The organism is Haloarchaeobius sp. FL176 (assembly GCF_024609245.1).
Lineage (GTDB): Archaea > Halobacteriota > Halobacteria > Halobacteriales > Natrialbaceae > Haloarchaeobius.
Map to the genome: position 1 here is coordinate 111,213 of NZ_JANJYH010000006.1, position 51,552 is coordinate 162,764.

Consider the following 51,552-nt stretch of genomic DNA (forward strand, 5'->3'; position numbering starts at 1 on the left):
TCGCGACGCTACGACATCAACCGGATGAAGATGATCAGCTCCTACCGGGGCGTCCGGCACAAGAAGGGACAGAAGGTGCGCGGCCAGCGCACGAAGTCCACCGGTCGTACCGAGGGGACCATCGGCGTCAACGTCGAGGAGATCCGGGAGCAGGAAGCCGAGGAAGCTGCGGAGGGTGACGAATAATGGCGCTCGGTAGCAACACGAAGTCCTACGAGACGCCGAACCACCCGTGGCAGGGCGAGCGCATCAGCGAGGAACACAGCCTCGTCGAGCGCTATGGCCTGAAGAACAAGGAGGAGCTCTGGCGGGCACAGTCCGAGCTGCGCGACTACCGTCGCGAGGCTCGTGACCTGCTCGGTCAGACCCAGTCCGAGGACGAGGTCGCCACGGCAGGCGGCGAGTTCCTCACACGACTCAAGCGAATCGGCATCCTCGACGAGGCGGACCAGCTCGACCAGGTCCTGTCGCTCGAGATCTCGGACATCCTCGAACGCCGCCTCCAGACGGTGGCCTACCGCAAGGGGCTGGCCAACACGACCAGCCAGGCGCGGCAGTTCATCGTCCACGGCCACATCACCGTCGAGGGCGCACGCGTCCGCGTGCCCTCGTACACGGTCGAGGTGTCCGAGGAGGACAGCATCGCGTTCGACGAGAACAGTCCGCTCGCGGACGACCTGCACCCCGAGCGTGCGGAGGGTCAGTAACATGGCAGAACAAGAAGACGACAAGTGGGGCGTCGCCCACGTACACGCATCGTTCAACAACACCGTCATGACGGTCACGGACCTGACCGGCGCGGAGACCATCGCGAAGTCCTCCGGCGGAACTGCTGTCAAGCAGAACCGCGACGAGGCCTCGCCGTACGCGGCGATGCAGATGGTCGAGTCCATCGCGGACGAGATCCGTGCGGCTGGCATCGAGGGCCTGCACGTTCGCGTGCGAGGTCCCGGTGGCAACCTGCAGAAGTCCCCCGGCCCGGGTGCGCAGGCAGCGATTCGCGCACTCGCCCGTGAGGACTTCGAGATCGGCCGCATCGAGGACGTCACGCCGATTCCACACGACGGGTCCCGAGCACCGAAAGGCAAGGGCGGGTTCTGAGCCATGGACGAGGACTACGAGGTCGAGTTCGTCGAACGCGGCGACCGGAAAGCGCTGTTCCTCGTGCGCGGGGTCACCCCCGCGTTCGCGAACGGCATCCGCCGGACGATGATCGCAGACGTGCCCACCCTCGCAATCGACGAGGTGCGCGTCATCGAGAACTCGTCGGTGATGTTCGACGAGCAGATCGCGCTCCGTCTGGGGCTCGTGCCGCTCACGACCCCGCCGGCCGAGTTCGACGAGGACGATGTCGTCACGCTCTCCATCGACGTGGAGGGGCCGGCGACGGCGTACTCTGGCGATCTCGTCAGCGCGGACGACATGGTCCAGCCCGCGGACCAGAACGTCCCCATTATCGAGCTGAAGGACGGCCAGCGTCTCGAACTCGAAGCCGACGCGGTCCTCGAAACCGGCAAGGCTCACGCCAAGCATCAGGGCGGCGTCTCCGTCGGCTACCGGCACCTCCAGCGCGTGGAGGTCGTCGGCGACGCCGACGAGTTCGAGGAGAGCGAACCCAACATCGTGCGAGGCGTCGTCGAGATCGACGGCGAACTCGTCGACACGGCCGAATTCGACAACGACCTCACCCAGAAGTTCCCGGGTAAGGAGGTCGCGGTGCACGACGTCGAGAAGGCGTTCGTGTTCCACGTCGAGACCGACGGGTCGATGACGGTCGAGGAGCTCGTCAACCGCGCAACCGACTCCATCGAGTCGCGCGCGCTCGAGCTCGAAGACGCAGTATCGTTGTAAGAATATGACCCCTTCCAACCACACCCTGACGGCCGCTCGCGGGGGCGAGACCACCTGGTCTCGCACGCGGAGCGACGACGCTCCCGTCCCCGACTCGCGGCCGGCAATCGAAAGTGGTTTGAAGGGGGGCACAGAAGGGATGTGTACCCGCAAGGGTGCGAGCAGGGATAGCCAAGTCTGGCCAACGGCGCAGCGTTCAGGGCGCTGTCCCATAGGGGTCCGCAGGTTCAAATCCTGCTCCCTGCATCCACTTCTACCGAAACTAGCAGGAGGAAAGTCATGAGTAAGACAAACCCACGGCTCAGCAGTCTCATCGCCGAGCTGAAGTCGGTGTCCAGAGAAACGGACGCTGACGTCTGGAGCGACGTAGCAACCCGACTCGAGAAACCCCGCCGCACGCACGCGGAGGTCAATCTCGGTCGGATCGAGCGATACGCACAGGAAGACGAGACGGTCATCGTCCCGGGCAAGGTGCTCGGTTCGGGTGCCCTCTCGAAGTCGGTCACGGTCGCGGCGGTCGACTTCTCGTCGTCCGCGGAGACCAAGATCGACCAGGTCGGCGAATCGCTCGAACTGGAACAGGCAATCGAACAGAACCCCGAAGGCTCGAACGTCCGGGTGATCCGATGAGTCTCGCAGAGTTCGACGCAGACGTCATCGTGGACGCCAGCGACTGTATCCTCGGTCGCGTCGCGTCTCTGGTCGCAGAGCGCGCACTCGACGGCGAGACCATCGCGGTCGTCAACGCCGAGGAGGCGATCATCACGGGTTCGGAGGACGACATCATGTCGACCTACCGGAAGCGTGTCGACGTCGGGTCCGACAGTGGCCCGTACTACCCGAAGCGCCCGGACCGCATCTTCAAGCGGTCCATCCGCGGCATGATGCCGTACAAGACGACGGCAGGCCGCGAGGCATTCGAGGGCGTCCGCGTCTACGTCGGCAACCCGTACGACGACGACGGCGAGGTGCTCGACGGCACGTCGCTGGATCGACTCTCGAACATCAAGTTCGTCCAGCTGGGTGAGGTCTCGGCTGAACTGGGTGCTAACGTCACATGGTAACGAACACATCAGGCAAGAAGAAGACGGCCATCGCCCGCGCGACCGTCAAAGAAGGCGAGGGTCGCGTCCGAATCAACTCCAAGCCGGTCGAGCTCGTCGAACCCGAGATCTCCCGGCTCAAGATGCTGGAGCCGTTCCGCATCGTCGACGACGTCCGCGACGACGTGGACGTCGACATCGAGGTCTCCGGTGGCGGCATCAGCGGCCAGGCCGACGCGGTGCGCACCGCGATCGCCCGTGGCCTCGTCCAGCACTCCGGCGACGCCGAACTCCGCGACGCGTACATGGAGTTCGACCGCTCGCTGCTGGTCAACGACGTCCGCCAGTCCGAACCCAAGAAGTGGGGCGGCCCCGGCGCTCGGGCCCGCTACCAGAAGTCCTACCGCTAAGGTGATCAGTCCATGATGGTACCAGTCCGGTGTTTCACGTGCGGCAACGTCGTCGGCGAGCACTGGGAGGAGTTCAAAGCACGGACCCGAGAGGGTGACGAGGACCCCGAAGAGGTGCTCGACGAGCTCGGCGTCGACCGTTACTGCTGTCGCCGGATGCTCGTCTCGCACAAGGACCTCGTCGACATCGTGAGCCCCTACCAGTAATGCCCCGACAACGATACAACCGGTACGAGAAGGCACGCATCCTCGGCGCGCGAGCGCTGCAGGTGTCCTACGGTGCGCCGGTCCTCATCGAGACGGACCAGACGGAGCCGATCCTCGTCGCTGCCGAGGAGTACGACGCGAACGCGCTCCCGTTCACGGTCAAACGAGGGAAGGAATGACGCTCGTCAGCGACGTCCGACTCCGTCGTGTGCTCGACTCCCGTGGGAATCCCACGGTCGAGGCCGACGTGCTCACCGAGAGCGGTGGCTTCGGTCGTGCGGCCGCACCCTCGGGTGCGAGCACGGGCGAGTACGAGGCGGTCGAACTCCCACCGGGCGAGGCCATCGCGAACGCACGCGAGGACGCGATCCCGCGTCTCGTCGGCCAGGTGTACGCCGGGAACCAGCGCGAGGTCGACGCCGCACTCCACGCGGCGGACGGCACCGAAGACTTCTCCGGCATCGGCGCCAACAGCGCGGTCGCCATCTCGATGGCGGCGGCGAAGGCCGGTGCGGACGTCCTCGGCGCGCCGCTGTTCCAGCACCTCGGCGGTGCGTTCCGCGGCGGGAACTTCCCGGTTCCGCTGGGCAACGTGGTCGGTGGTGGCGAACACGCCGCCGACGCGACCCACATCCAAGAGTTCCTCGCCGCGCCGGTCGGCGCGCCGAACGTCGCGGACGCGGTGTTCGCGAACGCGGCCGTCCACGAGGCCGTCGCTGACCTGCTCGACGAGCGTGACGTCCCCTGCGGCAAGGGTGACGAGGGTGCCTGGGCGCCGTCTATCGACGACGCCGAGGCGTTCGAGATCGTCGAGGAGGCGGTGGAGCGCGTCGAGGACGAGGTCGGCTTCGAGGTCGGCTTCGGCCTCGACGTGGCCGCCGCGGAGCTGTACGACGCCGACGAGGAGGTCTACCGGTACGGCGACGAGACGCGGACCACGCAGGAGCAGATCGACTACGTCGCCGAACTCGTCGACGAGTACGACCTCGTCTACGTCGAGGACCCCCTCGACGAGGACGACTACGAGAGCTACGCGACGCTTACGGACCGCGTGGGCCACCGCACGCTCGTCTGTGGTGACGACCTGTTCGTCACCAACACGGAGCGGCTCTCGACCGGCATCGAGCTCGGCGCCGGCAACAGCATCCTCATCAAGCCGAACCAGATCGGGACGCTGACCGACGCGTTCGACGCGGTCGAGCTCGCGGTCCGGAACGGCTACGACCCGGTCATCTCCCATCGCTCGGGGGAGACCGAGGACACGACGATCGCACACCTCGCCGTCGCGACCGACGCACCGTTCATCAAGACGGGCGCGGTCGGTGGCGAGCGAACCGCCAAGCTGAACGAACTCATCCGAATCGCAGACGACGCACTATGACAGACCAGGAACCCGATCAGGAGGGGCTCGACGCGTCCGACTCCGACGTGGACCTCGACGCCGCCGACGAGGCGGTCGACGAGGAGCCAGTCGAGGACGCCGCGCCCGCCGAGGAACAGGACGCCGAGGCCGTCGAGGCCGAGGCCGAACCAGAGGAGGAGTCCGCGTTCGACGAGGACGTCATGGCCGACGACGAGGCCGACCTGCTCATCCCCGTCGAGGACTACCTCGGTGCCGGTGTCCACATCGGTACCCAGCAGAATACCAAGGACATGGAGCGGTTCATCCACCGTGTCCGGACCGACGGGCTGTACGTCCTCGACGTCGGGATGACCGACAGCCGCATCCGGACGGCTGCGGACTTCCTCTCGAACTACAATCCCGAGCAGATCCTCGTCACGTCCTCGCGCCAGTACGGTCGGTTCCCGGCCGAGAAGTTCGCCGACGCGGTCGGCGCACGCGCCCGGACGGGCCGCTTCATCCCCGGGACGCTGACGAACCCGAAGTACGACGGCTACATCGAGCCGGACGTGCTGGTCGTCACCGACCCCATCGGCGACGCCCAGGCCGTCAAGGAGGCGATTACGGTCGGCATCCCCGTCATCGCGATGTGTGACTCGAACAACCAGACGAGCAACGTCGACCTCGTCGTCCCGACGAACAACAAGGGGCGCAAGGCGCTGTCGGTCGTCTACTGGCTGCTGGCCAACGAGACGCTCGACCGCCGCGGTGCCGAGCCCACGTACTCCCTCGACGACTTCGAGAGCGGTATCTGAACTGGCTGACTTTTTCCGTTCTCCACCGGCACGGAGCGACGGCTGTTCTCACACGGTGGCCCCGGCGGCGACGAACGCGACGTCCCGGACCTCGAAGCGAGCCCCGTCGGTCTCGGAGTCGGTGACTGCGAGTGTCCAGCCGTGGGCGCGGACGACGGTATCGACGATGGCGAGTCCGAGTCCGGTGCCGTCGGTGCCCGAGTAGCCGGAGTCGACGATGGCCTCGCGCTCGGCGTCGGGGATGCCGGGGCCGTCGTCGGCGACGAAGAAGCCACTGCCGTCGTCGAGTTCGCCGACAGTGACGGTCACGGTCCGGCCGCCGTGCTCGACCGCGTTCCGGAACAGGTTCTCGAAGCTGCGCTGGAGCTGGCTGCCGTCGCCCTGAACCGTTCGGTCGAGCTCGCAGGCGAGCGTGGCGTCGGCCGTCTCGACCTGCGCCCAGGCGTTCGCGACGACGTCCGCGAGCGGGACGGGCTCCGGCTGTTCGACGGCGTCACCGTCGCGGGCGAGCGCGAGCACGTCGTCGACGATACGGGCCATGCGGTCGTGGCTGGTCTCGACCTCCTCAAGGTAGGCTGTGGGCTCCTGTCCGTCGACGTGTTCGTCGAGCAGGTCGACGTAGCCCTCGGCGACGTTCAGTGGGTTCCGGAGGTCGTGGCTGACGACGCTAGCGAACTGGTCGAGGCGCTCGTTCTGGCGTTCGAGCTCGCGTTCGTGCCGGATGCGTTCGGTGACGTCCTGGAGGAGGAACACCTCGCCGGCGTGCTCGCCGAGAGTGGTGCGTTCGACCTCCAGGTACCGTTCGCCGGTCGGGGCGTCGATGTGGACGGGGGCGGCCGCACGCGCCGTCGAGTCGGTGACGACGGCACGCAGTGGGGGGTGTGTAGCGAGTACATCCGAGGCCGGGTTGCCGACGGCGGACTCGTCGAGGTCGAGCAGCGACGCGGCGACCGTGTTGACGTCGACCACCCTCCCGCGGCCGTTCACGACGAGCACGCCCTCGGAGAGGGTCTCGAGGACCCGTGCCCTGGCGACGGGTGGGACCTCGACGAGGTCGTACCAGAAGAGGCCGACCCAGAGCAAGACCACGCTGACGGTGAACGTGGGTTCGGTGACGTTCATCGGTGGCGCGACGATACCGTCGACGATGGTCCCGGCCCACGGGAGCCCGAGCGCTACGAGGATGGCGATCGACTGCCCCCTGTAGAGGTCCCGGGCACGGAAGCAGAGCTGCAACAGCAGCGCGGTGGTGAGCGCGAGCAGGATCGACATGTACGCGAGGTGCACGAGGTACGTCGAGGCGTATTCGACGGCCAGGAGCTGACCGGTCTCCGGGTGGAGCCGGAGGGACCTGAAGATGAGGTCGTGGCGCTCGGAGGTGAAGACGAGCGTGAGGGTGAGCAGCGGCTCCGCGGAGAGCAGTGCGACGAGTCGCGGCGTCACGAGATGTCCGCGACCGGTGTACACCAGCGCGAACAGCAGGAGGCCGATGCCGGCGGCCCCAGACCCGAGAAACGTGAACTTCAGCCAGAGTATCGACGTGGCACGGGTGGTGGCGAGCACCGACAGGGACTGGAACCCCGTCCAGAGAGCGATTCCACAGAGCGAGAGTGCGAACCAGCGACCGCCACGACCGTCGTCGCGCCGCCAGACCAGCACAGCAAGGCTGGTTGCGACGATAGTCGAGAACAGCATCGAAGCGACGTAGAGGCGGAGAAACGGTTGCACGTACCTGACATGTAGAATGGTTGCTAGACTTAGGAGTGTTCTGGCTCCCGCGGAATCGACAACACTCATACGAGTGGCGGGGGAGAGAGTCGGTATGGTCACGGCAAGCGCCCCAGGGAAAGTGTACCTGTTCGGGGAGCACGCGGTCGTCTACGGCGAGCCGGCGGTCCCGTGTGCAGTCGAGCGGCGGGCGACCGTCACGGTCGAGGAGCGTACCGACGGGAGACTCCGTGTCGACGCCCGAGACCTCGAGATAGAGGGGTTCACCGTCGAGTACGGCGCGGCGACGGACGAGCTCGGCGTGGAGGTCCCGACCGAGCTGCTCGAGGCGGCGACGGAGTACGTCGACGGTGCGGTCGAGCAGGCCAGGGACGCCTGCGACGTGCCGGACGCGGGCTTCGATGTCACCGTCGAGAGCGAGATCCCGCTCGGCGCGGGGCTCGGCTCCTCGGCGGCGGTCGTCGTCGCGACCATCGCGGCGACCGCGGCGGAGCTCGGCGTCGAGCTGGACCCGCGCGAGATCGCGGACCGCGCCTACCAGGTCGAAGCCGACGTGCAGGATGGGCAGGCGTCGCGGGCGGATACGTTCTGTTCCGCCATGGGTGGTGCGGTCCGCGTCGAGGGTGACGACTGCCGGACGCTCGACGCGCCCGACCTCCCGTTCGTCATCGGATTCGACGGCGGGTCCGGCAACACCGGCGAGCTGGTCGCGGGGGTCCGCGACCTGCGGGAGCGCTACGACTTCGCGGCGGACACGGTCACTGCTATCGGCGACATCGTCCGCCGTGGCGAGGCCGTCCTGACCGAGGCCGACCCCTCGCTCGACGAACTCGGACGGCTGATGGACTTCGACCACGGGTTGCTGGAGGCGCTGGGCGTCTCCTCGCGTTCGCTCGACGAGATGGTGTGGACCGCCCGCGAAGCAGGTGCGTATGGCGCGAAGCTGACGGGCGCGGGGGGTGGGGGCTGCATCGTCGCGCTCGACGACTCGGCGGCGACGGAGACGGCGCTCTCGTACTCGCAGTCCTGCGAAGTGGCGTTCCGTGCCGAGCTCGCCCGCGACGGGGTGGTCGTCTCGTGACGACCGTCCTCAAGCTCGGGGGCTCGGTCATCACAGACAAGGACCGGGCCGAGACCGTCGACGGCGAGGCACTCGACCGGGCGGCGGACGCGGTCGCGCGTGCGAGCGACGACCTCGTAGTGGTCCACGGTGGCGGCAGCTTCGGTCACCACAACGCCGAGGCCCACGGCGTGAGCACGACTGCTGGGACCCACGAAATCGAGGGTCTGACCGAGATTCATTCGGCGATGAAGGCGCTGAACGGGCTCGTGCTGCGGCGGCTCCACGACCGTGACGTGCCGGCGGTGCCGGTGCATCCGTTCTCGGCCGCGAGCCGGGACTCCGGCGGCGAACTCACCCTGCCGGCCGAGCAGGTCGCGACGCTCCGGGCCGAAGGGTTCGTCCCGGTGCTCCACGGTGACGTCATCGCCCATCGTGGCGAGGGTGTGACGGTGCTATCGGGGGACGAGATAGTCACGTCGCTCGCACGGAGCCTCGACGCGGACAGAGTGGGCCTCTGCTCGACGGTCCCCGGCGTCCTCGACACGGACGGCGAGGTGATTCCCAGAATCGAGCGGTTCGACGACGCCGCCGATGCGCTCGGCGGGGCCGAGTCGACGGACGTCTCCGGCGGGATGGCCGGGAAGGTGCGGACGCTGCTGGACCTGCCCACGCCGGCGAGCGTGTTCGGGCTTGACGACCTGTCCGCGTTCCTCGACGGCGAGGCGCCGGGGACGACGGTCGGGTGAACCGCGGCCGCGAGGAGCGGGCCGCTACCGCCGAAGACGGCGGAGTGGTGCCAGCACTGCGTGGAAGGCTCGGGCGATGACGCCGCTCTCCTGTCTGTCCTGCTCCTCGGTCCGACCGATGAAGGCCGAGTCCTCGTCGGCCCTGTCCGAGACACGTGCCAGCCCCCGACACTCGTGTCGCTCGGGGAGGCGATGGCGGGCACAGTGGGTCTCGCCGCACTCGTTGCAGGAGTACGGAAACCCCTCGACGGACCGCCCACAGAACGAGCACGACGCCATACCTCGGGTACGACACAGTGAAAGTTAAACCTGTGGAACGTTCACACGGGCCGGTCCGGGGAGTCGTGCCTCAGCCTCAGCAGCGAACTCTCATCGTACAGTCCCATTCGTATCCGGTGGTCGCCGCCGCGTAACCCACGTGCTTTTAACCTCGGACCGAGAATGGTCGGTTAACAGACCCCGCGGGTAAGTGTGGTCGCGACGCTGCCGGCGAATCCAGCAGCGCTCGCGCCCACATAGCGGGATGTGCGCCGACGCGCTGTAAGACGCCGGGGCGTAGCGTTCCGTTCTCCGGGGGAGTTTGCATATACCGAGACGCGGCATTTCGGTGCTACACAACCATGGAAATCGAAATCGCAACCATTGGCGGATACGAGGAAGTCGGCCGGCAGATGACTGCCGTCCGAGCCGGTGACGACGTCGTCGTCTTCGACATGGGTCTGAACCTCTCGCAGGTTCTCATCCACGACAACGTCGAGACCGAGAAGATGCACAGCCTGGACCTCATCGACATGGGGGCCATTCCGGACGACCGGATCATGAGCGAACTCGAGGGCGACGTGAAGGCCATCGTGCCGACGCACGGCCACCTCGACCACATCGGGGCCATCTCGAAGCTGGCCCACCGCTACGACGCGCCCGTCGTGGCCACACCCTTCACGATCGAGCTCGTCAAACAGCAGGTCGAGAGCGAGCAGAAGTTCGGGGTCGAGAACGACCTCGTGAAGATGGACGCCGGCGAGACGATGACCATCGGCGACTCCGGGCAGGTCGAGCTCGAGTTCGTCAACGTCACGCACTCCATCATCGACGCCATCAACCCGGTCCTGCACACGCCCGAGGGCGCGGTCGTCTACGGCCTCGACAAGCGCATGGACCACACGCCGGTCATCGGTGACCCCATCGACATGAAGCGGTTCCGCGAGATCGGCCGCGAGGGCGAGGGCGTCCTCTGTTACATCGAGGACTGTACCAACGCGAACAAGAAGGGTCGCACGCCCAGCGAGTCCGTCGCGCGACGGCACCTCAAGGACGTGATGTACTCGATGGAGGACTACTCGGGCGGCATCGTCGCCACCACGTTCTCCAGCCACATCGCCCGCGTGAAGTCCCTCGTCGAGTTCGCGCGCGACATCGGCCGCCAGCCGGTGCTGCTCGGGCGCTCGATGGAGAAGTACTCCGGCACCGCCGAGCGACTCGGCTTCGTCGACTTCCCGGGCGACCTCGGGATGTTCGGCCACCGGAAGTCCGTCGACCGCACGTTCAAGCGGGTCATGAAGGAGGGGAAGGGCAACTTCCTGCCCATCGTCACGGGCCACCAGGGCGAGCCGCGCGCGATGCTCACCCGGATGGGTCGCGGCGAGACTCCCTACGAGTTAGAGGACGGCGACAAGGTCATCTTCTCGGCACGGGTCATCCCGGAGCCGACGAACGAGGGCCAGCGCTACCAGTCCGAGCGCCTGCTCGGGATGCAGGGCGCACGCATCTACGACGACATCCACGTCTCCGGCCACCTGAACCAGGAGGGCCACTACGAGATGCTGCAGGCGCTCCAGCCCCAGAACATCATCCCGGCCCACCAGGACATGAGCGGCTTCAGCAGCTACGTCAACCTCTGCGAGAGCGAGGGCTACAAGATGGGCCGCGACCTCCACGTCACCCGTAACGGTAACCTCATCCAGCTGACCGAGTGACAGCATGACGGACCCGCAGACGCGAGAACAGGCGGTGCTCGACGCGGTGGGCCAGCGACGCGAGCTCGTCAACGAGGCCATCACCGAGGAGCTGCCCATCAAGTCGCCCGAGCGGCTCTACGAGGCGTCTCGCTACTTGCTGGACGCGGGTGGGAAGCGGCTCCGTCCCACGGTGCTGCTCGTCGTCGGCGAGGCGCTGACCGACGTGGAGCCGATGTCGGCGGACTACCGCGAGTTCCGGTCCCTGACCGACGAGTCGGTGGACCTCATGGCCGCCGCCGTCAGCGTCGAGGTCATCCAGTCGTTCACACTCATCCACGACGACATCATGGACGACGACGACCTCCGGCGGGGCGTGCCGGCGGTCCACAAGGAGTACGACCTCGAAACGGCGATTCTCGCGGGCGACACGCTGTACTCGAAGGCGTTCGAGATAATGGTCGAGACGGCCGCCCCGCCGGAGCGGGTCGTCGCAGCTACCGACACGCTGGCGTCGACCTGCACGAAGATATGCGAGGGCCAGAGCCTCGACGTCTCCTTCGAGACCCGCCGGGATGTGGACCCGGACGAGTACCTCGAGATGATCGAGCAGAAGACGGCGGTGCTGTACGCGGCCTCGGCCGCCATCGCCGGCGAACTGCTCTCGGCGGACGAGGAAGTCGTCGACGCGCTGTACGGCTACGGTCTCGACGTCGGGCGGGCGTTCCAGATACAGGACGACGTGCTCGACCTCACCGTGCCCTCGGACAAGCTCGGCAAGCAGCGCGGCTCTGACCTCGTCGAGAACAAGCAGACGCTCATCACGGTCCACGCCCGCGAGCAGGGCGTCGACGTCGGCGGTCTGGTCGACACCGACAGCGTCGAGGCGGTCACCGAACCCGAGATCGACGACGCGGTGGCGACGCTCGAGGAGGCAGGCAGTATCGAGTACGCCAACCAGACCGCACGAGACCTCGTCGAGCGCGGCAAGTCACGGCTCGAAGTCCTTCCGGACAACGATGCTCGCGACCTGCTGTGCGACATCGCTGACTACCTGATAGAGCGCGGCTACTAGCTTCTCGCGGGCGACTCAGTTCCTGAGTCGAGCGCCGTATCGCGGGGCGAAACCCTCCGCGGTTTTAGTGGGTCTCCCTCGCAACCAGTAGATATGCCACAGGACAGCATCACGACGCGGCGGAGCGTCCTCGCGGGTGGGGCTGCGGCCCTGGCGGGACTCGCCGGGTGCCTCGGCGGCAACCAGGTACAGAAGTCGGAACCGGACCAGGACGGCGAGGGCACCCTCGGCGAACTGCGCTGGATTCTCGAGGAGACACACGGTATGTCGGTGACGAGCATGACGTACAGCGACGAAGTCGTCGACCTCGAGTACGAGTCCCAGGCGTCGGACAGCGCAGAGTCCCGCGATGAGATCGGTCAGGTCATCTCCTCGTACGGGCTCATCATCGAGAGCGACGGCCCCTCGGCCCGGCTCGAGGCGAGCATCGCCGACCGGTTCGAGAGCCAGGCCGAGGAGTACCACGTCGAGGCGACGTGGGTCGAGCAGTGGCGTGCGGGCGAGATGTCCGACGCCCTCGTCGCCCAGCGCGTGTTCAACACGCGCCGTTTCCCCGAATCCGCGACCGAGTGAGAGGACCCGACGACGCAGACTGTGTCCGTGGCTGTGCCGGCTTCCCGACCGGCACTCCGAATCTAGGTGGTCGACCGACGCGCTGTCGGTCACTACGTGCGAACGACGGTGCGGTTGCGGTACGGAGGCAACGACTGCGGTGCGTGCGACGACGACTGCGGTACGATAGTGGCGCTTTGCAGTCCTGTCGGTGACAACTGCGGTGCGACCGGTGAATCCGGTACGGTGAGTGGCTCCGCGGTGGATGGAGTACGCGGGGTCTGCTGTCTTCTCGAACCGTCGTTGGCGGCTCTCTGAACAGTTCGATAGCTCCTGATGGGTCTCTCCCGGGTGACTTACCTATGGTCGACACAGCTAGAAAACTTCGAGGCTCTCGTCCGTTTCAGTGCTCTCCCCGCACAGGCACGGGACCGCCCTCGACCCTTCCCAGCCTCCTGCATCCGCCGGAAATCAGCGAGCTCCGGTGTCTCGGAAACCGGAGGGTCCCGACGAGTCCGCAGAGTCCTCGATTCTGCGAGATGCTCACGAAACGCTCGCGTTTCGTGACCGATGTTCGCTGGCGCTGTGTTTCTCGTCCCTCGCGCGGCCGGTTGCATGGGGGCTGTCGCCCAACGAGCGGGGCCGTCGAACATCACGACTGTTTTGACGGTTCCGGCTGTACGCCACGCCAATGGACGATTCGCTACGCGAGCAGGTCGAGCGAGAGGCCGAGAAGCACGCCCTGTTCAACGCCATCAAACACGAGAGCGACGCCGCCGTCGGCGCGGTGATGGGCCCACTGATGGGCGAGAACCCGGCCTTCCGCGAGCACGGCGACGAGGTGCCCGGCGTGGTCGGGGGCGTCTGCGGCCGCGTCAACCAGATGGACCACGCCGAGAAGCGCGAGCGGCTGGGCGAGCTCGCGCCGGAGCTGCTGGAGGAGCTCGACAGCGAGGACGAGGGCGAGCAGCACACGCTGCCGGACCTGGACAACGCCGAGGAGTACGACCAGGTCCGGATGCGCTGTGCACCGAACCCGAACGGGCCGTGGCACGTCGGCCACGCGCGGATGCCCGCCGTCATCGGGACGTACAAGGAGCGCTACGACGGCTGGTTCTGCGTCCGCTTCGACGACACGGACCCCGAAACGAAGCGCCCGGACCTCGACGCCTACGACGACATCCTCGAGGATATCGAGTACCTCGGCTTCGAGCCCGACGAAGTGCTGAAGGCCAGCGACCGGATGGAGACGTACTACGAGCACGCCCGGGAGCTCATCGAGATGGGCGGGGCGTACACCTGCTCGTGCCCGCAGGGCGAGTTCTCCGATATGAAGAACAGCGGCGAGGCCTGTCCGCACCGTGAGAAGGACGCCGAGACCACCATGGCGGAGTTCGAGGACATGGTCGCCGGCGAGTACAGCTCCGGCGAGATGGTGCTCCGCGTGAAGACCGACATCGAGCACAAGAACCCCGCGCTCCGTGACTGGGTCGCGTTCCGGATGATCGACACCCCCCACCCGCGGGAGGAGGCGGAAGGGTACCGTTGCTGGCCGATGCTCGACTTCCAGTCCGGCATCGACGACCACCTCGTCGGCATCACGCACATCATCCGCGGCATCGACCTGCAGGACTCCGCGAAGCGCCAGCGGTTCGTCTACGACTACTTCGACTGGGAGTACCCCGAAGTCGTCCACTGGGGCCACGTCCAGGTCGAGGCGTACGACGTGAAGATGTCCACCTCGACGCTCAAGGAGCTCGTCGACGCCGGCGAGCTGGACGGCTGGGACGACCCGCGCGCGCCGATCATCAAGAGCCTCCGCCGGCGGGGCATCCGCGGCGAGGCCATCGTCGAGTCGATGATCGAACTCGGCACGTCGACCTCGAACGTCGACCTCGCGATGTCGTCGGTCTACTCGAAGAACCGCGATCTGATCGACGGCGGTGCGGACCGACAGTTCCTCGTGCGTGACGGCACCGAACTCGGTATCGTCGGCGGCGCGCCGGAGGCGGGCGAGCCGCCGGTTCACCCCGACCACGAGGACCGCGGAACCCGCGAGATTCCGGTCGGCGCGGCCGTGCTACTCGAGCCGGCGGACCTGCCCGAGCGCGAGGAGCGCGTCTGGCTGAAGGGGCTGGGCTGTTTCAGGTTCACCCGTGACGCGCTCCAGTACACCGGCGACGACATCTCGGCGGTCCGCGAGGAGGGCGTCGACGTGGTGCACTGGGTGCCCGCGGACGACAACGAGCCCGTCGAGCTCTGGACGATGGACGGCGTCGTCGAGGGGCACGCAGAGCCCGGCTTCCGCGACCAGCCGGTCGACACGATGGTGCAGTTCGAGCGCGTGGGCTTCGCCCGCGTCGACGCCCACGACGACGACGGCTCCGTAGCGTACTTCGCCCACGAGTAGCTGCCGAGTCGAGGACGCCGCCGCTCTTTCTCACCAGACGAAGACGAACAGGGCGAACCCGAGCAGCATCGACAGCGTCAGGAGCGCCTGTACGACCGCGCTCGCGAGGATGCCGAGGCTGGTCGTCGCGGCGGCCCGGGCCGCGTGCCGGCGGTCCTCCGTCTCAACGTACTCGAGGGCGAAGACGGTGCCGACGACGCCGACGATGATACCCAGTGGCCCGGTGACGAACAGCAGCGCGAGGCCGACCGCGCTCGCCAGCAGCGTCGTGCGCCAGGACGCACCGCCGACGCGCGCGGAGACGGCGTCGGCGAGCAGGTCTGCCGCGACGGCGAACAGCCCGACTGCGACGAGGCCGACCGCGACGAACGCGCCGAGTCCGTCGCCCCAGAGCCAGAAGATGAGCACGCCTGCGACCGAGAGCAGGGGTCCGGGCATCGATGGGACGAGGCTGCCGACGATGCCGGCGACGAGGAAGACGAGGGCGACGACGAGGACGGGGTCGACGCCACCGGGGAGGGTACTGAACGCCATGTCACCCGATAGTTTCGTCGCCATCAAGGATGTTGTGCCGGCGAGGAGCGTGCTGGTGCACTCCGAGCAGGTCTCGTGGCGGCCAGCGGCGACTGCCGACCGCGCCGCCCTCCCGACGTTCACGAACGTAAATTTAAGACCCGGGCAGCCTTCGTCCCTAGGTGACAATGCCCATTGACCCGAACTTCGAGGAGAACCGAGAGCTCGCCGACGAGCACAACGGCCACGACGTCTGGGGGCCGGTAGAGGAGCCCGACACGCTCGGCATCCACGGCACCCACGTCGCGGTCGACTTCGATATCTGCCTCGCCGACGGCGCGTGTCTGGAGGACTGCCCGGTGGACGTGTTCGAGTGGTTGGACACGCCAGGCCACCCGGAATCGGAGATCAAGGCCGACCCGGCGAACGAGGCCCAGTGTATCGACTGTATGCTCTGTGTCGACGTCTGTCCGGTCGACGCCATCGACGTGGACGCAGGACGGCAGGGGCGTGCATAGGAACCGATGGAGATAGCAGTACTCACGAAGGGGGTTCCCGACTTCCGGGAGGGCCAGGTGTCCTTCGACGAGGACGGCCACCTCGAGCGCGGGAAGACCCCGACGGTCATGAACCCGAACGACAAGTTCGCGTTGCGAGCAGCCCTGCAGACGAAGGTACGACACGGTGGGAACGTCACGCTCTGTAGCATGGGCCCGCCCGGCTACGAGAACATCCTCGAGGAGGGGATGCGCGACGTGTACGCCGACGACCTCGTGCTGGTGTCCGACCGGGAGTTCGCCGCCGCGGACACCTGGGCGACCGCCATCACGCTGACGACCGCGCTCGAACACATGGACAAAGAGCCCGACGTGGTGTTTGCGGGCTTCAAGACGGCCGACGGCGAGACTGGCCACACCGGCCCGCAGACGTGCTGGGGGCTGGACCGGCCGGTCCTCACGCACGTCATCTCGCTCGACATCGAGCCCGAGAACGACGTGGTGCGCGCGAAGCGCCTCGTCGAGGGCGACGTCGACGAGATAGAGACAGTGGAGGCACCGCTGCCGTGTTTCGTCGTCACCGACCCCGAGTTCGAGCCGACGTACCGCCGCGCGGAGCACCGCCTCGAACTGAAGGACCTGCGCGAGCAGACGAAGCGACGCGCCGAGAACTACGATGACCACCTCACGATGTGGAACCACGAGGAGCTGAATCTCGACCCGGACTTCGTCGGACTGGACGGCTCGCCGACCATCGTCTCGTCGGTGGACCCCATCCCGAAGGCACCGTCGGAGCGCGAGGCGACGATGGTGACACCCGACGACGAGGAGGGGATGGAACAGGTGTTAGAGGAGATGACGCCGTTCGCGGGGGGTGACTGACAGTGCCACCACTCGACCCCGGCGAGTACAGCATCGCCGAGCTCGGCCCCGAGCTGAAGGACGTCGAGGACGTCGACGAGCTGGAGGCCATCCTCGAAGCCGAGAAGGAGGGCGAGGACCGCACCGGCGCGGTGACGCTCATCGAGAGCCGCATCGAGAAGTTCAGCGAGGACGGCGAGGATGGCGACACCGGCGACCTCGACCCGGGCGACATGAGCGTCGCCGACATCGGCAACGCCGTCAGGGACATAGAGGAGGTCGAGGACCTCGAAGCCCTGCTCGAAGCCGAGGAGGGGGCCGAGGACAGGGACAGCGCGAAACGGCTCATCCAGAAGCGCATCGACGACCTCAGCGAGAGCGAAGACGACGGCGAGGAGGAGGAAGTCGAGGCCGAGAGTCCCGATGAGCGCCACCCCGAACTGGACCACCCGACCAACGACAAGCGCCACGTCCGGGCCATCGACGACGGCACCTACGAGGACATGTGGGTGTACTGCGAGACCCAGCAGGGCGACATGCTGGACGTCTCCCGCGAGATGCTCGGGAAGGCCCGCGAGCTGATCGACCAGTACAACGAGGACTACGGCGAGGCGGAGCAGGTCGTCGCCGTGCTCGTCGGCGACGACGTCGAGAAGCACACCGAGGAGTGCATCGAGCTCGGGGCGGACGTCGTCGTCACGGCCGAGGACGACCGGCTCGGGCGCTTCCGGCACAAGCCGTACACGCGCATCTTCTGTGACATGGCGCGCTGGGGCGGCGACCCCGGCGAGGGCAACCCCGACCCGGCGGAGTGGCGCGACTACGACGAGCCACGCTACGTGCTGTTCCCGGCGACGAACAACGGCCGTGACCTCTCCGCGCTCGTGCAGGCGGAGCTCGACTCCGGCCTCGCCTCGGACTGTTCCGGGCTGTACATCGAGGACGCGGAGATCTCGAACCCGGTCAAGACCGGCGAGCCGGGCACGACGAAGACGTTCGAGCGCATCCTGCACATGAAGCGCCCGGACTTCTCCGGCTTCGAGTACTCGACCATCCTCTGCATCGACAACCCGCACCGGGACTTCCACCCGCAGGGCGGCTCTGTCATTCCGGGGAGCTTCGAGGTACCCGACCCGGACCCCGACCGCGAGGGCGAGGTCGTCGAGTGGGACGGCGACATCGACGACGGCTGGTTCCGTGTCGAGGTCACCGACCACGACGTGCTCGACGAGGGCGTCGACCTCACCGGCAACGAGGTCGTCGTCGCGATGGGTCGTGGCATCGGCGACAACCCGACGAAGGGGATGGAGCTCGGCATCGAGCTCGCCGACTGCTTCGAGGAGGCCGACGTGGGCGTCACCCGTGGCATCGTCACTGGGTCGTACCAGTTCGACGCGAACGTCGAGCAGTACACCCACGAGGAGCGCCAGATCGGCGAGACGGGCCAGGTCATCGCGCCAGACCTCTACATCGCCGCTGGCATCTCCGGCGCGGTCCAGCACAAGGTCGGCATGGACGACTCGGACGTCATCGTCGCCATCAACACCGACCCGGACGCCCGCATCAGGGACTTCTCCGACTACTTCATCGAGGGCGACCTGTTCGAGGTGCTCCCGGGACTCATCGACGCAGTCGAGAGCGGCGACGTGAGCGAGGCGCTTGCGGCGGTTGCGGCACCCGGAGGTGGTGGCGATGACTGACCGCGAGCGCTACGAGGCGGTCGTCGTCGGCGCCGGCCCCGGTGGCGCGGCAGCCGCGGCCCGGCTCGCCGACCACGGCGTCGAGACGCTCGTGCTCGAACGTGGCGTCGACGCCGGTGCAAAGAACGTCTCCGGCGGGCTCATCTACGCGGAGCAGTCCGCCCCGTACACCGTCGACGACCTGTTCCCCGGCTTCCGCGAGGAGGCGAGCGAGCGCCCCATCACGGACTACAAGATGGACAACATCGCGGGGAACCGCGTGAAGACGTACGACCTGACGCCGCTGCACGAGAACGATACGCTCTGGTGCGACTCCGTACTGCGCCGGAAGATGGACTCGTGGATGGCCGAACGGGTCCACGAGAAGTGCCGCGAGAGCGGCGGCGGCCTGCTGACCGACGTGCGCGTCAACGGGCTGCTCCGGGAAGACGGCGAGATCGTCGGCGTCACCTGCGACGAGCTGGACGACATCGAGGCGGACGTGGTCATCGCGGCCGACGGCGTCAACTCCGAGCTCGCCCGCGAGGCCGGCCTGATGGACTGGGACGACCCCGAGGAGTGGTTCCAGGGGGTCAAGGCCGTCGTCGACGTGCCCGACGGCTTCGTCCAGGAGACCTTCGGCGTCGACGAGGACGAGGGCGTGGCCCGGCTGTTCTCGGGTGACCTGTTCCAGGACGCCCGGGGCGGCGGGTTCATGTACACGAACCAGGACACGCTCTCCATCGGGACCGTGTTCCACCTCGACAGCATCGTCGAGGAGCGCGCCGAGAGCCACGAGCTCCTGAACGCGCTGCTGACTCACCCGCACCTCTCGAACTGGCTGCCGGACGAGTACGACGAGATAGAGTACTCCGCGAAGCTGGTGCCCGACTCGAAGAAGGTGGCTCTGAAGGAGCCCCACCGCGACCGCCTGCTGCTCGTCGGCGACGCCGCCGGCCAGATGCAGGCCCAGGGGCCCATCATCAAGGGCATGAACCACGCCGTGACGGCCGGCGCGCTCGCGGCGGACGCGTACGTGACCGCACGCGGCCGCTCGGGCGAGACCGCCGGCCAGCGTTACGCCACCCTGCTCGACCGGGAGGGCGTGATGGACAAGCTCCGGCCGAAGAGCTACGACTGGACGAGCGGCATCAGCGAACATCCCGCGACGGCGAACGTCATGGAGACGGTCGCCAAATCGCCGGTCGGCCGCGCGGTGCTGCGGACCGGCGCCGCGGAGTCGCTGGTCGAGCGGGCGTTCAACTCGCCGCGCCTGCTGTCGATGCTGCCGGACATCAAGCCGGCATACGTGACTGTGCCCTCCCTCATCGGGGCGGAGCAGGGCGCGCCGGTCAGTGGCGAGAGCACCGTCGAGCCGCCGACGCTGGAGGAACGCATCGGCGACCTGAGCTACAACACCGACATCGGCAACCCTCACATCGAGGTGCGCGACAACTCCTGGGCCGCCAGCGGCACGGCGGTCACGGCCTGCCCGGTCAGCGCGGAGGACTTCGGCGGCGGCTGCTACCGCTCGGAGACCGTCGGCACGAACGGCAGCGAGGAGCGCGTCGTGAGCCTCGACACCCAGCCCTGCGTCGAGTGTGGCACCTGCGCGGTCGTCGCCGACACCGAGTGGGAGCACCCACGTGGCGGCAAGGGTGTGGAGTACGAGCAGGGCTGAGCCATGTCGGTCGCCGCGCGTATCGACGAACTCGAACGGGCGGTCGCCCGCGAGCGTGACGGGTTCCAGCAGCCAGCCGACCCCGACGCGCGGGCGACCGAGTACGTCCGCGAGGGCGTCGGTCCGGCGGTCGTGCTGTTCGCCGACTGTCGGACCGGCGGCCCCGAGCTGCCGTCGGCCGAGCGCGAGCGACTCGAGGCGGTGTTCAACGAGTGGCTCGAGCTGTACGCGCTGTGCTACGGCGTCGAGATGGACTGCTCGTTCGCCATCCGGACCGGAGCCGAGGTGCTCGTCGATACCCACAGCGCCCGGGACGTGGCACAGCTGCTGACGACGGTGCCCGACCGTCGGTGAGCGCCGGGGTCCAGCTCCCAGATGTGTGGAATCTTCCCAAACAATCATTACGGCCCCATGCGTGGTAACAACCATCATGAAACTCACTGACAAGCTGAGCTTCGACCACGACGACAGGGAGCGCATCTACGAGTACGTCGAGAGCCACGGCACGGTCGAACGCGACTCGCTCCACCGGGCGTTGAATCTGGACCCGCGAGCCGTCCGACACCACGTCGCCATCCTGAAGCGCGACGGCTACCTCACCGACCTGGACGGCGAGCTGAAGGTCGCGTTCGAGGACGAGACCGCCGCCGAGGAGCACAGTTCGGAGGACGTCGACTTCGTCATCCGACAGGCCCGGCAGGAGGACCTCGCCGGCCTCGTCGGTGCCATCCGGGCCGTCGCCAGCAGCGGCGACTACATCGTCGCCGAGTCGGTCGCCGACGTGCTGGACCACGAGGAGGTACTGCTCAGGCACAACGAGCTGGAGTCACGCATGTTCTTCGTCGCAACCGTCGGCGACGACGTCGTCGGCTGGGTTCACATCCGTGCCCCGGAGCTGCAGAAGCTGTCCCACACCGCCGAGCTGACGGTCGGCGTGCTGGAGGAGTACCGCCGGCACGACATCGGCTCGCACCTGCTCGAGCGCGGCGTCGGGTGGGCCGCCTCGAACGAGTACGAGAAGATCTACAACTCCGTCCCGGCGACGAACGAGGCGGCCGTCTCGTTCCTGGAACGGCACGGCTGGGAGACGGAGGCGGTCCGCGAGAACCACTACAAGATCGACGACGACTACGTCGACGAAGTGATGCTGGCGACGACGGTCTGAGCCGGCGTCACACTCACTCTCCGTACTCCTCCATCGCCCCGAGCAACTGCTCCAGGCCGGTCGCGCCGAGCGTTCGGGTCTCGGGGTCGCCCGTCTCGGGGTGGGCGTCCAGCTCTATCCGCGTCCAGAACCGCGCGTCCGCGGCGTCGTCGCCGGGGTCGACGGTGCCGGTGACCGCCGACCGTGGCGCGACGAAGTTCACGAACAGCTGTGCGTTGCCGTCCGAGAACGCGATACGGCCGGTTCCCATGAGTTCCAGATCGTCGGGGTCGACACGCAGGCTCGTCTCCTCGTGGAGTTCGCGGGCGGCGGCCGCGGGCAGCGTCTCGCCCGGTTCCACGAAGCCACCCGGTGTCGCCAAGACGCCGACGTCGGCCCCGCGACCGCGTTCGATGAGCAGGACCGAGTCGCCGTCGACGACAGTCGCCCGCGCCGAGACCAGCTGCTCCTCGAAGAACGTCGCGTCACAGCCCGGACAGTACGGCGTCACGACACCGTCGACGTCGCGCTCGTCGACGCCGTCACCGCAGTAGGGGCAGTACGTCGGCGGCTCGGTTCCCACGACGTACGTCACGGCCACTCCTCCTCCTTGCCGTCGAGTGGGAGGGCGACGACGCCGTCCTGCTGGCCGAGGACGCGGGCGTGAGCGGGACACACCGCCCGGTTCTCGTCCCATGGGATGTCCAGTTCGACCGCGGCCTCCCGGTCGCAGTCGGGTTCCGAACACTGCATGCGCGAGCCAACGCGGGGCCGACGTACAAAGCTGTCCCCGACGCTACGCGCCGTGGACGGAGCCGGCCGCGTCCTCCGGCCGCGGGCGCTCGGCGCGCTCGTAGCGGAGTTCGACGCAGGTCCCGCCGAGGTCGCTGTCGGCGAAGGCGAGCTCGCCACCACCGAGCGTGACCGTCCAGTACGCGAGCCAGAGGCTCAGTCCACTGGCGTGTTCGAGCGGCGACTCGGAGCCGGATTCGAGCGCCCGGCGCTCCGCGGTCGAGAGCGACTTTCCGTCGTCGTCCACGCGGATGACAACCTGGTCGGCCGTGGCCTCGACCGAGACGACGACGGAGAGCTCGTCCTTCTCCGAGTTCCGCTCGACGGCGTCCCCGACCAGCTCGCTGACGGCGTTGGAGAGGTCCGGGGTCGCCCGTGCCCAGACCCCGTCGGGGAACGCCGTCGTGAGTGAGAGCTGCGGTATGGACTCGTTCGTGGGCTCGACGGCGTCCGCGAGGAGCTCGTCGACGAGAACCGGCTTCGTCTTCGTCTCGACGACCGCCTGTGTCCTGCGGGCCTTCTCGCTCAGATGCAGGATGCGTCGGGCCTCGGCGGCGACGATGCGTGCGGCCTCTGCGTCCGTCTCGTCGTCCGTGCGCTCTGCGATAGCCTCCGCGTGCCCGAGGATGACGTTGAGCCGGTTGCGGATGTCGTGTCTGAGGATGCGGTTGAGAACCTCGATGCGCTGGCGTCGCGTGCGTCGCTCGGTGATGTCGTGTGCCACGACGAGCACCTGTTCGACTTCCTCGCCGACGGGGTTGAACCGGACGTCGTATGTCCGTCCCCGTGCTTCCGCTGTGGTCTCGACTGCCTCGCCGGCGAGAGCGGTACGACAGCTCTCCAGCAGCTCCGGCCGGTCCTCGAGCAGCTCGAACACAGTGCGGCCGACAGCCTCGTCCTCGAACAGGTCGTCCGCCCGTCGGCCCTCCTCGACGGTGACCACGCCGTCCGCGTCGAACGCGAGCAGCGTCGTCGGGACGTTGTTAACGATGGTCCTGAGCTGTCGTTCGGCCTCACGCGTCGCGTCGAGCCGGGCGACGAGCTCGTCGCGCATCTCTCCGAGCGAGCGGCCGAGGGTACCGAACTCGTCGGTCCGCTCGACCGTCGTGTCGGTGTCGTAGTCGCCGCCGGCGATCGACTCGGCAGCGGTGGCGAGCCGTCTCACCGTCCGCCCGGTCTGCCAGCCGAAGAACCCGACGACGAGGACCGACGCGAGGACGGCGACCACGACGACGCCGACGACGCCCCGGCGTACCTGGTCGACGACCGCGTAGGCGCTGTCGGTCGGGGCGTGCTTGACGAGCACCCAGTCGGTCCCGGCGACGGGTGCGTACGCTCGAACGTAGTCGTCGGACATCTCGTCCTCCCGACGGAACGAGTCGTCGAAGCCGGTCTTGCCGGCGGTCCCCTGCGCCACGACCGCCGACGTGGCGGTTCCGTTCTCGAGGTATGGCGCGCCCGTGGCTCGCTCGTCGTCCGAGAACTGGACGACGCCGCCGGAGTCCACGACGGTCGTGACCCCGTCCCCGTACGGGTTCTGGAACAGCTCGCTCACCGCGTCGGTCGCGACGACCACGACCAGGACGCGGCCGACGGTCTCCGGAACCGGCGAGGCGAACGCGACCACCCGACGGCCGTCGCGCTCGTAGGGGTCCGTCACAGTGGTTGCGTCGTACCGGCTGAAGAAGCCGAGTTCGGACACCGGCGGGGGCCTGACGGTCGAGTTGCCGCCGCTGGCGAACACGGCGCCGCCGCTGCTCTCGACCACGTAGATGCCGACGATCTCGGTCGACACGTCGTCGTTGGAGATGTCGTCGAGGTACCCAGCTGCCTCCGATGGATCGTCGCTGGCGAGCGCGGGGTGTTCGGAGACGATTCGGGCGAACTGGTGGTTCGTGTCCAGCCACCGGGCGAGGTTCTCCGACTCCACGACCGTCTGTGAGACCATCGTGTTCTCGACGCCCGACTCGACCACGCCACCGGTCGTGCCGACGGTCAGCCAGCCGACGCCGGCGAACACGCAGACGACGAGACCGAGCGTGATCGCGAGCTGTACGGAGTACGAGCCGCGGAGTCTACCGAGGAGCCCGTCGCCGTCGCCGTCGTCGTCGTGCGTCATCCACTCCCGGACTGCCGCAGATACTCCTGTGCAACGGTGCGAGGGGCGTCACCGTCGAACACTATACGTGCCGCCAGCCGGCGAACGGTCTCGACGGTGTCGATGCTCCTCGTGGCTGCGTCGAGACTCTCCAGGATGGCCGTGGCGTCGGCGTGTTCACTCCGGACGAGCGCGACGGGTTCGTAGAAGCTGAAGAAGCCGCGGTCGTCCTCGAGCTGGGTGAACGTCCAGCGTTCGAGTTGCGGGTTCGTCGCATAGCCGACGGCGACGTCGAAGAGTCCGGCCCGCAGGTGGTCGTAGACGAGGAGGGGGTCGACCTCGGTCGTGGCCGGCCTGATGGAGGCCCGTCTGGCTGCATCGAGGCCGTAGTGGCGTAACAGCGCGTTCCAGCCGTCGGGACGGGTCCGGAAGTCGGGCCCGAAGGCGACGCTCGTGCTGTCGGGCTGCTCCCGGAGCCGGTCGAGCAGGCCGCCGATGGTTTCGACGCCGGTCCGTTCGGCCCAGTCTGGCCGGGCCAACAGGACGTACCGGTTGTCGAGTGGCGCAGGCTCCTGGAGACGGATGTCGGTCTCGGACGCCACCGCCGCCGCGGCCGCCTCGTACAGCGCCGTCGCGCTATCGAACTCCTGACTCGGCGCGATGTCGACGAAGTTGCGGAGGGTACCGGTGTACTCCCAGTAGCAGTCTATCTCGCCCCGGCGGAGCGCGCGCCAGTTCTCGCCGAACTGGCCCATTCCGAGCCGGTGGACCGGCTGGACGTCGGTCCGGGACTGGAGCGACTCGAACCCGAGCCAGGCGAACAGCTGGTTCTCGGCGAACAGCTTCGACCCCAGCCGTAGTTCGCGGCCTCGCCCGGGGCTGTCGTCGGTGTCACTGCTCAGACAGCCTGCGAGCACTCCAGAGGCCCCACCACTGGCCATCGAGAGGATGTCGCGCCGGCCCATCCGCCGCGTCATACGTTGTCAATGAGACACGACCGTGTAAATGTACCGGGGGTTTCTCAGGCGTGTCGGTCGCGCTCCTCGTCCGCCACGTCGCCGCCGTAGGCGTCACAGAGCGGAACGAGCGCGTCGCCGAGCGCGCGCATGCATTGGCCCGGAGAGTGGAAGCCGCAGTCGTCGGCGACGGTCGACCAGTCCCGTGCCTGGAGCGCACGCTCCACCAGGACGCGCTCCTGGCGGTCGGTCAGGCCGACGTCCTGGTCGGGGGCGACGAGGTGTTTGACAACCAGCTCGCGGAAGGGGGTCGGGTCCACGTCGAACAGGCCGGTGCCGTAAGCTGCACCCGCGACCGTCCGCCACTCGTGCTCGGTCAGGGCGAGGTCGAGGGTACCGTCGCAGGCCGCCAGCGCGGCGCGCACCTCGTCCGGGTCGGCGTCGTCGAGCGCGTCGGTGAGCTGGCCGCCGGCGCGGCGGGCGAACCAGTCGCCGTGGCGGGACGCGAGGGCCGCCCCAGCGTCGGAGCAGGGGTCGAGCATGACGACCGAGTACTGGCCGCTCACGTCGTTCCGGGTGGTGGAGTAGTGTACGGCGGCGTAGTCGTTGCGCGCCCAGAACCGGACGAGGCGGGCGGTCGCGCCGTAGGCGACGCCGAGCCAGTCCACGTCGTCGGCGAACTCGGCGCGGACCTCGTCGAGCAGGTGCGAGCCCAGCCCGGACGAGCGGACGGCGTGGTGCGTGGCGATGCGGACGACCCGGTAGCCGACCGGGGCAGCGGCGGCCTCGTCGCGCACCTGGCTCACCAGCACGTCCGGGATCATGTTCCCCCGGATGCGGTCGCCCTCGTACATCCCGGCCGCCGTCTCGGCGTCGAGGTCGCCCTCGCGGGCGAGCAGGGCCACGCTGACGACGTGGCCCCCGTGGGTCAGCGCGCGCACCGTCAGGTTCGGCGCGTCGAGCAGCCGTGCGAGGTCGTCCGGTTCGGTGCGGTAGTGGGCGAGCACCAGCAGGCCGAACGTCTCCCGCAGGAGCGTCGGGTCTGCGAGTAGGTCGTCGCCGTCGATGCGCTCGTAGCTGACCGAGTCGGGAGTCGCGTCGGTGACGAGCTGTTCGACCGGCGGGCGCGCGTCCAGCCCGAGCGCGTCGAACGACCAGACCTCGACCGGGTCGCCCGCCGCGTACCGGATCGGCGCTGCGAGCCGGCACTCCCGGATGTCGTGGTCGCTCTCGTCGAGGTGCTCGCGGAAGCGCACGGAGAAGCCACGACCCGCTCCCTCGTAGCCGTGAACCGTGGAGGCGTAGGCGACGCGGTCCGCGTCGAGCGTCGCGTCGAGCAGCCGCACCGAGAGCGCGGCCGCCTCGTCCACGACGAGCAGGTCCGGCTCGGCGGCCGACTCGGCGGCGACGCGCGGCGGTTCGTACCGGACAGCGCCCCCGCTCGCCGCGGCGAGATGCCCGTCCTCGTCGGGGTGGTCGCCCGCTGCGTCGAGCGTGGCGAGCAGTTCGCGGGCGCGGTCGAACACCTCTGCGGCGTTCCGGCGGTTCGGTGCGGTGACGAGCACGTCCAGCCCGTCCGCGGCCGCTGCGCCGGCGGCCAGGCCCGCCGCACTGGACTTGCCGCGCCCGCGGTCGGACTCGACGACGAGGGCGCACCGGTCGCTGCCGCCGTCGGTCCCCGCAGCGGTCGCGCGGTCCCCCGCGAGGAACTCGAAGTCGTGGACGGCCTCGACCTGGTCGGCTGTCAGGCACGCCTCGTACGTCTCGTCGGGGAACCTGTGCTCGACCGGGGTGGTGAGCCCGTCGTCTGGCTCGCGGCTGTCGACCAGCCGCGGCGCCGGGTTCGTCAGGCCATCGTCCACGACTCGCGTGCCGTCCGTCGCGCCGTCCGCGCCGACCGCGACGATACCGATGCCCGGGTGTGCGCGCAGGCGCTCGACGAACCGTCGGCGGAACCGCCCCGACACGTCTTCGACGCCGAACGGGGGTACGGCGAGCCCCTCGTCGAAGCCGTCGCGCCGGTCCGGCCAGTCGTCGAGAGCCGGAGCGAGCAGCACGAGCAGGCCGCCGCCGTCGACCGCGCCGACGACCTGCCCGAGCGCGTTCGGGCGGAGCGTGTTGTGGGCGTCGTAGACGACCGCCGAGAGGGTCGTGCCGAGCAGCGACGATGCGCGGCTCGGCTCGACCTGTTGGCACGCGAGGGCGTCCCGGTCGCTCACGAGGGCGGTGTCGGAGAGGCCGACCGTGACCGCGTCGAGCACGGCGTCGGCGGTTCGATAGCAGTCCGCGCGCGAGCCGGTCAGCACGAGCAGGCGGCGCTCGTTCGTCGCGTCGGCCTCGGCGAGCAGCGCACGCGCGACCTCGACTGCGTCCATACAGCCGCGTGGGACCCCGAAGAACAGGGGCGTTTCGGTCCCGCGACGGCCCGACGTCTCGGCCGACCGAACTGTGGGCTGGTTTCTCACGCGCCCGGCGCTTTGGACACCCTTATAAGGCGGGCCGGGCTACGGTTGTATTACACCCTACGCGGGGTTGATGATGCTCCTAGCCCCACAGGATTCCGACCGTCGGACCCAGCTGACGGTCATGCGGGCGCGGCCCGCGACGGCAGGGGAGCGCGAGCCCACGTGTAGGAGAGGTGAACAACCATGGCAGTCTACGTAACCAAAGAAATCCCAGCCGACCTCCAAGAGGACGCCCTCGAGGCCCTCGAGGTCGCACGAGACACAGGCAGCGTAAAGAAAGGAACGAACGAGACGACGAAGGCCGTCGAGCGCGGCAACGCCGAGCTCATCTTCGTCGCGGAAGACGTCCAGCCCGAGGAGATCGTCATGCACCTCCCCGAGCTGGCCGACGAGAAGGGCATCCCGGTCGTCTTCATCGAGACTCAGGACGACGTCGGCCACGCGGCTGGCCTCGAAGTCGGGAGCGCCGCGGCCGCCGTCGTCGACGCCGGCGAGGCCTCGACGGACGTCGAGGACATCGCAGGCAAGCTCGAGGACCTTTAGAGGTAATCCATGAGTGCCGAAGAGTCCGAAGACGGCGCGACCCCCGCGGAAGTCATCGAGATAGTCGGCAAGACCGGCATGCACGGTGAAGCCATGCAGGTCAAGTGCCGCATCCGCGAAGGGGAGAATCAGGGTCGAATCATCACGCGCAACTGCCTCGGCCCGGTCCGCGAGGGCGACATCCTGCAGCTGCGGGAGACCGCTCGCGAGGCCGACTCCATCGGAGGACAATAATGGTGACGACGCGCGACTGTGAGTACTGTGGCGACGAGATCACGCCCGGAACGGGGACCCTGTTCGTCCACACGGACGGCACCACGGTCTACTACTGTTCCGCGAAGTGTGAGAAGAACGCCAACCTCGGCCGCGAGCCCCGCGACCTCGAGTGGACAGAGGCCGGTGCGCGTGTCTCCGGGGGCGAAGAGGACAGCGAGGAATGAGCGAGCGCGAGCGCACCTTCGTCATGGTCAAGCCCGACGGCGTCCAGCGCGGCCTCACCGGGGAGATCGTCTCCCGCTTCGAGGACCGCGGTCTGAAGCTGGTCGGCGCGAAGTTCATGCAGATCGACCAGGACCTCGCCGAGGAGCACTACGGCGAGCACGAGGGCAAGCCGTTCTTCGACGGCCTCGTCGAGTTCATCACCTCCGGTCCCGTCATGGCGATGGTCTGGGAGGGCGACGACGCCATCCGTCAGGTCCGTCACATGATGGGCGAGACCGACCCCGCCGAGTCAGCTCCGGGCACCATCCGCGGTGACTTCGGGCTGGACCTCGGTCGCAACGTCATCCACGGCTCGGACCACGAGGACCCCGGGTCGAACGAGCGCGAGATCGACCTGTTCTTCGACGAGGACGAGCTCGTCGACTACGAGAAGGTCGACGAAGGCTGGCTGTACGAGTAACGCCTTCGACTTCTTTCGCGATTTTATCCCTGAAGAGCGACAGCGCTCCTGGCGGCCTTCCGAATAGACTCCTGGGAGCGCCAGCCACGACGGAAAGAAACTTTACCCGTTCCGTCCGTTTGTGTGCCCATCGTGAACAAGGAAACGACGAGACGCGCAGTCCTCTCGGCGGTCCTCGGTGCTGGGGTCGGAGGGATGGCGCTGACGGAGGCCCGGTCGTACCTGGAACGGTTCGCTCCGGGCTCGGGAACGGTGTGGGGAGCGGCGAACCGGAACGCAGCCGGGCAGGTCGAGAGCCCGTACGGCGCGGCGACTGTCAGCTACGACGACCACCACGTCCCGCACGTCGAGGCGGACGACGAGCGTGCGGCGTACTTCGCGGTCGGCTACTGCCACGGCGCGGACCGCTTCTTCCAGATGGACCTCTTCCGACGGCTGATGGCTGGCGAGCTCTCGGCGGTCGTCGGGGACGTGGCGGTCGAGTCGGACGTGTTCCACCGCCAGCTCGACTTCGAGGGCGCGGCGGCGGCGACGTGGGAGCGCGCCGAGGGTACCCCGACCGGTGACGCGGTCGAGGCGTACGTCGACGGGGCGAACCGGGCGCTCGAACGGGAGTCGAAGCCGCTGGAGTACCGCCTGCTGTCGTTCGAGCCGCGCGAGTGGACGCCCACGGCGAGCCTGCTCATCTCGAAGCAGATCTCGTGGGGGCTCACGGGCTCGTTCCGCACCCTCCGGAAGGCGCTGGCGCGGGAGCGGCTCGGAAGCGAGGCGGCCGACGACCTGTACCCCCGACTCATGGACCACGATGTCCCCATCATCCGCGAGTCCGGTGGTGGGGGGTCCGTCGGGACGGGTGAGGCCGACGCCGCGACGCCCGAACCGGGGCTCGTCTCCTGGCTCGAGTCGTTCGGGACCGACCCTGGAATCGGCTCGAACTCGTGGGTGGTCTCCGGGGAGCAGACCGCATCGGGCGACCCCATCGTCGCCAACGACCCGCATCTGAACCTGACCGTGCCGCCGGTCTGGTACGAACAGCACGTCGTCGGCCCGGACCCGCTCGACGTGCGCGGCGTCTGCTTCCCCGGGGTCCCGTTCGTCATCATCGGCCAGAACCACGCCGGGGCGTGGGGATTCACCAACGTCGGCGGGGACGTCATGGACTTCTACACGTACGAGACGACGGGCGACGGGAGCTACCGGTACGGCGAGGAGACCCGGGAGTTCGACACGCGGACCGAGACCATCGAGGTGGCCGACGGCGAGGACGTCGCGGTGACGGTGAAGCGGTCGGTCCACGGCTCGGTGCTGACGCAGTACCCCGACGGCGACGGGTTCGAGCAGGCCGACGAGCTCGGCGTCGCGTGGACCGGGCTCTCCGCAACCCGGACCGTCGAGGCGGTCCGCGAACTCAACGTCGCCGACGGACTCGACGAGGCGGCGGCTGCCATCAGGAAGTTCGACGAGCCGACGCAGAACTTCGTCTACGCCGACGATTCGGGCAACACCTACTACTGGGCGACTGGCCAGTTTCCCATCCGGACGACCGACGGCGAGCCGGTGCAGGGGACCCGCATCTTCGACGGCTCGGCCCGGGAGGGCGAGTGGGGGCCGGGCTACACGCCCTTCGGCGAGTCCTCCTGGGAGGGGTTCGTTCCCTTCGAGGAGAAGCCGGGCGTCAGGAACCCCGACTACCTCGCGACGGGGAACCAGCGGCTCACGGACGACCCGGAGCACTACATCTCCGAAGGGTACGCGCCGCCGTTCCGTGGCGGCCGCATCTACGACCGGCTCGACGAGCGTGCGGCGAGCGACGAGCCGATGGACGCCGAGTTCGCCCGCGACGTACAGCTCGACGTCGTGGACGGCAGGTACGAGCTGTTCAGGCCGATACTCGCGGCGGTGGTCGAGCGCGGCCTCCCAGTGATGGTCGGGGTCGACCCGCCCGTATCGCCGGGCGCGCTGCTCGACTGGGACGGCGGGATGCGGCCCGACGAGCCCGAGCCGCTCCTGTTCGAGCACTGGCTCCGGGCCTTCCGCGACCGGACGTTCGAGGGCGCGTTCGCGGAGGCGGGCCTTCCGGACGACTTCTCGAAGCCGAACGACTGGATACTCGGGACGTTACCGGCGGACAGCGACTGGTTCGACGGCGACCGTGCCGCCGTCGCGGCCAACGCGATGCGTGACGCGCTCGAGACACTGTCGGACGAGGGCTGGGAGGACTACGGCGACTGGAACCACGTCCGGTTCGAGCACCCGTTCGACCAGCCGTTCCTGAACTACGACCAGCTCCGAACGTCGGGCTCGCCCGGCACGGTTCGGAACTTCCGGAGCGAGTCCTCGCGGGGGGCGAGCTGGCGGATGGTGGCCACGTTCGACGGGGAGTCCCGCGCCATCCTGCCCGGCGGGAACTCGGGCGACTACTTCTCGGAGCACTACGACGACCAGCTCCGGGCGTGGGCGGACGGCGAGTACAAGTCGATGCGGAGAACGGTCCCCGACGACGTCGACGTCGCCTTCGAGGAGGGAGACGGATGACCCCGGAGTTCCTCGAGGACCTGCGCGCCGACGACAGACGCCGCGTCGCCGTGACGAACGGCGCGGTCCTGCTCGGCCTCGGCCTCTCGCTGTTCCACTGGTTCGGGCTCTTCCTCGCGGGTGCCATTGCGGCACTCCCCCAGCGGACGGTTCCCCGCGGCATCGGCGCCGGTCTCGGCGTCGGTGTCCTCGCGGTCGTCGTGTTCCTCGGGCAGTTCTGGCTCGCCGGCACGCTCGGACCCGTGCTCGGGATGGGCCAGCCGGCCTGGCTGGCGCTGGCTATCGGGCTGGGCCTGCCGACGTTCGGCGCATTCGTCAGGGGCGTCGTCTGAGAAGGGAATCGCGACCGCTCAGTCGTCGGCGGGCGAGCGCTGCGAGGTGGCGGGCACCTCTATCTCGCCGGCGTCGAGTTCGGCCTCCACCTCGCGGACCGCCTGGACCATGTTCTCCATCTTGCCGAAGGCGACCTCCCGCGGGAGTAGCTTCACACCACAGTCGGGGGAGATGACGAGGCGCTCCGGTGGGACGACCTCCAGCCCCTTCCGGACGTTCTCCTTGATCTCCTCGACGGGCTCGACTTCGGCGACGTGGGCGTCGACGACGCCGAGCGCGAGGTCCTTCGTGAACTCGTCGGCGGTGAACACGTCGAGCTGCTCGTAGTCGCCGTTGGCGAGCTCGAGGTCGAACTCGTCGACCGGGTAGTCGAGGATCTCGGGGTAGATGCGCGAGTAGTCGCCGTAGCAGACGTGCAGGCCGATGCGCACGTCCTCGTCGATATTGTCGGCGATACGCTCCAGACATTCGCCGACGATGGCGTGGTCGTCCGGCGTCGTCGCGAGCGCGGGCTCGTCGATCTGGATGTAGCGCGCGCCGGCGTCGACCAGCTTCTCGATCTCCTCGTTGACGAGGTCGGCGAGGTCGTACGCGAGCGCCTCGTCGTCCTCGTAGGCCTCGTTGAACGACCAGTTCGCGAGCGTGTACGGGCCGGTGATGGGGACCTTGACGGGGCGCTCGGCGGCGTCGGCGGTGAACTCGTACTCGTCGACGAGCCAGCTCTCGTCGTAGGCGACGTCGTCGACGACGCTGGGCTTGTCGAAGTAGTTGTGTCCCCAGACCTTCACGGGCCCGTTGAACTCGTAGCCCTCGATGCGGTGGGCGAAGAACTCGACCATCTCGTTGCGGCGCATCTCACCGTCGACGACCACGTCGAGACCGGCGCGCTCGTGCTCGTCGGTGATGAGCCGACAGGCGTCGTCCTTCGCTTCGGCCCAGTCGTCCGCGTCGAACTCGTGGTCGGGGTCCTCGTACAGCTCCTTCGCGCGGTTCAGCCACTTGGGCTTCGGGTAGCTCCCGACGACGGTCGTCAGGAGGAAGTGGTCGTTCGGGTGGTCCTCGGGCCGGAACTGGTCGCGGTTTGCGTTGGTCGTCATGCTTGCACCTCCGTCTCGGCGAGGGCGACGGCGTCGGCGGCCGCCTCGACCTTCGCCTCGAACTTGCTGTAGGGGAGATAGAACGTCTCGGTGTTCGTCGTCACGTACGTCGTGTCGAACTCGGCGACCGGGAGGTTGTCGAACACCCAGTCGACGCGCTCGTTGATGGCCTCGGGCTCCTCGACGAGCGTGTTCTGTCCGTCGAGCAGGCCGAGCGCGATGTCGTCGGTCGCGCCGTACTCCTGCAGGTTGTACAGGTTCGCCTCGTGGTCGGCGACGAAGTCGAAGCCGACGGCGTCCACGTCGGCGTCGAGCAGGTGCGCGTACACCTTCTCGTCGAGGGCGCCCCAGTACGGGTGGACGACGACCTCGCAATCGACGGCGTCCGCGACGGCCGTGACGGCTTCGGGAACCTCCGCGTCGAGGCCCTCGCTGGGCGCGTTCTCGACGAGGGAGGGTTCGAGCAGGAACAGCGTCTCGACGTCGGGGAAGGCGTCGGCCTCACCGGCGAGGAAGTCGGCGACGGCGTGGAGGAACTCGGTCTCGTCGCCGTAGTGCTCGTCGGTGGCGAGGTCGGCCAGCGAGTACGGCCCCGGGAGCACGGCCTGCAGCCCGTCGTCGACCTGCTCCGCGGCGGCGTCGAGTTCGGCGGCCACGTCGCCGTCGAACGTCAGGTCGTCCTGCACGACCGGCTCGCGGTAGAAGTTGTTGTTGTCGTAGTAGCGCACGATGCCGCGGGTCTCGACGTTGTCGTGAACCGCCAGCGGGTGCGCGAGCATGTCGTCCCAGCGGAGCTGGCCCTCGACGACGCGGTCGAGCCCGGCGTCGGTCTGCGCGTCGACGACTTCGGTTCGAGCACGGTCGTAGGCGTCCTGCAGTTCCGGCCCTTCGTCGCCCGAGATGAGGTCGCCCTTCTGGTGGCCTTTCAGGTCCGAGAGCTCCGCTTTCGCCCAGTCTGGGAGGGGGAACAGTCCTGGTGTCGTCGCGACGAGGTCTGTCATCTTACTCCCGGCTTGGCTATGCGGGTGTTTAATATTTTCGAACCTTCGGAATGCGTGTAGGTTATCTACCGCAGGAGCTTCAGCACGGTCAACGTCTCGAACGGGAACGACTCGTCGCGGAGCGCGACGGCGCTGAACCCGTTGCTGGCAGCGCGGTCGACGACCGCGTCGACGCCGGTGAGGGAGGAGACGAGCAGGTACACCGCGCCGTCAGGCGCGAGGACGCGCCCCACGTCGTCGAGGAACGGGTCGATGACGGCCCGGCCGTCCTCGCCGCCGGTCAGGGCGACCTCCATCCAGTCGTTCCGGGCTGCGGCCTCGTCGCCCGGCAGGTACGGCGGGTTGAACACCACCGCGTCGAGGCGGCCCTCCCGGAACGGCTCCACGAGGTCCGCGCGCGCGACCTGCACGCCGTGCTCGCTCCGCTCGCGTGCCTGCTCGCAGGCGTGAGGGTTCAGGTCGGTCGCGACGACCGACGCGTCGGTCTCGGCGGCGACTCGCTCCGCCACGTAGCCCGAGCCGGTGCCGACCTCGACGACCGTTCCGGCGACACCGTCGGCGACGACCGCCTCGGCGAGCAGGTGTGAGTCCTCGGCCGGCTGGTACACCTCGGCCTCGACGCCGCGGCGCTCGGCCAGGTCGTCGGCCATCTACTCCTCACCCCCGTCGGGCGTGGGTTCTGCGGCCTGTGCGACCTCGTCGGGGGTCTCCTCGCGCGTGCCGAGAGTCCGCTGCGGGAACGGGATCTCGACGCCCGCCTCGTCGAAGGCCTCTTTCACCGCCGTGACGACCGCGGTGTGGGCCCGCCACTTCCGGCGCGCGCTCGGGTTGTCGATCCAGAACCGGACGCCGAGGACGACCGCCGAGTCGCCAAAGCGCTTCACGACGACCTGCGGCGTCGGCACGGTCAGGATGGTGTCGAGGTCCTCGATGGCCTCGGCGGCGGTCTCGACCGCGGCGTCGACGTCGGTGTCGTAGTCGACGCCGACCTCGACCTCCAGCCTGAGCCGCCCCTTCCGGGAGCGGTTGGTGATCTGCTGGCCACTGACCACGTCGTTGGGGAACATGACGTACTCGCCGTCGAACGTCTGGATGTGCGTGTTGAAGATGGAGATGTCGGTGACGATGCCCTCCACGTCGGCGACCTTGATCCAGTCGCCGATCTCGAACGGCCGCGAGAACATCAGCACGAACCCCGCGATCACCGCACCGAGGGTCTGTCTGGCCGCCATCCCGACGACGATGCCGGCGAACCCGGCCCCGACGAGCAGCCCGGTCAGTTCGACGTTCCAGACGCCCAGCGTGACGATGGTCGCGCCCGTCCAGAGGAAGACCTGCGAGACTCGGTAGGTGAGCCGTCGCTGGTGGTCGGAGAACGCCTCGGTCGTCGCCAGGTAGTCCTCGAGGACGCGCTTGACCAGTCGCGAGAGGATATGCGTTACCAGGACGAGCACGACGGTGACGAGTATCTTGTCCGAGTCGCCGGCCGACACCGGCAGGTTCTGCATCGCGGTCGCAACCTCGTCGGCGCTCGACCAGACGCCGACGACGACTGCGGCCGACACGAACACCGTCACACCGATGAACAGCAGCGTCAAGAGGTCCGCGATGGTGTTGCCGAACCGGTCGCGCAAGTTCCCCTGCACGCGGTTGGTGACGTAGCCGATAGCCCCGAGGAACGCGACCGCGGCGACTGTCGCAACTACCCGGAGCACCGGACTCTCGACCACGTCAGAGAGCCCGTTCACCGCCCCGACGAGGTCGCTGACCCAGCTCCCCCCGCCCGACTGGAGGCTCACGGCGGCGTCGGCGAGTCCCGAACGGACGCCGGACTCAGTCATCCGACGGACCACGGCCGACGTCGGCCGCGAGCGTCGCCAGTTCGGCGAACGTCTCCGGTGGGAGCTTCCCCGCCCGCTTGCTCATCAGTTCCTCGTCCGCTGCCTCGACGACGGCGTCGGCGTCGTCCAGGCCGGAGATGTGCGCCGTGTTCCGGATCGCGTTCCGCATCGTCTTCCGGCGCTGGGTGAACACCGCCTTCACGAAGCCGAGGAAGAACTCCTCGTCGTCGACCTCGTAGTCGGGGGCTCTCGGCGTACAGCGGACCACCGCACTGTCGACCTGTGGCGGCGGCGAGAACGCCTCGGCGGGGATGGTCTCGACCAGCTCCACGTCGGCGTAATGCTGCGTGCTCACCGAGAGCCGGCCGTAGTCGTCGGTCCCCGGCTCGGCGACCATCCGCTCGGCGAACTCCTGCTGGAACATCAGCACGAGCGGCCGGTTCCTGGGGAGGAGGCGGAACGTGATCGGGCTCGAAACGCCGTACGGCAGGTTCGACACCGACGCCGTGAACTCGGGCAGGTCGACCTCGAGTGCGTCCCCCTCGACGACGGTCAGCCGTCCAGCTTCGCGCTCCTCGGCGAACTCCTCGCGGAGGAAGGCGGCGAGGTTCGGGTCCCGCTCGATGGCGGTGACGTGGTCGGCCGTCGCGAGCAGACGGTCGGTCAGCGCGCCGTTGCCAGCACCGATCTCCAGCAGGTGCTCGCGGTCGGCCGTCTCGGGGAGGTACTCTGGAAGCCGGTCGAGGACGCGGTCGTCAACGAGGAAGTGCTGGTCGCGGTCGGGGTCGCCGCGGACCCCCGCCCGGGCCAGCAGTCCGTCGGGGTCTCTCATCGATTGCCCCCGGCTACGAGACCGGGAGGGAAAAAGCCGCCTACTCGTCGCTGCGGCCGACGAACGCCCTGTACTTCAGGTCGTCGTCGCGGAGCTCCTCGAGGATGCGCTCGACGAGCACGCCGGCGGGGTCGTGCAGGCCTGCGACGCGCTCTTCGAGGTCCTCGAAGCTCTCGAACGGCTTGCGCTTGCGCTGGTCGAGGATGCTGTTGCGCAGTTTCTTGCCGATGCCGGGCAGCAGGTTCAGCTGATGGAGCCGGAGGGTGATAGGCTGGGCGTCGTTGTAGAACGCGATGAAGCGGTCCTCATCGGCCTCTACCATCTCGTCGACGACGTACTCGACCTCCGACTGCGCGCCCGAGGAGAGGTCGTCGAACTCGACCTCGCGGACCCGCTTGACCGTGTCGCCCTGGGGTTCGATGGGTACCTCGTCGTCGATGGCCACGTTCGGCGTCTCCGAGAACACGACCTCGAACAGGCGGAAGTCGCGGGTGCCCAGCGCGTACGCGAGGGGCTCCCTGTCGTAGCCGGCTCGCCCGTCACTCGAACGGCCGTTGGGAAATATATCGAGGACGATGGCGTGGACCGACGCCTCCGCCTCACGTTCGGAATCGCTCATTCTATGTACGAGATAGGGGAGGCCCGTATTTAAAAGATGGCGACGGGGTGCCCGTTCAGGCGTACTTCGCGACGACGTTGAGTATCTCGTCGAGTTCGTCGCCGTCGAGCGTGTAGCGCTCCTTGGCGTACACCGAGCGCAGTTCCGTGCGGTCCTGCGGGAGCAGGTTCGCGATCTTGTACGCCGTCGCCTCGTCGACCTTCTCGAGCTCCTGCAGCTCGTCGACCAGCTCCTGTGCTTCCTCGACGTCGAGCACGGTGAAGCGGTTGACGTGCTCGATGGCCCGCGCCAGTTCGTACTGCATCTCGCGTTCCTCGTCGAGGGCCCTCTCCTCCTCGATATCGGCGAGGAGCTCCTTGACCTTCGGCACGGTCACGTACTCCTCGTCGAGCTTTTCTTTGAATATCGTCATGCGTTACTGCTGGGCCTTGAGGTGTGCTGCCGCGACGATGAGCGTCTTCTCCTTGCCGCCGTCCGTGATCTGGACCTTGAACGCGGCGCCCTGTTTCCCGACGACCTCGCCGGTCTGGCCGTCGAAGCGCGGGTGGTAGCGACCCTTCTGGACCGAGGGGTCGATCTTCAGGTGGACCTTCTGGCCCTCGTCGTACTCCTGAATCGCGCGCTGCGGCGGCGATGTACCCCGCTCGCGGGGGTGGTTCTTGAGCTTGTTCCGCGTGTTCTTCATGGGTCCGTTGGAGTTGGGCATAGTCGTACACCTCCCTTGTCTCGTCGCCGTTATAAATCGCACGTTGTTCGACTGCCGAAACGCCCGGATTCGGCTCGCAGACGCGGCCGGTCGGTCATCGGGCGACGGGGACGCAGCTAGCCCGACGGACGGTCTCCGCCCGATTCCCGGCACCGCTGCAGTCTCGGTCGAGCGCCGCAGCCGCCTGCTGCTCCCCGGTAGGGTCACTGACGGCGGCGGCGAGCGCGGCATCGAGTTCGGCGTTCGCCTCGTCCAGGTGGTCGGCGGTCGAGGCGCTGGATGTCGCCGTCGCGGTCGGGGTCGGTTCTGTCGGCGTGTCCGTTGCGGTCGTTCCGCCGCCACCGGACGAACAGCCGGCCAGCCCGAAGAGGGCAAGCGACCCGGCTGCCCGAAGCAAGCTTCGTCGGCGTATACACGAACCCGACCACCGACGCGCAAAAGAGACGTGGCCGTCGTGGCGCCGTGGTTTACGTCCTTAAACAGGGGGAGGACGTTTCCCCACTCCAATCACTTACGACATATAGCAAGAAAAAGGTATTAAACGCGGCTGAATATCGACTATCGAGTAAAAGAAATGTACGAAATTGAATCGAATGCTCCAAACTCTGGACGGTCGGGCGAGTGGCACTCCCCCGCTCCCTCCAGAGCGTCCGACCGCCCGCCCAGGTCGTTCCTCGATGCCCGTGGCCGCTACCTCCAGCTGTCCGTCGGCCAGGGGCTCTCGACGGAGACGTACGAGGCACTCGTCGAGATGTACGACACGTTCGACCCCGCTGACCGGGTCCACGGCCTGCCGCCGCTCGCGACGGACACCGTCCGCGACTGGCTCGACAACCTCCGCCCCGGACTCCACGCCGTCGCCCGCCACGACGGTCGTGTCGCGGGCCACGCGGTCCTCATGGAAGTCAGCGACGAGGACGCGCACGAACTCGCCATCTTCGTCCGTGCGGGCTACCAGCACGCACGCATCGGGACCCGCGTTCTGGAGCGCTTCTGCTGGGAGGCCGACCGGTACGGTATCCCCGCCATCACGCTCTTCGTCCAGTCCGACAACCGGCCCGCGCTCAACCTCTACCGGTCGATGGGCTTCGAGGGAGAGTACGTCGGCCACGGCGAACTGGAGATGCGTCTCGACCTGTAGTCGCTCAACGCAAGAGTAACCAGTCCGGGGGGCGATGCCCGCGTATGGACGAAGCAGACGAGGACTTCCGCATCGAGACGCGCTCCATCCACGCCGGGCAGGAGTCCGACGAGGAGACCGGCGCGCTCATGACACCGATCTACGCGAACTCCACGTACGAGCAGGACGGCCCGGGCGACCACCGCGGCTACGAGTACTCTCGCACGGCGAACCCGACACGCACCGACTTGGAGGCGAACCTCGCCAGCCTCGAGGGCGGCGAGTTCGGCCGTTGCTTCTCCTCCGGGATGGGTGCCATCAACACCGTCCTGAACCTGCTCGAAGCCGGCGACCACGTCGTCACCGGTGAGGACGTCTACGGCGGCACCCACCGCATCTTCACGCAGGTGTACGAGGACTACGACCTGGAGTTCTCGTTCGTGGATATGACCGACCTCGACGCCATCGAGGCTGCGATGCAGGAGAACACGGAGCTCCTCTGGCTGGAGACGCCGACGAACCCGCTCATGTCCGTCGTCGACATCCAGGGCGCGTCCGACATCGCACACGAGTACGACGCCCTCTGTGCCATCGACAACACGTTCGCCACGCCGTACCTCCAGCGGCCACTCGAACACGGCGCGGACATCGTGAGCCACTCCCTGACGAAGTACCTCGGCGGCCACTCCGACGTGGTCGGCGGCGCGCTCGTCACCGACGACGAGGCACTCGACGAACGGATCGGCTTCTACCAGAACTCCGTCGGCGCGACGCCCGGGCCACACGACTGCTTCCTCGTCCTCCGCGGGACGAAGACCCTGCCCGTGCGGATGGACCGGCACTGCGAGAACGCCCGGGCTATCGCTGACTGGCTGGCAGACCACGACGCCGTCTCGGCGGTGTTCTACCCCGGTCTCGACGACCACCCCGGTCACGAGACCGCGGCCGAGCAGATGGACGACTTCGGCGGGATGCTCAGCTTCGAGGTCGACGGCACGCTCGAACAGGCCAGCACCGTCGTCAGCGAGACCGAGGTGTTCACGCTCGCCGAGTCGCTCGGCGGCGTCGAGAGCCTCATCGAGCAGCCCGCGGCGATGACCCACGCGGCCATCCCGAAGGAGGAACGCATCGAAGCGGGCCTCACCGACGGCCTCATCCGCGTCAGCGTCGGCATCGAGCACGTCGACGACCTCACCGCGGACCTCCAGCAGGCGTTCGACGTGGCCGGGCTCTGAGTCGGGCTCCCGCCGCGCCCGCGGTCCCGCTGTCGGCACAACGGCTTTCCTCCTCGCAGTCGCAGTTCGGTACATGACACCCGAGGGCGTCCACACGCTCACCGTCGAGTTCGAGTTCGGCGGCCACGAACTCACGATCCACCCGACCGCCGTCGAGACGGACCACGGCCTCGTGCTACTGGACGTGGGGCTGCCCGGTGCGGCGGACCAGCTCCGCGACGCCCTCGCCGATGTCGGCTTCGATCTCGTGGACGTGTCGATGGTGGTGCTCACCCACCACGACGGCGACCACGCCGCTGGCCTCCCCGAGCTGGAGCGTGAGACTCCGCTCATCGTCGCTACGCATCGGGACGAGGCACCCTACGTCGACGGCCGCCGGCAGCCCGTCAAGGCCGACCCCGACGACGAGCGGTTCCCGCCGGTCACCGTCGACCTCGAACTCACCGGGGGCGAGACGTTCCACACCGACGCCGGGCCGATGCGGGTCGTCGAGACGCCCGGCCACTCGCCCGGGCACGTCTCCCTGTACTTCCCCGACCATCGGTTCCTCGTCGCCGGCGACGCGATGACGAACGACAACGAGGGCGCTGACTCCTTCGGCGGCCCCAAACCGCAGTTCACGCCGGAACTGGACGAGGCCGTCGAGTCGGTCGGCCGCCTCGCCGAACTCGCAATCGAGACGACACACTGCTATCACGGCGGCACCGCCGACGCCGGGACTGACGCAATCGCCGGCATCTACGAGGAGCAACGGAGCTGACTGTGTCAGACCCACACGAACCCGAACCGGGGAGCCTCGTCGACGAGGTTGTGGACCCGCGCCTGTTCCTGGTCGTCGTCAGCATCGCCGCCGTCTCGGTCACGGCGGACTACCTCGGTGTCGGCGTCCTCGGCGTCGAGACGGTCGCGGACGCGATAGAGACCGTCCTCGTCATGACCGTCGGTTCCTACGTGGGCGTCGTCGTCATCGACGTCGCCTGGAACCGCCTCCTCTGGAGCTGACGCTCGGCAGCACAGTCGCTACGGGGACGAACGAACGGTCACCGTGTGGTGACCAGAAATCGCGGTCGGACCGGACTCAGATGCGGCCGACGTTCTCGACGGAGACGGACTCGACGCCCTCGACCTCTCCGAAGGCCTCCTCGACGGCCTCGGTGCCACCGGCGTCGTCGGGCACGATGACGGTCGGGAACAGTGCGACGAGACCGAACGCGACGTCGTTGCGCTCGACGCCGTTGATCTTCGCGCCCTCGGGCAGGGAGTTCTCGAGACGCTCCTGGAGCTCGTCCAGGTCGATGTCCGGGCTGTTCGGCATGACCTTGATCTTGGCTGCTACCTTCCCCATGATTACGGCCCCTCGAACCCGCAGTCGGGACAGTTGTACAGGTTGCTCTGCTTGCGGCACTTCGCGCAGCGGTAGATCTGCGCACCACAGTCCGGGCACTTGAACGCGGCTGCGTTCGTCCCGGAGATGTTGATCCCACAGGAGACGCAGGTGCGCCGGGCGCGTTGGTTCGACTCGCTCATACCGCTGGTTTCCCGCCCGTCGGTTTTAACGGTTGTCTTTCGACCCTACAGCGCGAGCGGCACGAGGAGCACGCCCATGCAGTAGACCCGCCGCGTCCGAAGGCGGACCGGGACCAGTCCGACGAGCGTCGCCGTCGCGAACAACACCACCCCGACCGGACCCGCGAACGCCAGGGAGAGCACCACCAGCAGGCCGAGCGCAGCACCGGAGAGCCGGCGCGAGTCCACACGCCCGACGAACCTCAGGTAGTGGTCGCCCACGGTGACCACCAGCACCGTCCCGGCCGCGCCTGCGACGACGACCGCAACCAGCGCGACCGGGAGCGAGGGCACACCACCGACGCGGTCGACCGCGACCAGCACGCCCGTTCGCGGCGAGCCGAGGGAGACGAGCGCGAACAGCGCGAAGACCCCGTTGGCCGTGTTGACGCCGCTCGTCGCGACGACGTACCCCCGGTCGCCCGTCTCCGAGGGGAGCCCCGCCAGCGCGGCCGTCGCTGCCACGGCACTCGACACGCCCGGCAGGTACCCCACGGCCCCGCCGGCCAGCGCACCGGTCCCGGCGGCCACGCCGACCGAGCGCCGGTCGACCAGCAGCCGGGCGTCGGCCTGCGGCGGGACACCCCCGCCGTCCATCGCGTCCAGCAGTACCGGTGCGCCGAACAGCCCGGCGAACAGCGGCGTCAGCACGCTCGCGGGGAGCGGTGCCGCGGGCTCCATCGGGAGTGCAACGGCTCCGAGCGCGCCGGAGAGGGCGAGGACGACCAGCCCCGCGAGCCGCGGCCACCACGACGGTTCGACGGCGAGCGTCAGGACCACGACCGCAGCGAGCACCAGCGACAGGTGGGCGAGCAGTGTCGGGTACGCGGCCGTCATGAGTTCTGTCACCGGGACCGCGAGGAGCGCGGCGAGTACGAGGGCCACGCCACTGCCGAGGGCGGACAGCCGAAGTGCCTCTTGCCCCCGACCACCGAGTACGAGCCGATGGCCGGGGAGCGCCGACGCTGCCATCGCCGCATCGGGGACCCCGAGCGCCAGCGCCGGCACCACGTCGAGGAACGTGTGGACGACACCGGCGGACAGCATCGCCGCGACGACGCAGGACTGCGGTGCCGGGGCCGACGGCGCCACCGCCGCCAGCAGCAACGCGAAGTTGTTGGCGTGCAGCCCCGGCGTCAGCCCGCTCGCCGTGCCGAGACAGACCCCCGCGAACACGGACACGAGCAGCCACAGATCGGTGACGACGCCGGGGGTGGCGAACGGTGCGACCGGCGCACTCGCACCGGTGACGAGGGACGGGTCCATCGCCGACTCTGGTGGCGTGCTAGTATAAGAACGTCAGCGTGGGTCGGCGGCGACAGCCGCGGCTCGTGGTCCGCTGTGCCGAAAGAAAGCTCGATTGCTGTGGCGTGACGTTCAGCCGAAGAGGCCGCCGAGGCCCTCGGCGCCCTCGTCGGAGACGTCCTCGTCGTCGTCGTCATCGTCGTCGTCCGTCGTGTCCGGCACGTCGGAGACTTCCTCCTCGTCCTCGTCGTCGCCACCTTCGTCGCCACCCTCGTCAGCCGGGGCAGCGCCGCCTGCGGCTGCGCCGCCGGCGGGGACAGCGGCCGCCTCCGAGACGGCCTCCTCGATGTCGACGTCCTCGAGCGCTGCGACGAGCGCCTTGACGCGCGACTCCTCGACGTCGACGCCCGCTGCGTCGAGTACTGCGGTGAGGTTCTCTTCGTTGATCTCTTCGCCCGATTCGTTCAGGATGAGTGCTGCGTAAACGTACTCCATTGTAATTATCCAAACATGTTGCCGAGTCCAGCTGCGCCCTCCTCGTCGTCGTCGTCGCCGTCGTCTTCGTCGGCGGCGTCGGCGTCGGCGTCAGCTTCCTCGGTCGTGTCTTGGTCGTCGTCCGATTCGTCTTCGGCTTCGGTGGTCTCCGCCTCCTCGGGAGCTGCAGGCTCGATGTCCTGCAGTTCCTCCGGAAGCGCCTCGGGGTCGTCGAACGCTGCCGCGAGCGCGCGGACCTGCCCGTCCGCCTTCCGGACGAGGTCGTCCACGAGCTCCGGGCTCTCGACGGAGGCGTGCAGGCCGAGGCTCTTGGCCTCGCCCGTCGCCTTCGCGATGAGCGTCGACACGGTGGCTGCCGTCGGGTAGGTCGCGTTGACGGAGAGGTTCCGTGCGCGAGCGGCCGCCGCGGCCACGTCGCTGCGGTAGGCCTCGATGTCGATGTCGAGGTCCTCGGGGTCGAACATGACGCCGTCAGAGTAGACGGCGCGCAGGTCGAGCCCGACCTCTTTCGGCTCGATGCCGAGTTCGCTCAGCACGTTCGCGAGCCCGTCAGAAACCTCCTCGCCCGCGCTCAGAACGTTCGAGTCCTCCGTGACGTGGATGGACCCGTCCTGGATGCGTGCCGCGGCACCGACCTGCTGGAGTTCGCCGACGAACGGTCCCGGGTCGACACCGGTGTCGCCCTCGGGGATGAGGATGTCGTTCGGCGCGACTTCGCCAGCGTTGATCGGCGCGGGGGTCTTCGAGGCTTCGAGCACCTTGTACAGCGCGAACGGGTTGTCGTCCGTGCCGATGAGGCCGACCTGGCCCTCGATGTGCTCGGCGAGGCCTTCGATGCCCTCGTCAACCTCGTCGAGCGCACGCTCGAGCAGCGTGTTCCGACTCATCCGGAGCTTCGTGTCCGGGTAGAGGTCGGCGCGCATCGCCTGGAGCTGTCGGCTCGGGATGCCTGCGACGTTGACGATGCCGACGCTCTGGAAGGACTCGATCATCTCGACCAGCTCGTCGACCTCCTCGACCTTCCACTGCGGAAGGTTCTCGGTCTTGCGCTCGGCTCCGGCGCTCATCAGGCGCTCACCTCCACGGACGGCCCCATCGTGGTCTTCACGTAGATGGAGTCGATGTTGAGGGGGCCCTTCTCGAGGTTGGCCTCCAGCCGCCGGATGATGACGTCGATGTTGTCGGCGATGTCGTCCGCATCCATGTCTTCTGCACCGACACGGGTGTGGAACGTCCGCCGGTCACGGCTCCGGAGCTGGACGGTGTTCTTCATGCGGTTGACGGTCTCCACGACGTCCTCGTCGAGGCCGAGCGGTGTCGGCATCTTCCCTCGCGGACCGAGGATGGTCCCGAGGTGACGAGCGACGTCCTGCATCATGTCTTCCTCCGCGATGAAGAAGTCTATCTTGTCGGCGAGGTCCTTCGCGTCGTCGTCGTCACCGCCCAGTTCCGCCAGACCGTCTCCGCCGAACACTTCGTCGGCGACGTCCTCGGCTCGGAGGGCGGTTTCGCCCTCGGCGAAGACTACGATCTTGGTTTCCTGGCCGGTGCCCGACGGCAACACGACGGACTCGTCGATACGTTTCGACGGGTCGTTGAGGTCAAGGTCGCGCAGGTTGATCGCGAGATCGACCGTTTCGCGGAAGTTCCGCTCCTGGCCGTCCTCGAGTGCGCGAGAGACTGCTGTGACTATATCCTGGTCTGCCATCGTTCACCTCCGTAGTACGCGTAGTGCTCCTACGGGTCAGTGAAACAGGCGAAGCCTGTCTCACGTAGGCCGTGACGGAGTGCAAACTTAAAGCCGTCGAACCCGACCAGCCGGCAACACGGCAGTTTGCGTCGGGTAGCCGCCTGCAAGCAACCTGTCCGGTCCGTCCGTTCGACTTCCCCGTTGCACCAACACCGGGGCCGACTTCGAACCGGCCGTCGTCGTCCGCGAGGTGATTGCCGGGCTCCGGTCTGGGACGTTCCAGAGGGCGAGCGTTGCTCGACTGATATAACTGCGCGCGAGCCAGAGAGTTTTTCCGCTTCCACTGCTTCGGAACCACCGAAACGGATGGAAGACACGAGCGACAGACTGGACGACCACATCTCCCACGCCATCGTCGATGGCACGCCGTACGAACGACTGCGCGCGCGACGTTACAGCCTCTTCTCCGGGACGATCCCGACGAAGCTCCGACGACAGGGCGGACTCCTGCTCCTGCTCACCGCGGTGGTCCCGGTTCTCGGTGCCGCGACCGCGACGACGGAGGGCGGGACCGCGTGGTCGGCCCTGTTCACCTCGCCGAAGATCGCGCTGCTCGCCTTCTTCGCCGTCGGCGTCGAGACGCTCGCGGCCGTCGCGCTGTTCGCCATCGCGGCGCTCCGGCTGAAACACGAGATACTGGACGAACGGACCGCTCACCGACTGTTGAACCTCGAGGACATGGCGTCCATGGTTGGCCTCGGGACCGGGGGGCTCGCCGTCGTGCTCGTCGCCACCTACGCTGTCGTCGGTGTGCTCGCGCCGGACGCACTGGTCGGCCTGCAGCCTGCTCACTCCGCCGGACCCTTCTCGGGCTCCGGGGCGGGCGTGCCCCTGGCAGCCATCGCCGGGCTGTCGTCGGTGCTCGCCGTCGCCACGGTCGTCGGTGGCAGTCTGCTGCGCGAGCGCCTGTCGTAGCCGGCGCTCGTCGGGTGTCGTCGATTCGAAGGACGGCCGCTGTCGATATACCCGTGACTCTCCGGTAGTCTGGACGAGCGTCGGAAACTCGTGGTCCGCTCGAGAGACGAGCGTTCGCGGATTACGCTGCCGCTTCGTCCGCGAAAACGTCGTCGTACTCGCCGTCGTCGATTCGCTGCTTGAACTCGCGGGGGTTCTCGCCCTCGATGGTGACACCGAGCGACGTGCAGGTGCCGACGACCTCTTTCGCGGCGTTCTTCAGGTCGTAGGAGAGCAGGTCCGAGTGCTTCTGGTCGGCGATCTGCTTGACCTGATCGACGGAGAGGTCCGCGACGAAGTTCTCCTGGGGCTCGCCGCTACCGGTGTCGAAGCCGGCTTCGTCCTTGATGAGCTCCGCCGTCGGCGGGACGCCGACCTCGATGGAGAAGGAGCCGTCGTCGTCGTAATCGACGGTGACGGGCACTTCCGTGCCGTCGAACGCGGCGGTCTCCTCGTTGATCTGACTTACGACTGCCTGCACGTCGACGGGTGTCGGACCGAGCTCGGGACCGAGCGGCGGGCCAGGGTTGGCCTGGCCACCCGGAACGAGCACTTCGATGGTTCCAGCCATGCGTGAACGAATCCGTGCGCGAGTTTTAAGGATTGTCTTTCGGCGGCGGGTGCGTGTCGCTGTCACGGCACACTATCCCGGTTTCGGGATTGGTAAGAGTTATGTGAACTGCGGCCTTGAGAGAGTGGAAACTGGTACTCTCACATGAAACTGGCAACCGACCCCACTCCGAACGAACGAGACGCAGCGATCAGTACACAGTCCGGCCAGACCGTCCGTCCCTTCGACCCGGACCCCGCGGCCGTCGACCTCGCGGACCTCGCCCACGGGACGGCCAACGTCTGCCGTGCGGCCGGGCAGTCCCGGTTCTTCTACAGCGTGGCACTCCACTCGCTCTACGTCAGCCGCGAGCTCGAACGCGCCGGCGAGGACGAACGGACGCAGCTCTACGGGCTGCTCCACGACGCCTCCGAAGCCTACGTCGCGGACGTTCCCGGCCCGCTGAAGAAGCACCTGCCGAACTACAAGCGCGCCGAGGAACACGTGCAGGACGCTATCTGGGTGGCGTTCGAGCTCGAACCGCCGACCGACGAGGCGTGGACGGCAGTCAAGCGCGCGGACGGGCGGCTCCAGCGCTTCGAGCTCCCCGTACTCATCCCCTCGCAGGAGTGGGAGGGCGACCGGCCGGCGCTCGGCTACGACCTCCGGCTCGACGCGACGGACGACGTGCCGGCGCTGTTCGAGTCCCGCGCGACGGAGCTCGTCGAAGCGACCGACGCGGCTCGGCCGTAGCGGCTCAGTCCTCTACGGAGTCGACTGCCGCACCGAGCCACTCCGCGAACGATTCCGTCGTGTCGGCCACCTCGAACCGCTCGATACAGGGAACGTCGTACGGATGCAGCTCCTCGACACGTGCCATCAGTTCGTCGCAGGTTCCCTCCGTCGTCTTCGCGAGCAGAACCACCTCGTCGTCGTCGTGAATCTCGCCCTCCCAGCGGTACGTCGAGCGGCAGCGCACGCGATTGACGCAGGCGGCGAGTCGCTCCTCGACGAGCTGGCTGGCCAGGTCGGCTGCGGCGTCCGGCGGCGCGGTGATGTAGACGGTCGGCATGCCAGTGTCTGCGGGTGGCTGGACCAAAACGAGCCGGGGTGGCGCTGAGGGGGCGTCAGCTGCTCGTCGTGCCGTCGCCTTCGATCTTGAACGTCTCCGCGGGACCGGCCGATGCGGCGGTTCCGGCGACGAGGGCGTCGCAGGCGTCGACGACGAACGAGAAGCCGTCGCCGTCACCGTCGTCGCCACCGACGCGGAGGCTCGCGTTCCGGGAGTAGTCGTCGTCCGGACAGGACTCGGTCGGCCAGTCGTACGTCGCGGTCGCGTCGGTCGGGAGGGTCGCGGTCACCTCGTACTCCCCGTCCCAGGCTGCGGCGTTCTCGAACTTGGCTGCCTGCCCGTTGTCGAGTTCGTACCTCCCTGACAGGAGCTGTTCGTCGGTGTCGGTCCGGCGGAGCGCCACGTGGATGCGCAGCGTCTCGTCGTGGAGGTTCGCGAGATAGAGGTCGTGGCGCTGGTCGGCCTCGCCGGTCCCGTTCTGGGTGTCCGTCGGCGTCGCTTCGTCGTCGCCGCCGGCGTTCAGCAAGCTGCTACAGCCGGCCAGCGCAGTCGAGGCCGCACCGACGGTGGCGAGGAGGGCGCGTCGCTTCATGCTGTGACGCACGGGTCGGCAGGATAACGGCCTTCTGCTAGCTGAAATCGGATTTTCAGCCCGTTCGACTACTCCGCGACGGGGTTGAACGTCCCGTTGATGTCCCACTCGTGGATGCAGAACAGCTCGCCGGCTGCGCCGTCGGCGACCCGCCACGACTCGACGTCGTCGTCCCATCGCTCCCGTCGGCCACACAGCTCGCAGGTCCGGGCGGTCGGTCGCTTCAGTTCCGTCATAGCTTGCAGTGTATCGTCGAGACACAAAAGCTCACGCGCCCCCGGCAGGTTTCCCGCACCGGTAAACCCAAGGGAGCGCCGAGCGTCGGTTCGACCGATATGGTGAAGCTCGTCAACCTCCTCGTCCGGCAGGACGACATGTCGCACGAGGAGTTCGTGGAGTACTGGTACGAGGAACACGTTCCGCTGGCCGAGGAGCTGCCCCACGCGAACAAGTACGCTACGAGCGTGCCGACCGCCCCCGAGCGCAGCGAGTACGACGGCATCGTCGAACTGTACTTCGACGACATGAGCGACCTGCAGGCCGCCTTCGAGTCGGAGGTCGGACAGGAGGTCCAGGCCGACCTCGCGCACTTCGCGAAGCCCGATGCGGGGCCGACACTGTACGTCGACGAGACCGTCCAGATGGGCGGAGACGCATGAACACGGCCGAACGCGTCGTCGAGACGCTCTCGGCGCTCGGCACCGAGTACGTGTTCGGCTACCCCGGCGGTCGCGTCATCGAGGTGTTCGAGACGCTCGCCGACCACGACGAGATACAGGTCGTCCGCCCGCGCGACGAGCGCGAGGCGAGCGTGATGGCCGAGTCCTACGGCCGGATGACCGGCCAGCCCGGCGTCCTCGCCGGACAGGGGCCGTGGGTCGGCAGCCTCGGCAACATGGGCCAGATGGAGGCCCGGCTCGCCTCCTCGCCGATGGTCGCCATCACCGAAGCCAGCGAGCGTGGCGACTACTCCACGCTCGCGCCGTACCAGCAGTCCCGCGGCGACTACGGCGGGCTGGCGCTCCCGAAGATTCTCGACGGCGTCACCAAGGAGTGGTGGTTCCCGCGCAGCCCGACCGAGACGGTCCGCTCGACGCAGCTGGCGTTCAAGCACGCGACCGCCGGCCGACCGGGCCCGACCGCGGTCATCCTCGACGGCGATGCCGTCAGCGAGGAGTTCCCCGAGGAGGACATCCCGCCGGTATGGGACGACGAACGACAGGTGCAGAACTGGCAGGCACAGCCGACCGACGACGACGTGGCAGACGCCGTCGAGGCGCTCGAATCCGCCGAGCGGCCGGTCATCATCTCGGGCAACGGCGTCCACGCGGCCGACGCCTACGACGAGCTGCAGGCCGTCGCCGAGGCGTACGACGCGGCCGTCGCCACATCCTACCTCGGGAAGTCGACGATTCCGGAGACCCACGAGCGTGCAGCGGGCGTCATCGGCTCGTTCGGTCACGAGGGCGCGAATCAGGTCGTCAGCGAGGCCGACACGCTGCTCGTCGTCGGCTGCCGGATGAACCCGATGGACACCAACTGGCAGGCCGCCTCCTTCATCCGCCCGGACGAGCAGACCATCGTCCACGCGGACATCGACACCCGCAACGCTGGCTGGGTGTACCCGGCCGACGTGGGCCTCATCGGCGACGCCGCGGAGTCGCTTTCCGTGCTCGCCGACGCGGGCGGCAGCGAGAACGGCTGGGCGCTCGACCGTGCTGCGGAGGCACGCGAGGACTTCTCGGTGGCCGAGTGCGAGTCAGACGACACGCCCATCATGCCCCAGCGGGCCTGCAAGGCCATCGAGAGCGTCGTCGACTCCGAGACCGTCGTCACCGCGGACTCCGGCAACAACCGGTTCTGGCTGCTCAACTACCTCCAGACGCCGGACACGGGGACCTACTACGGCTCCGGCGGCGTCGGCGGCATGGGCTGGGCGGCCCCGGCGGCGGTCACCGCCGCGCTGCTCGGGAAAGACGCCATCGGCGTCGCCGGCGACGGCGGCTTCACGATGACGATGACCGCCGTCGAGACGGCTGTCGACCACGGCGTCGCGCCGACGTTCGTGATACTCAACGACACGAGTCTCGGGATGGTCCGGCAGATGGACGACTCCATCCCCGGCGTCGAGTTCCACGACACCGACTTCGTGCAGGCCGCCGAGGCTCTCGGCGGAGAGGCTCATCGCATCACCGACCCGGACGACCTCGAACCGACGCTCGAGGCGGCGAAGGAGAACGACGTGCCGACCGTGCTCGACGTGCGCATCGACCGCGAGCCGGACATGGCCGAGACGCTCCAGTCGTCGTTCTACGCCGAGGTCGGCGGGCTCCACGAGTAACGCTCACACCCGATTTGGCGGGGAACAGCGGGTGTGGCTGCCGTCACGGGAACCTTTTTGCCGGCTGTCGATGAACGTTCGTCCAATGTCGGATTCGACCGTACTCGTCACGGGTGGTACCGGATTCATCGGTTCGTACGTCGCGAAGGACCTGATAGAGCACGGCCACGACGTGGTGGCCTACGACCTCTCGACGGACCCGCGTATTCTGGAGAAGCTCGACATCGCCGACGACGTCGAGATTCGCCGGGGCGACGTGAGCGACCCGACGGACGTGGTCAACGCCGTCGCCGAGACCGACACCACGCACATCGTCCACCTCGCGGCGCTGCTGACGAACACGG

At 68.0% G+C, this 51,552-nt stretch carries 65 protein-coding genes and 1 tRNA gene (1 of these 66 cut by a window edge); 39 read left to right on the forward strand and 27 right to left on the reverse strand.

Annotated elements, in window-relative coordinates:
- From NO978_RS13185 to rpsB, 12 genes are all read left to right on the forward strand, one after another.
- Positions 1 to 186: the end of a 30S ribosomal protein S13 gene (locus tag NO978_RS13185; protein WP_257300056.1), read on the forward strand. It extends 330 nt beyond the left edge of the window; only the last 186 of its 516 coding nucleotides appear in the window; its start codon lies beyond the left edge, outside the window; its stop codon occupies positions 184 to 186.
- Entirely contained in the window at positions 186 to 707 is a 522-nt protein-coding gene (locus NO978_RS13190) for a 30S ribosomal protein S4 (RefSeq protein ID WP_257300057.1), read from the forward strand. Before NO978_RS13185 ends, NO978_RS13190 begins: the two co-directional genes overlap by 1 nt.
- 1 nt (position 708) lies before the next feature.
- Entirely contained in the window at positions 709 to 1,101 is a 393-nt protein-coding gene (locus NO978_RS13195; protein ID WP_089731716.1) for a 30S ribosomal protein S11, read from the forward strand.
- A gap of 3 nt (positions 1,102 to 1,104) precedes the next feature.
- Positions 1,105 to 1,851: a DNA-directed RNA polymerase subunit D gene (locus NO978_RS13200; protein WP_257300058.1), complete on the forward strand. Its 747-nt coding sequence runs from the start codon at positions 1,105 to 1,107 to the stop codon at positions 1,849 to 1,851.
- Positions 1,852 to 2,012: 161 nt separating this feature from the next.
- Positions 2,013 to 2,097 (forward strand) — tRNA-Leu (locus NO978_RS13205).
- Positions 2,086 to 2,481 (forward strand): 50S ribosomal protein L18e, encoded by a 396-nt coding sequence (locus tag NO978_RS13210; RefSeq protein WP_368407881.1) that lies wholly within the window; start codon positions 2,086 to 2,088, stop codon positions 2,479 to 2,481. The genes NO978_RS13205 and NO978_RS13210 overlap by 12 nt, the downstream gene beginning before the upstream one ends.
- Complete coding sequence (locus tag NO978_RS13215; protein WP_257300059.1) at positions 2,478 to 2,915, forward strand: 50S ribosomal protein L13; 438 nt, start codon at positions 2,478 to 2,480, stop codon at positions 2,913 to 2,915. Before NO978_RS13210 ends, NO978_RS13215 begins: the two co-directional genes overlap by 4 nt.
- Positions 2,909 to 3,304 (forward strand): 30S ribosomal protein S9, encoded by a 396-nt coding sequence (locus NO978_RS13220; protein WP_257300060.1) that lies wholly within the window; start codon positions 2,909 to 2,911, stop codon positions 3,302 to 3,304. The genes NO978_RS13215 and NO978_RS13220 overlap by 7 nt, the downstream gene beginning before the upstream one ends.
- A 12-nt stretch (positions 3,305 to 3,316) precedes the next feature.
- A complete protein-coding gene (locus NO978_RS13225) occupies positions 3,317 to 3,511 on the forward strand; it encodes a DNA-directed RNA polymerase subunit N (protein ID WP_089731721.1) in 195 nt (64 codons plus the stop codon).
- Entirely contained in the window at positions 3,511 to 3,690 is a 180-nt protein-coding gene (locus NO978_RS13230; protein ID WP_089731722.1) for a DNA-directed RNA polymerase subunit K, read from the forward strand. The genes NO978_RS13225 and NO978_RS13230 overlap by 1 nt, the downstream gene beginning before the upstream one ends.
- Positions 3,687 to 4,892, forward strand: coding sequence for a phosphopyruvate hydratase (gene eno / locus NO978_RS13235; protein WP_257300061.1), 1,206 nt, complete (start codon positions 3,687 to 3,689; stop codon positions 4,890 to 4,892). Before NO978_RS13230 ends, eno begins: the two co-directional genes overlap by 4 nt.
- On the forward strand, positions 4,889 to 5,668 hold the full coding sequence (rpsB, locus tag NO978_RS13240; protein WP_257300062.1) for a 30S ribosomal protein S2: 780 nt from the start codon (positions 4,889 to 4,891) through the stop codon (positions 5,666 to 5,668). Before eno ends, rpsB begins: the two co-directional genes overlap by 4 nt.
- Before the next feature lie 48 nt (positions 5,669 to 5,716).
- Here the strand turns inward: rpsB and NO978_RS13245 are convergent, their stop codons facing one another.
- Positions 5,717 to 7,396: a histidine kinase N-terminal 7TM domain-containing protein gene (locus NO978_RS13245; protein WP_257300063.1), complete on the reverse strand. Its 1,680-nt coding sequence runs from the start codon at positions 7,394 to 7,396 to the stop codon at positions 5,717 to 5,719.
- Between the two features lie 94 nt (positions 7,397 to 7,490).
- Between NO978_RS13245 and mvk the strand changes: the two genes are divergently transcribed.
- Positions 7,491 to 8,477, forward strand: a complete 987-nt coding sequence (gene mvk / locus NO978_RS13250; RefSeq protein WP_257300064.1) for a mevalonate kinase — start codon at positions 7,491 to 7,493, stop codon at positions 8,475 to 8,477.
- Positions 8,474 to 9,205 carry an isopentenyl phosphate kinase gene (locus tag NO978_RS13255; RefSeq protein ID WP_257300065.1) on the forward strand — a complete coding sequence of 244 codons (732 nt, stop codon included), beginning with the start codon at positions 8,474 to 8,476 and terminating at the stop codon, positions 9,203 to 9,205. Before mvk ends, NO978_RS13255 begins: the two co-directional genes overlap by 4 nt.
- 24 nt (positions 9,206 to 9,229) lie before the next feature.
- Here NO978_RS13255 and NO978_RS13260 read toward each other — a convergent pair whose 3' ends face one another.
- Positions 9,230 to 9,484, reverse strand: a complete 255-nt coding sequence (locus NO978_RS13260; protein WP_257300066.1) for a zinc finger AN1 domain-containing stress-associated protein — start codon at positions 9,482 to 9,484, stop codon at positions 9,230 to 9,232.
- A gap of 341 nt (positions 9,485 to 9,825) precedes the next feature.
- On the opposite strand from NO978_RS13260, the gene NO978_RS13265 reads away from it, so the two are divergent.
- The 4 genes from NO978_RS13265 (at position 9,826) to NO978_RS13280 (ending at position 15,194) form a co-directional block, all read left to right on the forward strand.
- Entirely contained in the window at positions 9,826 to 11,178 is a 1,353-nt protein-coding gene (locus NO978_RS13265) for a ribonuclease J (protein ID WP_257300067.1), read from the forward strand.
- Between the two features lie 4 nt (positions 11,179 to 11,182).
- Complete coding sequence (locus NO978_RS13270; protein ID WP_257300068.1) at positions 11,183 to 12,232, forward strand: geranylfarnesyl diphosphate synthase; 1,050 nt, start codon at positions 11,183 to 11,185, stop codon at positions 12,230 to 12,232.
- 93 nt (positions 12,233 to 12,325) lie between these two features.
- Entirely contained in the window at positions 12,326 to 12,805 is a 480-nt protein-coding gene (locus NO978_RS13275) for a hypothetical protein (RefSeq protein WP_257300069.1), read from the forward strand.
- Between the two features lie 670 nt (positions 12,806 to 13,475).
- Positions 13,476 to 15,194, forward strand: a complete 1,719-nt coding sequence (locus NO978_RS13280) for a glutamate--tRNA ligase (RefSeq protein ID WP_257300070.1) — start codon at positions 13,476 to 13,478, stop codon at positions 15,192 to 15,194.
- 30 nt (positions 15,195 to 15,224) lie between these two features.
- Here the strand turns inward: NO978_RS13280 and NO978_RS13285 are convergent, their stop codons facing one another.
- A complete protein-coding gene (locus NO978_RS13285; RefSeq protein ID WP_257300071.1) occupies positions 15,225 to 15,728 on the reverse strand; it encodes a DUF456 domain-containing protein in 504 nt (167 codons plus the stop codon).
- Between the two features lie 167 nt (positions 15,729 to 15,895).
- Here NO978_RS13285 and NO978_RS13290 point away from each other — a divergent pair, with 167 nt between their 5' ends.
- The 6 genes from NO978_RS13290 (at position 15,896) to NO978_RS13315 (ending at position 21,590) form a co-directional block, all read left to right on the forward strand.
- A complete protein-coding gene (locus tag NO978_RS13290; RefSeq protein ID WP_257300123.1) occupies positions 15,896 to 16,225 on the forward strand; it encodes a ferredoxin family protein in 330 nt (109 codons plus the stop codon).
- A gap of 6 nt (positions 16,226 to 16,231) precedes the next feature.
- Positions 16,232 to 17,086, forward strand: a complete 855-nt coding sequence (locus tag NO978_RS13295) for an electron transfer flavoprotein subunit beta/FixA family protein (protein ID WP_257300072.1) — start codon at positions 16,232 to 16,234, stop codon at positions 17,084 to 17,086.
- Between the two features lie 2 nt (positions 17,087 to 17,088).
- On the forward strand, positions 17,089 to 18,765 hold the full coding sequence (locus NO978_RS13300) for an electron transfer flavoprotein subunit alpha/FixB family protein (RefSeq protein WP_257300073.1): 1,677 nt from the start codon (positions 17,089 to 17,091) through the stop codon (positions 18,763 to 18,765).
- Positions 18,758 to 20,425 (forward strand): FAD-dependent monooxygenase, encoded by a 1,668-nt coding sequence (locus NO978_RS13305; RefSeq protein WP_257300074.1) that lies wholly within the window; start codon positions 18,758 to 18,760, stop codon positions 20,423 to 20,425. Before NO978_RS13300 ends, NO978_RS13305 begins: the two co-directional genes overlap by 8 nt.
- A 3-nt stretch (positions 20,426 to 20,428) precedes the next feature.
- A complete protein-coding gene (locus NO978_RS13310; RefSeq protein WP_257300075.1) occupies positions 20,429 to 20,779 on the forward strand; it encodes a hypothetical protein in 351 nt (116 codons plus the stop codon).
- Between the two features lie 76 nt (positions 20,780 to 20,855).
- Entirely contained in the window at positions 20,856 to 21,590 is a 735-nt protein-coding gene (locus NO978_RS13315; protein WP_257300077.1) for a GNAT family N-acetyltransferase, read from the forward strand.
- Between the two features lie 13 nt (positions 21,591 to 21,603).
- On the opposite strand, the gene NO978_RS13320 is transcribed toward NO978_RS13315, so the two are convergent.
- Genes NO978_RS13320 through tmcA form a run of 5 tightly spaced genes read right to left on the reverse strand, consistent with a single transcriptional unit; the run spans position 21,604 to position 27,790 of the window.
- Entirely contained in the window at positions 21,604 to 22,164 is a 561-nt protein-coding gene (locus tag NO978_RS13320; protein ID WP_257300078.1) for an NUDIX domain-containing protein, read from the reverse strand.
- The gene (locus NO978_RS13325; RefSeq protein ID WP_257300079.1) at positions 22,161 to 22,322 is read right to left on the reverse strand and encodes a hypothetical protein; all 162 of its coding nucleotides are present in this window, start codon (positions 22,320 to 22,322) and stop codon (positions 22,161 to 22,163) included. Before NO978_RS13325 ends, NO978_RS13320 begins: the two co-directional genes overlap by 4 nt.
- Before the next feature lie 43 nt (positions 22,323 to 22,365).
- A complete protein-coding gene (locus NO978_RS13330) occupies positions 22,366 to 24,480 on the reverse strand; it encodes a cache domain-containing protein (RefSeq protein WP_257300080.1) in 2,115 nt (704 codons plus the stop codon).
- Positions 24,477 to 25,436 carry a glycine betaine ABC transporter substrate-binding protein gene (locus tag NO978_RS13335; protein WP_257300081.1) on the reverse strand — a complete coding sequence of 320 codons (960 nt, stop codon included), beginning with the start codon at positions 25,434 to 25,436 and terminating at the stop codon, positions 24,477 to 24,479. The genes NO978_RS13330 and NO978_RS13335 overlap by 4 nt, the downstream gene beginning before the upstream one ends.
- A 44-nt stretch (positions 25,437 to 25,480) precedes the next feature.
- Positions 25,481 to 27,790 carry a tRNA(Met) cytidine acetyltransferase TmcA gene (gene tmcA, locus NO978_RS13340; RefSeq protein ID WP_257300082.1) on the reverse strand — a complete coding sequence of 770 codons (2,310 nt, stop codon included), beginning with the start codon at positions 27,788 to 27,790 and terminating at the stop codon, positions 25,481 to 25,483.
- A 273-nt stretch (positions 27,791 to 28,063) separates the two neighbouring features.
- Here tmcA and rpl7ae point away from each other — a divergent pair, with 273 nt between their 5' ends.
- From rpl7ae to NO978_RS13370, 6 genes are all read left to right on the forward strand, one after another.
- Positions 28,064 to 28,423, forward strand: a complete 360-nt coding sequence (gene rpl7ae, locus NO978_RS13345) for a 50S ribosomal protein L7Ae (protein WP_089731742.1) — start codon at positions 28,064 to 28,066, stop codon at positions 28,421 to 28,423.
- Between the two features lie 9 nt (positions 28,424 to 28,432).
- Complete coding sequence (locus NO978_RS13350) at positions 28,433 to 28,657, forward strand: 30S ribosomal protein S28e (protein WP_089731743.1); 225 nt, start codon at positions 28,433 to 28,435, stop codon at positions 28,655 to 28,657.
- A complete protein-coding gene (locus tag NO978_RS13355; protein ID WP_257300084.1) occupies positions 28,657 to 28,863 on the forward strand; it encodes a 50S ribosomal protein L24e in 207 nt (68 codons plus the stop codon). The genes NO978_RS13350 and NO978_RS13355 overlap by 1 nt, the downstream gene beginning before the upstream one ends.
- The gene (ndk, locus tag NO978_RS13360; protein ID WP_257300085.1) at positions 28,860 to 29,324 is read left to right on the forward strand and encodes a nucleoside-diphosphate kinase; all 465 of its coding nucleotides are present in this window, start codon (positions 28,860 to 28,862) and stop codon (positions 29,322 to 29,324) included. Before NO978_RS13355 ends, ndk begins: the two co-directional genes overlap by 4 nt.
- A gap of 132 nt (positions 29,325 to 29,456) precedes the next feature.
- A complete protein-coding gene (locus NO978_RS13365; protein WP_257300086.1) occupies positions 29,457 to 31,859 on the forward strand; it encodes a penicillin acylase family protein in 2,403 nt (800 codons plus the stop codon).
- Positions 31,856 to 32,191, forward strand: coding sequence for a hypothetical protein (locus NO978_RS13370; RefSeq protein WP_257300087.1), 336 nt, complete (start codon positions 31,856 to 31,858; stop codon positions 32,189 to 32,191). Before NO978_RS13365 ends, NO978_RS13370 begins: the two co-directional genes overlap by 4 nt.
- An 18-nt stretch (positions 32,192 to 32,209) precedes the next feature.
- On the opposite strand, the gene NO978_RS13375 is transcribed toward NO978_RS13370, so the two are convergent.
- The 9 genes from NO978_RS13375 to NO978_RS13415 form a co-directional block, all read right to left on the reverse strand.
- The gene (locus NO978_RS13375; RefSeq protein WP_257300088.1) at positions 32,210 to 33,289 is read right to left on the reverse strand and encodes a methionine synthase; all 1,080 of its coding nucleotides are present in this window, start codon (positions 33,287 to 33,289) and stop codon (positions 32,210 to 32,212) included.
- On the reverse strand, positions 33,286 to 34,290 hold the full coding sequence (locus tag NO978_RS13380) for a 5-methyltetrahydropteroyltriglutamate--homocysteine methyltransferase (RefSeq protein WP_257300089.1): 1,005 nt from the start codon (positions 34,288 to 34,290) through the stop codon (positions 33,286 to 33,288). Before NO978_RS13380 ends, NO978_RS13375 begins: the two co-directional genes overlap by 4 nt.
- Positions 34,291 to 34,355: 65 nt before the next feature.
- A complete protein-coding gene (locus NO978_RS13385) occupies positions 34,356 to 34,940 on the reverse strand; it encodes a HemK2/MTQ2 family protein methyltransferase (protein ID WP_257300091.1) in 585 nt (194 codons plus the stop codon).
- Positions 34,941 to 36,131: a mechanosensitive ion channel family protein gene (locus NO978_RS13390; RefSeq protein WP_257300092.1), complete on the reverse strand. Its 1,191-nt coding sequence runs from the start codon at positions 36,129 to 36,131 to the stop codon at positions 34,941 to 34,943.
- A complete protein-coding gene (locus NO978_RS13395; protein ID WP_257300093.1) occupies positions 36,124 to 36,963 on the reverse strand; it encodes a 16S ribosomal RNA methyltransferase A in 840 nt (279 codons plus the stop codon). The genes NO978_RS13390 and NO978_RS13395 overlap by 8 nt, the downstream gene beginning before the upstream one ends.
- 40 nt (positions 36,964 to 37,003) lie before the next feature.
- Positions 37,004 to 37,582: a DUF655 domain-containing protein gene (locus tag NO978_RS13400; protein ID WP_257300095.1), complete on the reverse strand. Its 579-nt coding sequence runs from the start codon at positions 37,580 to 37,582 to the stop codon at positions 37,004 to 37,006.
- 55 nt (positions 37,583 to 37,637) lie between these two features.
- On the reverse strand, positions 37,638 to 37,994 hold the full coding sequence (locus NO978_RS13405) for an RNA polymerase Rpb4 family protein (RefSeq protein ID WP_257300096.1): 357 nt from the start codon (positions 37,992 to 37,994) through the stop codon (positions 37,638 to 37,640).
- Between the two features lie 3 nt (positions 37,995 to 37,997).
- Positions 37,998 to 38,288, reverse strand: a complete 291-nt coding sequence (locus NO978_RS13410; protein WP_257300097.1) for a 50S ribosomal protein L21e — start codon at positions 38,286 to 38,288, stop codon at positions 37,998 to 38,000.
- A gap of 94 nt (positions 38,289 to 38,382) precedes the next feature.
- The gene (locus tag NO978_RS13415) at positions 38,383 to 38,685 is read right to left on the reverse strand and encodes a hypothetical protein (RefSeq protein ID WP_257300098.1); all 303 of its coding nucleotides are present in this window, start codon (positions 38,683 to 38,685) and stop codon (positions 38,383 to 38,385) included.
- A gap of 177 nt (positions 38,686 to 38,862) precedes the next feature.
- Between NO978_RS13415 and NO978_RS13420 the strand changes: the two genes are divergently transcribed.
- The 4 genes from NO978_RS13420 (at position 38,863) to NO978_RS13435 (ending at position 41,645) form a co-directional block, all read left to right on the forward strand.
- The gene (locus NO978_RS13420; protein WP_257300100.1) at positions 38,863 to 39,429 is read left to right on the forward strand and encodes a GNAT family N-acetyltransferase; all 567 of its coding nucleotides are present in this window, start codon (positions 38,863 to 38,865) and stop codon (positions 39,427 to 39,429) included.
- A 44-nt stretch (positions 39,430 to 39,473) separates the two neighbouring features.
- Positions 39,474 to 40,643 carry a cystathionine gamma-synthase gene (locus tag NO978_RS13425; RefSeq protein WP_257300101.1) on the forward strand — a complete coding sequence of 390 codons (1,170 nt, stop codon included), beginning with the start codon at positions 39,474 to 39,476 and terminating at the stop codon, positions 40,641 to 40,643.
- A gap of 73 nt (positions 40,644 to 40,716) precedes the next feature.
- The gene (locus tag NO978_RS13430) at positions 40,717 to 41,403 is read left to right on the forward strand and encodes an MBL fold metallo-hydrolase (protein ID WP_257300103.1); all 687 of its coding nucleotides are present in this window, start codon (positions 40,717 to 40,719) and stop codon (positions 41,401 to 41,403) included.
- A gap of 2 nt (positions 41,404 to 41,405) precedes the next feature.
- Positions 41,406 to 41,645, forward strand: coding sequence for a hypothetical protein (locus NO978_RS13435; RefSeq protein ID WP_257300104.1), 240 nt, complete (start codon positions 41,406 to 41,408; stop codon positions 41,643 to 41,645).
- 76 nt (positions 41,646 to 41,721) lie between these two features.
- Here the strand turns inward: NO978_RS13435 and NO978_RS13440 are convergent, their stop codons facing one another.
- From NO978_RS13440 to NO978_RS13465, 6 genes are all read right to left on the reverse strand, one after another.
- Positions 41,722 to 41,988, reverse strand: a complete 267-nt coding sequence (locus NO978_RS13440) for an elongation factor 1-beta (RefSeq protein ID WP_257300106.1) — start codon at positions 41,986 to 41,988, stop codon at positions 41,722 to 41,724.
- Between the two features lie 2 nt (positions 41,989 to 41,990).
- Positions 41,991 to 42,170, reverse strand: coding sequence for an HVO_2753 family zinc finger protein (locus NO978_RS13445; protein ID WP_089731760.1), 180 nt, complete (start codon positions 42,168 to 42,170; stop codon positions 41,991 to 41,993).
- A gap of 45 nt (positions 42,171 to 42,215) precedes the next feature.
- On the reverse strand, positions 42,216 to 43,475 hold the full coding sequence (locus NO978_RS13450) for a tripartite tricarboxylate transporter permease (protein WP_257300107.1): 1,260 nt from the start codon (positions 43,473 to 43,475) through the stop codon (positions 42,216 to 42,218).
- A gap of 111 nt (positions 43,476 to 43,586) precedes the next feature.
- Positions 43,587 to 43,949 (reverse strand): 50S ribosomal protein P1, encoded by a 363-nt coding sequence (gene rpl12p, locus NO978_RS13455; protein WP_257300108.1) that lies wholly within the window; start codon positions 43,947 to 43,949, stop codon positions 43,587 to 43,589.
- Positions 43,950 to 43,954: 5 nt separating this feature from the next.
- A complete protein-coding gene (locus NO978_RS13460) occupies positions 43,955 to 45,016 on the reverse strand; it encodes a 50S ribosomal protein L10 (protein WP_257300109.1) in 1,062 nt (353 codons plus the stop codon).
- The gene (locus NO978_RS13465) at positions 45,016 to 45,657 is read right to left on the reverse strand and encodes a 50S ribosomal protein L1 (RefSeq protein ID WP_257300111.1); all 642 of its coding nucleotides are present in this window, start codon (positions 45,655 to 45,657) and stop codon (positions 45,016 to 45,018) included. The genes NO978_RS13460 and NO978_RS13465 overlap by 1 nt, the downstream gene beginning before the upstream one ends.
- A gap of 348 nt (positions 45,658 to 46,005) precedes the next feature.
- On the opposite strand from NO978_RS13465, the gene NO978_RS13470 reads away from it, so the two are divergent.
- Positions 46,006 to 46,614, forward strand: coding sequence for a hypothetical protein (locus tag NO978_RS13470; RefSeq protein WP_257300112.1), 609 nt, complete (start codon positions 46,006 to 46,008; stop codon positions 46,612 to 46,614).
- 121 nt (positions 46,615 to 46,735) lie between these two features.
- On the opposite strand, the gene NO978_RS13475 is transcribed toward NO978_RS13470, so the two are convergent.
- Positions 46,736 to 47,224 carry a 50S ribosomal protein L11 gene (locus NO978_RS13475; RefSeq protein ID WP_257300114.1) on the reverse strand — a complete coding sequence of 163 codons (489 nt, stop codon included), beginning with the start codon at positions 47,222 to 47,224 and terminating at the stop codon, positions 46,736 to 46,738.
- Positions 47,225 to 47,368: 144 nt separating this feature from the next.
- Here NO978_RS13475 and NO978_RS13480 point away from each other — a divergent pair, with 144 nt between their 5' ends.
- On the forward strand, positions 47,369 to 47,956 hold the full coding sequence (locus NO978_RS13480) for a hypothetical protein (protein ID WP_257300115.1): 588 nt from the start codon (positions 47,369 to 47,371) through the stop codon (positions 47,954 to 47,956).
- Between the two features lie 4 nt (positions 47,957 to 47,960).
- On the opposite strand, the gene cutA is transcribed toward NO978_RS13480, so the two are convergent.
- From cutA to NO978_RS13495, 3 genes are all read right to left on the reverse strand, one after another.
- The gene (cutA, locus tag NO978_RS13485) at positions 47,961 to 48,275 is read right to left on the reverse strand and encodes a divalent-cation tolerance protein CutA (RefSeq protein ID WP_257300116.1); all 315 of its coding nucleotides are present in this window, start codon (positions 48,273 to 48,275) and stop codon (positions 47,961 to 47,963) included.
- Between the two features lie 55 nt (positions 48,276 to 48,330).
- On the reverse strand, positions 48,331 to 48,867 hold the full coding sequence (locus tag NO978_RS13490) for a hypothetical protein (protein ID WP_257300117.1): 537 nt from the start codon (positions 48,865 to 48,867) through the stop codon (positions 48,331 to 48,333).
- A 68-nt stretch (positions 48,868 to 48,935) separates the two neighbouring features.
- A complete protein-coding gene (locus NO978_RS13495; RefSeq protein ID WP_257300118.1) occupies positions 48,936 to 49,103 on the reverse strand; it encodes an HEWD family protein in 168 nt (55 codons plus the stop codon).
- A gap of 99 nt (positions 49,104 to 49,202) precedes the next feature.
- On the opposite strand from NO978_RS13495, the gene NO978_RS13500 reads away from it, so the two are divergent.
- The 3 genes from NO978_RS13500 to NO978_RS13510 form a co-directional block, all read left to right on the forward strand.
- Positions 49,203 to 49,526: an EthD family reductase gene (locus tag NO978_RS13500; protein ID WP_257300119.1), complete on the forward strand. Its 324-nt coding sequence runs from the start codon at positions 49,203 to 49,205 to the stop codon at positions 49,524 to 49,526.
- A complete protein-coding gene (locus NO978_RS13505; protein WP_257300120.1) occupies positions 49,523 to 51,208 on the forward strand; it encodes a thiamine pyrophosphate-binding protein in 1,686 nt (561 codons plus the stop codon). Before NO978_RS13500 ends, NO978_RS13505 begins: the two co-directional genes overlap by 4 nt.
- An 85-nt stretch (positions 51,209 to 51,293) precedes the next feature.
- The coding region (locus tag NO978_RS13510; RefSeq protein WP_257300121.1) for an NAD(P)-dependent oxidoreductase at positions 51,294 to 51,552 on the forward strand (259 nt) is incomplete at its 3' end.

Bases quoted from the DNA above. Each gene is read 5' to 3' on its own strand.
- NO978_RS13395 (WP_257300093.1), bottom strand. From the start codon at position 36,963: ATGAGAGACCCCGACGGACTGCTGGCCCGGGCGGGGGTCCGCGGCGAC.
- rpl7ae (WP_089731742.1), top strand. From the start codon at position 28,064: ATGGCAGTCTACGTAACCAAAGAAATCCCAGCCGACCTCCAAGAGGAC.
- NO978_RS13505 (WP_257300120.1), top strand. From the start codon at position 49,523: ATGAACACGGCCGAACGCGTCGTCGAGACGCTCTCGGCGCTCGGCACC.
- NO978_RS13405 (WP_257300096.1), bottom strand. From the start codon at position 37,994: ATGACGATATTCAAAGAAAAGCTCGACGAGGAGTACGTGACCGTGCCG.
- NO978_RS13285 (WP_257300071.1), bottom strand. From the start codon at position 15,728: ATGGCGTTCAGTACCCTCCCCGGTGGCGTCGACCCCGTCCTCGTCGTC.
- NO978_RS13195 (WP_089731716.1), top strand. From the start codon at position 709: ATGGCAGAACAAGAAGACGACAAGTGGGGCGTCGCCCACGTACACGCA.
- NO978_RS13470 (WP_257300112.1), top strand. From the start codon at position 46,006: ATGGAAGACACGAGCGACAGACTGGACGACCACATCTCCCACGCCATC.
- NO978_RS13220 (WP_257300060.1), top strand. From the start codon at position 2,909: ATGGTAACGAACACATCAGGCAAGAAGAAGACGGCCATCGCCCGCGCG.
- NO978_RS13350 (WP_089731743.1), top strand. From the start codon at position 28,433: ATGAGTGCCGAAGAGTCCGAAGACGGCGCGACCCCCGCGGAAGTCATC.
- NO978_RS13200 (WP_257300058.1), top strand. From the start codon at position 1,105: ATGGACGAGGACTACGAGGTCGAGTTCGTCGAACGCGGCGACCGGAAA.
- NO978_RS13450 (WP_257300107.1), bottom strand. From the start codon at position 43,475: ATGGACCCGTCCCTCGTCACCGGTGCGAGTGCGCCGGTCGCACCGTTC.
- NO978_RS13275 (WP_257300069.1), top strand. From the start codon at position 12,326: ATGCCACAGGACAGCATCACGACGCGGCGGAGCGTCCTCGCGGGTGGG.
- ndk (WP_257300085.1), top strand. From the start codon at position 28,860: ATGAGCGAGCGCGAGCGCACCTTCGTCATGGTCAAGCCCGACGGCGTC.
- NO978_RS13225 (WP_089731721.1), top strand. From the start codon at position 3,317: ATGATGGTACCAGTCCGGTGTTTCACGTGCGGCAACGTCGTCGGCGAG.
- NO978_RS13385 (WP_257300091.1), bottom strand. From the start codon at position 34,940: ATGGCCGACGACCTGGCCGAGCGCCGCGGCGTCGAGGCCGAGGTGTAC.
- NO978_RS13295 (WP_257300072.1), top strand. From the start codon at position 16,232: ATGGAGATAGCAGTACTCACGAAGGGGGTTCCCGACTTCCGGGAGGGC.
- NO978_RS13410 (WP_257300097.1), bottom strand. From the start codon at position 38,288: ATGCCCAACTCCAACGGACCCATGAAGAACACGCGGAACAAGCTCAAG.
- NO978_RS13190 (WP_257300057.1), top strand. From the start codon at position 186: ATGGCGCTCGGTAGCAACACGAAGTCCTACGAGACGCCGAACCACCCG.
- cutA (WP_257300116.1), bottom strand. From the start codon at position 48,275: ATGCCGACCGTCTACATCACCGCGCCGCCGGACGCCGCAGCCGACCTG.
- NO978_RS13260 (WP_257300066.1), bottom strand. From the start codon at position 9,484: ATGGCGTCGTGCTCGTTCTGTGGGCGGTCCGTCGAGGGGTTTCCGTAC.
- NO978_RS13400 (WP_257300095.1), bottom strand. From the start codon at position 37,582: ATGAGCGATTCCGAACGTGAGGCGGAGGCGTCGGTCCACGCCATCGTC.
- NO978_RS13310 (WP_257300075.1), top strand. From the start codon at position 20,429: ATGTCGGTCGCCGCGCGTATCGACGAACTCGAACGGGCGGTCGCCCGC.
- NO978_RS13465 (WP_257300111.1), bottom strand. From the start codon at position 45,657: ATGGCAGACCAGGATATAGTCACAGCAGTCTCTCGCGCACTCGAGGAC.
- NO978_RS13440 (WP_257300106.1), bottom strand. From the start codon at position 41,988: ATGGGGAAGGTAGCAGCCAAGATCAAGGTCATGCCGAACAGCCCGGAC.
- NO978_RS13445 (WP_089731760.1), bottom strand. From the start codon at position 42,170: ATGAGCGAGTCGAACCAACGCGCCCGGCGCACCTGCGTCTCCTGTGGG.
- NO978_RS13370 (WP_257300087.1), top strand. From the start codon at position 31,856: ATGACCCCGGAGTTCCTCGAGGACCTGCGCGCCGACGACAGACGCCGC.
- NO978_RS13425 (WP_257300101.1), top strand. From the start codon at position 39,474: ATGGACGAAGCAGACGAGGACTTCCGCATCGAGACGCGCTCCATCCAC.
- NO978_RS13315 (WP_257300077.1), top strand. From the start codon at position 20,856: ATGAAACTCACTGACAAGCTGAGCTTCGACCACGACGACAGGGAGCGC.
- NO978_RS13330 (WP_257300080.1), bottom strand. From the start codon at position 24,480: ATGACGCACGACGACGACGGCGACGGCGACGGGCTCCTCGGTAGACTC.
- NO978_RS13500 (WP_257300119.1), top strand. From the start codon at position 49,203: ATGGTGAAGCTCGTCAACCTCCTCGTCCGGCAGGACGACATGTCGCAC.
- NO978_RS13230 (WP_089731722.1), top strand. From the start codon at position 3,511: ATGCCCCGACAACGATACAACCGGTACGAGAAGGCACGCATCCTCGGC.
- rpsB (WP_257300062.1), top strand. From the start codon at position 4,889: ATGACAGACCAGGAACCCGATCAGGAGGGGCTCGACGCGTCCGACTCC.
- tmcA (WP_257300082.1), bottom strand. From the start codon at position 27,790: ATGGACGCAGTCGAGGTCGCGCGTGCGCTGCTCGCCGAGGCCGACGCG.
- NO978_RS13475 (WP_257300114.1), bottom strand. From the start codon at position 47,224: ATGGCTGGAACCATCGAAGTGCTCGTTCCGGGTGGCCAGGCCAACCCT.
- NO978_RS13490 (WP_257300117.1), bottom strand. From the start codon at position 48,867: ATGAAGCGACGCGCCCTCCTCGCCACCGTCGGTGCGGCCTCGACTGCG.
- NO978_RS13290 (WP_257300123.1), top strand. From the start codon at position 15,896: ATGCCCATTGACCCGAACTTCGAGGAGAACCGAGAGCTCGCCGACGAG.
- NO978_RS13375 (WP_257300088.1), bottom strand. From the start codon at position 33,289: ATGACGACCAACGCAAACCGCGACCAGTTCCGGCCCGAGGACCACCCG.
- NO978_RS13420 (WP_257300100.1), top strand. From the start codon at position 38,863: ATGTACGAAATTGAATCGAATGCTCCAAACTCTGGACGGTCGGGCGAG.
- eno (WP_257300061.1), top strand. From the start codon at position 3,687: ATGACGCTCGTCAGCGACGTCCGACTCCGTCGTGTGCTCGACTCCCGT.
- NO978_RS13335 (WP_257300081.1), bottom strand. From the start codon at position 25,436: ATGACGCGGCGGATGGGCCGGCGCGACATCCTCTCGATGGCCAGTGGT.
- NO978_RS13265 (WP_257300067.1), top strand. From the start codon at position 9,826: ATGGAAATCGAAATCGCAACCATTGGCGGATACGAGGAAGTCGGCCGG.
- NO978_RS13305 (WP_257300074.1), top strand. From the start codon at position 18,758: ATGACTGACCGCGAGCGCTACGAGGCGGTCGTCGTCGGCGCCGGCCCC.
- NO978_RS13270 (WP_257300068.1), top strand. From the start codon at position 11,183: ATGACGGACCCGCAGACGCGAGAACAGGCGGTGCTCGACGCGGTGGGC.
- NO978_RS13495 (WP_257300118.1), bottom strand. From the start codon at position 49,103: ATGACGGAACTGAAGCGACCGACCGCCCGGACCTGCGAGCTGTGTGGC.
- NO978_RS13430 (WP_257300103.1), top strand. From the start codon at position 40,717: ATGACACCCGAGGGCGTCCACACGCTCACCGTCGAGTTCGAGTTCGGC.
- rpl12p (WP_257300108.1), bottom strand. From the start codon at position 43,949: ATGGAGTACGTTTACGCAGCACTCATCCTGAACGAATCGGGCGAAGAG.
- NO978_RS13390 (WP_257300092.1), bottom strand. From the start codon at position 36,131: ATGACTGAGTCCGGCGTCCGTTCGGGACTCGCCGACGCCGCCGTGAGC.
- NO978_RS13460 (WP_257300109.1), bottom strand. From the start codon at position 45,016: ATGAGCGCCGGAGCCGAGCGCAAGACCGAGAACCTTCCGCAGTGGAAG.
- NO978_RS13355 (WP_257300084.1), top strand. From the start codon at position 28,657: ATGGTGACGACGCGCGACTGTGAGTACTGTGGCGACGAGATCACGCCC.
- NO978_RS13280 (WP_257300070.1), top strand. From the start codon at position 13,476: ATGGACGATTCGCTACGCGAGCAGGTCGAGCGAGAGGCCGAGAAGCAC.
- NO978_RS13480 (WP_257300115.1), top strand. From the start codon at position 47,369: ATGAAACTGGCAACCGACCCCACTCCGAACGAACGAGACGCAGCGATC.
- NO978_RS13325 (WP_257300079.1), bottom strand. From the start codon at position 22,322: ATGCAGTGTTCGGAACCCGACTGCGACCGGGAGGCCGCGGTCGAACTG.
- NO978_RS13215 (WP_257300059.1), top strand. From the start codon at position 2,478: ATGAGTCTCGCAGAGTTCGACGCAGACGTCATCGTGGACGCCAGCGAC.
- mvk (WP_257300064.1), top strand. From the start codon at position 7,491: ATGGTCACGGCAAGCGCCCCAGGGAAAGTGTACCTGTTCGGGGAGCAC.
- NO978_RS13380 (WP_257300089.1), bottom strand. From the start codon at position 34,290: ATGACAGACCTCGTCGCGACGACACCAGGACTGTTCCCCCTCCCAGAC.